This is a genomic window from Ornithinibacillus bavariensis (genome assembly GCF_018333235.1).
In the GTDB taxonomy this organism is placed as follows: Bacteria; Bacillota; Bacilli; order Bacillales; family Amphibacillaceae; genus Ornithinibacillus; species Ornithinibacillus bavariensis.
In genome coordinates, this window is record NZ_BORP01000004.1 from 1 (window position 1) to 57,671 (window position 57,671).

The window sequence follows — 57,671 nt, forward strand, 5'->3', positions numbered from 1 at the left end:
AATGAATATAAGGTTAATTTATGCTCTTGAAACGTATTTTCCATCAGAGGTGTTAATGATCAGTTTATCACCCTTGTTGATGAAGAAAGGAACTTGAACAACAAGACCTGTCTCTACTGTAGCTGGCTTAGAGCCACCACTAGCAGTGTCCCCTTTGATTCCTGGCTCTGTATCTACTACTTCAAGTTCAACATTATTTGGTAAATCAATTCCAATCATTTCACCATTATACTGAATGATGGATACTTCCATATTTTCTTTAATAAATTTCAATTCATGCTCAATTTGTGCGGAGCTAAGCTCAATTTGCTCATAAGAATCTGTATCCATAAACGCATGGGAATCACCAGATGCATATAAATATTGCATTTTACGGTGCTCAACATGTGCTTTTTCTACTTTTTCACCTGCACGGAAGGTTTTTTCCTGAATATTTCCGTTACGAAGGTTGCGAAGCTTAGATCGAACGAATGCTGCACCTTTTCCTGGTTTAACGTGTTGGAAATCAACTACTTGCCATACATCGTTATCTATTTCTATTGTTAAACCTGTTTTAAAATCGTTTACTGAAATCATTGTTTTCCTCCTTAATTACAACAACCAATTATAGCTGAATAAGTTCTTTGTTACTAGTGGTTAATCGTTCATTACCAGTTTCTGTAATGACAATATCGTCTTCGATGCGGCAACCACCAACATTTGGGATATAAATACCAGGTTCCACAGTGACAACCATGCCCGGTTCTAATTTCAATTCACTACGGAATGATAGCCCTGGCCCCTCATGAACTTCAAGACCAATACCGTGACCTGTCGAATGGCCAAAATATTCACCATATCCCTGTTCCGTAATATAATCTCTGGTCAAAGCATCCGCTTCTATTCCCGACATTCCAGGTTTGATCCCATTTACACCCCGTAATTGTGCTTCTAAAACGGTATCATAGATTTTACGTAATTCATCACTAATTTCCCCAACCGCTACTGTACGAGTAATATCTGAAACATATCCATTATATAACGCACCATAATCTAGTGTCACTAATTCTCCTGCTTGGATTTCTTTCGTTGATGCAACCCCATGTGGCATCGCAGAACGGAATCCAGATGCGACAATTATATCAAAACTAGAAGATGTTGCTCCTTGTTTACGCATGAAAAATTCAAGTTCATTGGATACTTCAATTTCCTTTACACCAGGTTTAATGAATCCTTGGATATGCTCAAAAGCAGCATCAGCAATCTCAGCGGCTTTCTTTAATATGGTTAACTCATCTGGTGTTTTAATCAGACGAATTTTTTCTATTATTTCACTTGTAGGAACTAATTCTGCATCCAATAAATTATTATAACGATCATATGTAGCATAGGTTACTTGGTTTTTTTCGAAACCCAAGCGTTTCACCTTTAGACGAGTTAACTGTTCCTTCACTTCTTCTTCAATTAACTGCTTATGTTCAACGATAGTAAACCCTTTTGCTTGTTCCTGTGCTTGCTCAGTATAACGAAAATCGGTAATGAAGATAGCCTCTTCCAAGCTAACAAGTACAATCCCTGCAGTACCTGTAAAGCCGCTTACATATCTCCGGTTAATTGGACTGGTGATCATGAGAGCATCAAGATTTAATTCTTGAAGTGCTTTTCTTATCTTTACAAGTTTTTCCATTCCATTCATCCCTTTCTTTTTAAGATAAATTAAAAAATCGGATATAAAATCACTACATAACGACTTTTTAAGTTTACCATAAATAGACAAAATTGAATATTGTTTAGAGAGACGAATAATACGATTTAATTAGAAGCTTTTTTTTCATCCTTTTTAATTGCGGCGCTTATAACACTATCATGATAATCAAATGAAATGGAATAACCAATAAATGTGCCATACACGATATACAGACACACACTAGATACAATCGTTTTCCACTCCAATTCTGTTACATAAGGCACATTAGGAAATATTGGATGAAGAACACAAAACACAATCCCCCATAGAATAAGACCATATACAATCCCCATCCAGATAGAATTTATTTTTTTTAAGAGGCCATAATATACCAGGGCTACCCCGATCGAAAGTACTCCAATAATCAGGATAGTAACTAACTCGCCTAACCAGGTGTCGGTCCATCTGGCTGTAGTCCACGAACGAAGTACATAGGACTTAGCGGAGACTTCAATAAAATTAAATTTGTACATAAAAATTCCGATTAAACTTGCTAGAATTCCGCCAATAAAGCCGGTTAAGAGCGACCTACCTAGAAGAGTGGATGAATCCTCCTGCTGCGTATCGTGTTTTTTTTCTGCCATTGAAAACACCTCCAAGAATAGTATCACCCACCAAAGAAAATACTATCATAGAAAAAAGCACTAAATTTGATGAATTATCGTTGAATATTTTGGATGAATAGGGATAGAATTATACTAGATTAAAAAGTTCGTTTTCTATTTAAAATAATGAGATAAAATAGAATTACAACGTATAGCTTAAGAAAGGAAGTTTACAATGAGAAAGGGCAAAGCATCATTTATTATATATGGGCTTATCATACTAGCAGCAATCGGAATAGTTTGGAATCTAGTTACGAATCCAGCTGGTTTTCTCACCAATATTTTAATGATGGTAATTATGGGATTAGTCCTATTTGGCATTCTATATTTTGTTGTATTTGGTAGAAGAGGATCCTCTTCTGAAGAAAAAAAATACAAACAGGCAGTTCGTCAATCGAAGTCGAAATATACACAAAATCGAAATACAGTGCAAACTTATCAAAATCAACAGCCTAGTACAATAAAGAAGAAAAACAAAAAACGCCCGAATCATTTGCGAGTAATTGATGGGAATAAGGCAAAACGTAAGAAGCGAGCTTCCAATTAATGGAAGCTCGCTTCTTTACATGCTCCAGGTTTTTAAAAAACGTTCCGCTTCCAAACGACCACTGTTTATCAGCTTTATTTTTGTTTCTTCATTAATCATAAAGTTGGTTGTCTGGACGTTCTTTACCGGTATGAAAATAATGTTATTTTTCTCAGATTTTGCAACATATCTTGCATCATGGGCTTGTTTCATGGTTGCAAATAAGGCATGAAGCATGTCTAGTGCATTTTTAATCCTTTTTGGAGTACTTCGCTCTGGGCTATCACTTAGCTTTAGACCAATAATCGGTCTAGTTCGTTTATTCGTTTCACTATCAAAGACCCAAATTGGAAAATTACTTAGTAGACCACCATCGACCATAAGGCTTTTCTCTTTACCAATACCCTTTAGCTTCTTAGGCATAAAGAAATACGGAAAACCCGCACTCATTCTCACTGCCTTGGAAACAGGGAAATTATCTGGATTAATTCCGTATACTCGTTCTAAATCATCTGGAATAACGACTAGTTTTCCTAGGGTCAAATCACTTACAACAATTTTTAAATAGCCCTTTTTGATATCACCAAATGTATATATTTTCTTCTTAGCTAGTTGATAGTAAATCCATTGCTCAAACTTATCCCCTTTATTAATTCCCATCTGAAAATAGAGAAAGAACCATTTACTCGCTGGTATTATACGAGTAATTCGTGGAGAATCTAATAATGTTGTTAAGTCGAGTTCTTCTAGTAGTTTTTCTAGTTCATCTATTCTGTATCCTGCTGCAATGAATGCTGCAACAATTGCACCAGCAGAAGTACCAGCAACACGTTCGAATTCGAATTTATTCTCTGTAATCATCTCTAGTGCACCTAGAAAAGCAAAAGCTTTAACGCCACCACCCGAGAAGACACCATCTATTTTCATCCAATATCCCCTTACAATTGTTTTTTATTATGTGTAAGCGAATTTGGATAAATTTAGAACGCTCAATGGTTGGTTTATTTTTCATTTTCCTTTTGCACTTTACGTAAATCTTCTATTCGCTGTTCATCTTCTTTGAAATATTTCACCAAATCGACTAAGCGGTCGATGGAGTTCCAGCTTAAATGGTGTTCAATCCCTTCTACATCATTATAGATATTCTCCTTGTCCACACCTATAATTGCTAGAAAGTCTTCTAATAATTCATGACGGAATACTAACTTCTCGCCAACTTTTTTGCCCTTCTCTGTAAGAATAAATCCCCGATATTTTTCATATAAAAGATACTCACCTTTATCTAACTTCTGAACCATCTTCGTTACCGATGATGGATGGACCTCTAATGTCTCAGCAATATCGGAAACCCTGGCATACCCCTTGGTTTCAATTAAGTTATAGATAATTTCAATATAATCTTCCATACTAGGTGTAGGCATTATGATCTCCTCGATTCAAGAATAATTTTTATCATAGGCAAAATTGTTTCTAATTCGAGGATACAGGAAAAAACTATAGGAAACAAGTTATTAGCTAATATCAATATATCGCCACAAACCTCTTATCCCACAAAACAATAATCGAAATGGGAGGAGAATAATTTCTGGAGCCCAGAAAAGAATATCTGCTATCATTTCTCCAATGGTATACCGATCCCCCACGGATTTTCGGCGTCCTCTAGCTTTTTCTCTTTTTCTTTTCCACCAATCTTTCATTCCTCATCCCTTCGTTTAGTTTATATACATTCAGGGAATTGAATTTGTTCCATTATGTTGTTGACGATTTCTGTTATTTGTAGTTTGTCGGTTTTAATCTTATTTTCAAAGATTTCATCCTGGTATCCTTCCAGGCATTTATCAATTTGCTGGAAACACCAGTTTCCTTCCTCTTCCCCACGATTTAATAGCCTGTGATGAATCGTTTCCTTTTTCGCTGTAAGCAGAAAATGAATCGTATTTATATCTACTTCGCGAAATCCAGTTAAAATATAGTGTAAATAATCTTTTTTATAAATTGTCATTGGTACAATTAATGGCTTTTTATATTCATTTTTGATTGCTTTTGCAACGTCTACTACCAGTTCCTTCCAAAGGATTAAATCTTGAAAATCATCGGTTTTCTCATGCGGCTTCTTTATATCATCTGTGATGATATGTCGGAGCATATAACCCACTACTTCTGGATCATATATCATGCTGTTTTCGATATGTTTATGTAATTCATTGGCGACACTAGTTTTTCCAACTCCAAAAGCACCATTAATGAGAATGATCATGATTTATACCACCTGTTCGTTATTTAGTATTAACTTTAGCATAATACGGATATTCAAATAATTGTTTATGACGGTTTTAAAGATCATATTAATTCGAACTTACATTTGAATTGATTTCTATTGGCTTGCTTTAATTCATTTCTGTTCTAATTTCTTTTTAAAATGAATTCAATAGTAGCTCTTAACATCACTTTATACTCTATTCAAAATGATATTTATAGAATACTACACTTACTTCAGCTCTTAATTCAATCCGTAATGAGGTTTATCGCAATTCTAAACACCTTTATAACTTAAGACTGGACCGTGTTTATCGTCAATACGTGTACTTTGAAGGTTGCATTAAAAATGGCTATTGAACTTATTAAAATTCAATAGCCTTCTTGTTAATATCTTATAGTCCACATTTCAATTGTGCTCCACAGCTTGTGCAAGTGTTACAGCCACCAATGTCTTCTACTTTACCTTCACGACAAACAGGGCAAGTGTCACCTACTTCAGAGCCAATCGTTACATCTGTTGATTTTAGTTCTTGGATTGTATCCATTAATACTACCTTTTTAGGCGTATCAGGTTCTTCAAATAGCTCTGTTTGCTCGAAGTTGTTTTCTTCTGCCTTTAGAGTTAGAACCTGAGTGTCACGGCTACCGTCTACATAGACAGTACCACCTTTAGCACCGCCGCGATACAATCTTCTGTATACACTCTCAACCTGATCCACAGTGTATCCCTTTGGAGCATTTACAGTTTTGGAAATAGAACTGTCTACCCAGCGTTGGATAACACATTGTGTATCTGCATGTGCTTCTGGTGATAATTCCATTGCAGTTACAAACCAATTTGGTAGGTTTTGTGAATCTGCTTCTGGATGTTGATCCAGATATTCTTGTACAATATCTGCTTTTACTTCAATAAATTTACCTAATCTTCCGCTTCTGAAGTAAGAGAAGGAGAAGTAAGGTTCAAGTCCAGTTGAAACTCCAACCATTGTACCAGTGGATCCAGTTGGTGCAACGGTTAGAAGATGGGAATTTCGAATTCCATATTTTAGAATATCTTCTCTAATGTCTTCTGGCATTTTTTTCATATATCCAGTATTAATAAATGCTTCGCGAAGCTTCATTGTTTCTTCCTCAGTATCTCCCACCAAGAACGGGAAGCTTCCTTTTTCCTTCGCTAGCTCGATTGATTCCCGATAAGCTGTCGTAGCAATGGTTTCGAATATCTTATCTACTAGTTCATTTCCTTCTTTTGAGCCATACTCTGTTTCACAATATATTAGTAAGTCATGTAATCCCATAACCCCAAGTCCTACACGACGTTCGCCAAGTGCTTGTTTTTTATTCTCTTCTAGGAAATACGGTGTCGCATCAATGACATTATCCTGCATTCTTACGCCCGTTTTTACTGTTTGTCTTAGCTTCTCGAAATTTACTGTCTTCGAATCTTTATTTGCCATAGCACCTAAGTTAACTGCTGCTAAATTACAGACAGAAAATGGTGCAAGTGGCTGCTCACCACAAGGATTTGTCGCTACTACTTGCTGGCCATAGGCCTTTGCGTTCGTCATGTCGTTCGCGTTGTCAATAAAGAAAATTCCTGGTTCTGCAGAGTATGTTGCACAAATATTTATAAGATTCCATAACTCTTTTGCTTTTATTCGGCGGTATACACGTACACCGTAACCCATCGCTTCCCACTGACGTACGTCACCAACTTGATGCCAGTTCTCGTTATAAGCTTTCATTTCCTCTTCAGTATAATTTTCTACATCTGGGAATTTAAGCTCATACCACGTATCATTTTCTACGGCTTCCATAAACTCCTTTGTGATACATACTGAAATATTAGCACCTGTTAAGAACTCCGGGTTATGAACAGCATACGTTCCGCCGGTTCTTAATTTCTCTTCTGCTTCTCGGATTACAGAGCTAGTAAATCCACCTTGTCCAGGAATGCTCTTATAATTCAACACTCCTTGATAAAGATCTGATTCTGTTTCAGTTAATGGAGTAAATTTCAGTTTTTCTTGCGCTAGTTTCTTAATTTGTTCATCTTCGGTATTTTCAATTAGATAACGCAGAATTCTCGGATTTTGCATTTTAGAAATAATAAACTCTATGATATCGGGGTGAGAATCCACTAACATTATCATTTGAGCTCCACGTCTTGAACCACCTTGCTCTACAAGATGTGTCAGCTTCGCAATATCATCCAACCAAGAAACTGATCCAGATGATTTTCCATTTACTCCTCTTGCTAAAGCATTTCGTGGGCGTAGTGTTGAACCATTTGTTCCAACTCCTCCACCTCTACTCATAATTTCCATAACCTGTTTACGGTGTTCAGAAATCCCTTCACGAGAGTCTTTTACATATGGCATTACGTAGCAATTAAAATAGGTTACTTCTGTATCTGATCCTGCTCCATATAAAACTCTTCCTGCAGGGATAAAATTCAAATTAGATAATTCTTGATAATACTTTTCAGTCCATTCCTTACGTAAATCCTCTGTCTGTTCTACACCCGCTAAGCCAGTTGCATTTCTTTTAGCGATTTGCTCGTAGAAAACCTCTAGTGGCTTGTCAATGACATCTAACCCACGTTTTACAACGCCAGTCTCCGCTTCCTCGCCCTCTAGGACAGATACGTAGTCAGGTTCAACTTGTACAAAGGCCTCGTTATTCACCCGATCAATTGATTTAATAAAGCCAAGACCTCTTGCTGGGAATTTCGGATCCGCTTTGACAGTTAGAACAACAAAATCCCCTTCTTTTAATGTCTTTTTCTCCGTATCTTTAAATGAATAACGGTCTAACATAACTAGGCGTGATACACCCTTATGTAGTAGTTTCATGTCTTCTGTAATTGGATGTACTTGTGGAAAAAGTTTGATGTCTTCATTAAGCATATCCACATTAATGTTTGTTTTCGATTCGACAACCGTAGACATTTTATCGCTCCCTTTTACAAATTTCTTAATCTATTAAATTAGATTTTAATAAAAATACCATACCATATTTAAGGATTGGATTACAACATATTGTGTACCCGTTTTTTAAAAACCACAACATATGGAAAAATATGCACATTAGATTATTTTTGTCAACTTGCAATAATGAATAAAAAACAAAGAAAATAAAAGATTTATAGTGATAAGCTCATAAAAATCCACAAAAACGGATACTTTTTATTATTGCACTAGATTATTCATTATGATAGCAAACGAAATAATTCAAAATTCGACATTGGTTGGCTATTTCTGTCCAGAGAAAAACTTTGAAAAATAGATAGTTTCAGCCTATAATGAAATAGTATAAATGGAAAGTCGGAGGAATAGTTTAATGAAATATATTTTATTGGCACTCATTGTTGTAATCATCATCTCAGTATTTCGTTATTTTAGACAACGCAACTATCTTAAAACCTTAACAGAAGACCAATTCCGTGAAGGCTACCGAAAAGCACAATTAATTGATGTAAGAGAACCGCAAGAATTTAAGAACGGCCATATTCTTGGTGCTAGAAATATTCCTGTTACACAATTAAAGCAACGCTTAGTAGAAATCCGTCCTGATAAGCCAGTATATTTATATTGTGCTAGTGGTGCACGTTCCCAACGTGCTGCACAAATTCTACACAAAAAAGGATACAAGGATTTAAACCAGTTAAAAGGTGGATTTAAAAAGTGGACTGGTAAGGTCAAACAAGGATAATAAACTAGCTATTTCACTTCTTAAATTAAAAAACAGAGGAACACTCCAGAAAGGATGTGTTTCTCTGTTTTATTCGTTTTCATTATTTATTCTACATCTAATTCTAACCACTCATCGGATTCCTTAAAACCAAACTTTTTATAGACTGGTCTCCCTAATTTCGATGCTCCAAGCCACAACTTGGAAACACCAAATTCTTTCGCGTCGTCAACTAACTTATTTAGTATACTTGTTGCTATCCCCTGTCCACGATAGTCCTCTTTTGTGAACATATTGGTAATATATCCTTTTTTCCCGGTCTTGTTTGTATATGTAGGTGGAAAATCATAAAAGACGATTGCACCACAAGCAATAATCTCTCGTCCATCCTCAACCAGAATCTGAATTAAAGTATCCTCATTTAGCTTCTCTTCAAAGAAATTATATAGTTCTGTATCTATGTCAATATTAGGATCAATTCCCTCATCTAGTAATTGTTTCTTTCTTAGTTCTATCAATTGACTAATATCATCTACGTTTGCTTTTCGATAGTTCAACATGTGAGTAGCTCCTCTTGTTGTTTAACTTATAATCTCTTACTCCGAAACATTTTATATGTATCTGGAAGTTAAGCATATCATTTTTGGTATGGATTGTATCCATAATTATTTTCATTAATACGGAATAACTATAATTAGTCTACTTCTTATTATTTTTTATTAGCTCCTCCCTTATTTTCTTAATTTCTTCCGTCTGGTCAATAAGATTATTATTAACCCTCCTTATCGCGTCGTAAGTTGCAAATAAACCAGCGAAAATCAGTACTAAAAATAATAATTCCATTCTTCTCCCGCTTTCTCTACTAACTGATTTCACACAATTAACTTCTTTAACTGGCCTCTCTTTTACCCTGCCAATAATGATTAGATTCAAAAAGTCTCGTTACTAACATTATAGTTAAAAACCCTGCTGAACCTCCTAAAGTATTTAAAAGAAGATCGTCAATATTAAATGTTCTTCCTCCAACCAATCCTAAATATGCCAATACTACTTGATAAATTTCTATTATAAGACTTGAAAGAAATACTGTTAGTATAGCGATTGAACTTCTTTTCACTCTGAATAATACGGATAAGTATACCCCTAAAGGAAACAGCATGATCAAATTATAAAATGATAACTTTACAGAATGCCAAAAGAACCAGTCAAACCCCTTATTTTGGTAAATGCTTATCCAATCCCCAATAAAATAAAAAGGTACTAATTGAAATTGCGGTATAAATTCTTTCTGAGGAGGTATGTAAATTCCGCCAGTTGTCAGTTGAATGACATTAAGTATATAAAATACAAAACTATAAATAATTACCCTCTTTAGGAGGTTGCTAGTTCTATTACGTATGAAATCAATGATGATATACAAGATTAAAAATACTAATCCTATTTCTACTACGTCAAATATTAACAACAATTTAGAACTTCCTTCCCTAATCTCTTCCATGTTATAAACGATCTATAGGGGTACACCCTTATGCCTATAAACCTCAATCACCTTTCACGTTTCCTAATTTCCCCGATAGTATTTAACATCAAATATACAAAAATTAATGATAACAGATAAGCAATTATAGGTTCTATTGTCTTCCCATATAGAATTGAATTAAAAAAAAGCAATGTTGAGAAACCAAAAAGAATGATTAAGTAAAAGTAAAATACTGATAAAGGAACTAAATTTTATCCCCCCTCACTCCCAGATTAAAAATTTCTAGCATGAATGGTTCTACTTTTGAACCTATACTGTTATCGAAACTCCTAGTCACCTCAATACTAACATAATATTCAAAAAATACGCATAAGAATTTCAATAGAAAAACGATTAAAATAAACTGGACCCAAATGTTACTTATAAGTTCAGTTATGATAATCGTTTTGTTGATCTTTTTATATATGTTATTAAAGTATGCTTAAACACATTTAGCTGGTGTGATATACATCACATCTATGGCGAGATATAGATGGATATTAGGTTTCTTCCTATACATAGAGATATTTCAACCTAATTGAATCGCTCGATCAATCTAATATTCGCATCATATATTTTGTAAAGTCAAGATAACTACTCTTATAATTGTTCAAATATATTCATCTTGCTTACAATATCGACATCTACCTCTTCTACGATAATAATAGGAAATTGCCGCTAGCCCTAAAGCTAGCCCCCATGGAAGCCATGTCAACATTGGTCCAATCGTACCTCCGATTTCACTGATGACAATTCCCTCAGCATGGACCATCTGTAATGATACCGCTAAAAATCCCACGGTAAAAATAAAGCCTGCAGAAGTTAATACGATTGCTACTATTGACGCAGGGATCACTGCGAAAAGAATTGGCACTTTTTTTCCCCCTAAGAGAGGTACCCACTTTGGAATAAATTCTCCCCATTTTTGAATTAACCCAAGTGTTAAAAGCCCTCCAACTATACATAATCCACCAAAAACCCATTCTGTTAAAGTAGCGCTCGGATTTATCCGTACACTTTCTTCTAAAAACTTATCGTCCACACCAAGTGGTATACCAAGTGCCCAAGCAAATCTTGTAATTGCATATGGCAATGGCGCAACTACCGCGGTAATTGTTATCCATTTTCCCCATCTTACTAATACAAAAACGTTACCATTTTCTTTTCTACCACATCCTAGGCAAGCATTACGTACTTTTCGTTGATACGAAATAACAGTAAATATCCAGAGCAATGCACCAATAATACAGATAACTTGATTCACCATCTGCCAAGTAAATGCAAACTTAAACAAAAAGGCGTAAGCAATCGCTGCAATTAATCTGAAATCAGGGATAAAAAGAAGTAAAAAAATAGCAAGGCTCCATGAAAACAGAATGATAAGCCAAGACGGTAGGACTCTCCCCCACTGAAAATGCATAGCTAAACTAAAAAACACCCCTAGAATACAAATCAGACAAATAACGCTTGATCCTACTTGAGAAGGTAGGTATGTGATTAATGCCGAAAAGATACCTGTACCGGTTTCCTGTATAAAAGGATAGCCCGCCCCTCCTTGTAACCAATAAAAATTCATAATCCCATAGATGACAGACCAAATTAATGCTGCATATCCAAGCAAGGAATGCCACCTTACCTGATTAACCTCTTTTTTATTTACACCCATCTCCATTTAACTCAATCCTTTCTATATGTTCTTTATAGAAAGGATATATCAGTAAGATGTTCATTAAGGTGACCTGAAGTTAAAGTTTTGTTTAAATTTTCTTACCGAAGCTTATGCAAGTTCCCGTAGAAGAAGTCGATATGTCCCATTCTAAACACATCTCCTTCATCATCAGTGTAACAATTGAAAGCCCTATTCCAACTCCTTTATTTTCTGATTCATGTTCAAACCCTTTTCCCCTATCCTCTATCACGATGAATGTTGATCCATAACGTTCAACCGTTTTAATCCCAATATATCGACCCAATCTGGCATGTCGAACGATATTTTGTATTAAATTATCCAAAATACTTTTTAACCAAATAGGATCTACATTCCAGCGTAACGATTTGTCAGGTAAATCAATAGCTATTTCAAACTGATATTTTTCCAATATCGGATACCATTCAGCAATAACTTTACGGATTTCGTCTAATATATCTATCTCTATTATATTCATTGGATGTTTGCCAGCCGAAAGCAGTGTGTAAGATAGTAGATTATTGATCATGTTATCCATATCCTCTAATTTATTTTCAACAATTTGAAGTGAAGCTATTTCCTTAGAGGTATCAGAAGCATTTTTTACAGAATATACATGCTGCCTGATAACGGTCAGAGGTGTCCTTAAATCATGCGATATATTAGCAATTAGCTGCTTTCGCATATTTTCTTCCTTTTGCTCATTCGCTCTACTTTTATTTAACTGGTTGACCATATCGTTAAATGCACTTTCCAACCTACCAATCTCATCCATCCTTTTAATATCTACTTGATCTGGGACTCCATTATTCCCTGGTACGGACATTGTCATCTGAAGCTGGACAAGTCGCTTTCGTATTTTGTAGAAAAATAACCAAGAGATTACAATAAAAAATCCGATAACACATAGGAAAAGTGCTATAAATATATAATCTTTAGACAAACTGCCAATATCTGTTTTCGAAAGTGGCAATTGAAAAACGATTACTCCCTGGTTTGAATCATTTCCAATTAAAGCCGTAGTCGTATACATCTCTTGAGGTTCTCTATTATTTAAATAGGTGTCCACAAAAAATTTTCTTTCCTCCATAAATTTAAGTGAATCAGCAAATGTCCATTTATCTGGAATATTTTCTGGTCGATCATCTATAAATCTTGTCTCGCCGTTAACAGTTATCCAAAAAATTCCCGCTTCAGGGTAATTATTTTTTATTGATTGAAGTCGGTGTTCAATAGCTTCTACACCTTGACCATCTAACTCGACAGCAGTATTTTGCCAAAGTGTTTCCAATTCCTGTGTAGCATATAGCTTATGATTAAATAGAATAGTGTAGGAATAGTAAACCGCAGGAATTAGTGGAAAAAGTGCTAGAGCGAATAAAATAAGTAACAAATATCGAGACATTAATGATTGTAAAATCTTCATGATTTCATCCTATATCCAATGCCACGAATTGTTTCAATTATTTCCGGTCGACTTGTATCAATCTCAATTTTTTCACGTAGGTGGCGAATGTGAACCATTAACGTTTTATCTCCATCTATGTATGCGTCTTTCCAAACAGCTTCGTATATTTGTTTTTTCGTTAAAATTTGATTCAAATGATCTAACAAATACATAAATATATGAAATTGTTTACCTGTTAACACGATATCTTCTTTGGTTATTGTATTCACGATGCGATTTATCTTCTGGTCAATTCGTAAATGCTTTATCTCCAAGACAGCCGATTCAACAACTCCAAATCGTCTTACTAGAACTTGAATCCGAGCAATTAACTCATCTGGATGATACGGTTTCGTCATATAATCATCCGCGAAAGAGAGACCCTGCAACTTATCTTCCATTGATGTTCTAGCTGACAGCATCATAATCGGTATATTCGGGTACCGCTGCTTCAAACGCTGACCAACTGTATATCCATCTAAACCCGGTAACATAATATCTAGAATAACAAGGTCAACCTTTTCCATATACTCGATAGCTTTCTCCCCTGAGGTAATCCAAATGACTTCATATCCAGATTCTATTAAAAAACTACTCACCCATGCTCCGATTTCTTGATCGTCCTCTATATGTAATATTGTTGTCTTCATAACCTAGTCATGTACCTCCCACAAATACTTCTCTCTATAGACTGCTTAAGATACCATACACAATCCCAACAACCTTCATCGCTTTCCACTTTAATATTAACATAATATTCCAAATACACTATAGATTTATATAAAAATAATCGACCATCCAATAATCGCAACGCTCAACTCTTGTATGTAATGAAATATTCTACTATACTAAATTAGATTATCCGTCCTTTTCTTCCTCTTAATCCAACATAGGTTATTACTTTATATTTCCAGTTACAGCTTTTTTTATTGGAATGTTGGATACCGTATAACTCTCAAACTTTCCAATACTTCGCTCTATACTTCAACTCATTAAACCTTATGCTTGATTATTTATACAGCTATGATATTTACAAGACTATCTAACCACTACGAAAATCACTATTACCGTAATGAAAAAGGCTTTGCCACTCTGTGACAAAGCCCTTATAAATTAAACCACCAAAACTTTCCTACCTATACATTTTGAAATACTATGCTTTGTAATAACGTAAAATCGGTTTTCTTGCTGCAGTTGTCTCATCCATACGTTTCATAATCGTATTATGTGGAGCTTCTTGTACAATTTCTGGATTATTTTCCGCTTCATCAGCAATAATCAATAAGGTGTTAATAAACCCATCCAAGGTTTCCTTAGACTCCGTTTCGGTCGGCTCTATCATCATCGCCTCTTCCACATTTAATGGAAAGTAAACAGTAGGTGGATGATAACCGAAGTCAAGAAGACGCTTTGCAATGTCAAGTGTACGTACCCCTAGTTTCTTCTGTCTCTTACCAGATAAAACAAATTCATGCTTACAATGCTGGTTATATGGTAGATCATATACCTTTTCAAGCTTACGCATCATATAGTTTGCATTTAGAACAGCATACTCACTAACCTTCTTCAGCCCTTCCGCTCCCATTGTGCGAATATATGTGTAGGCACGAAGGTTAATACCGAAGTTCCCGTAAAATGGTTTTACACGACCAATCGATTGTGGGCGATCATATTCTAATGTATAGAAGTCATCTTTTTTCACTACTAATGGTTTTGGTAGGAATGGCTCTAGCTCTGCAGAAACTCCAACAGGACCAGATCCAGGACCACCACCTCCGTGTGGACCAGTGAATGTCTTATGAAGGTTAAGATGTACCACATCAAATCCCATGTCCCCAGGACGAGCATAGCCCATAATCGCATTCAAATTAGCACCATCATAATATAACTTACCACCAACACCGTGAACAATCTCAGCCATTTCAAGAATTTCTGTTTCAAATAGTCCAAGCGTATTTGGGTTGGTTAGCATGAGTGCTGCAGTATCATCACCAACTACACGTTTTAAGTCTTCTAAATCTACTAAGCCTTTTTCATTTGTTTTAACAGTTACCGATTCAAATCCAGCTACAGATGCGGAGGCTGGGTTTGTACCGTGCGCAGAGTCTGGAACGATTACCTTCGTACGATGAAAATCACCATTTGCCTCATGAAAGGCACGTATCATCATTAATCCAGTCCACTCACCATGAGCACCTGCTGCAGATTGAAGCGATACTCCAGCCATACCAGTGATTTCTTGTAATGCTTGCTGGAGATCATACATCATTTCAAGCGCACCTTGAACGGTTTTCGGATCTTGATATGGATGGATATGTGTAAACCCTTCTAGACGTGCAACATCTTCATTAATTTTTGGATTGTATTTCATCGTACATGATCCTAATGGATAAAACCCTGAGTCTACACCATAGTTTCTATTCGAAAGCCCTGTATAATGACGCATGATTTCTAATTCACTAACCTCTGGAAGTTCAGGTGCTTCTTGTCTCATATAGGTAGCTGTTAATTCTGCTTCCAAATCCACTTCAGGAACATCTAAATCTGGCAAGCTATAGCTTACACGACCCTCTTTACTACGTTCAAAAATTAATGGAAAATCTTGATTAGTCATGGATATCCCCCAATTCTTTTACAAAAGCATCGATTTCCTCTTTTGTACGAATTTCTGTTACCGCTACTAGCATATGACCTTCTAACTCTGGATAATATGCTGCTAGATCATAGCCACCAATTATACCTTTTTCCAATAATTTATCATTCGCCACTTTCACAGGTACTGGAAGCTTCACGACAAATTCATTAAAAAACGAACCATCATGAACTACTTCAAATCCAGCAACTTCTAACTGTTTCTTTGCGTAACGTGCTTTATGCATGTTTAGCTCTGCCATTTTCTTTAACCCATGCTTACCGATAGAACTCATTGCAACAGCACTTGCTAGTGCATTTAATGCTTGGTTTGAGCAGATATTAGAGGTTGCTTTATCGCGACGAATATGCTGTTCTCTAGCCTGTAGTGTTAATACATAACCACGAACACCATTTTCATCAACGGTTTGACCTACTAACCGGCCAGGTATCTTGCGCATTAATTTTTCCGTTGTTGCAAAATATCCACAGTGTGGACCACCAAATTGAGCGGGGATACCGAATACTTGTGTATCTCCGACAACTATGTCAGCTCCAAACGCACCAGGAGGTGTTAATACTCCTAATGACAATGGATTACTAGAAACGATAAACATTGCCTTTGGCTGATTAACTAATAGCTCACGAATCTTTGCTAATGGCTCAAGTTGACCAAAGAAGTTCGGATATTGGATGACGACACTAGCAGTGGTATCATCTAATTCATGAGCTAATTGCTCTAAGTCTGTAAGTCCATTGACATGATCAATATAAACGATATCCAAATTTGGACCTTTACCATATGTTTCAATTACTGCACGATATTCTGGATGTACTGCCTTTGAAACAATTACCTTTTTCCTTCTTGTCTGACCCGCGCTAAGATTTACCGCCTCAGCTAAAGACGTTCCTCCATCGTACATCGAAGAGTTTGCAACCGGCATTCCAGTTAATTCTGAAATCATTGTTTGAAATTCAAAAATTGCCTGTAATTCACCTTGTGAGATTTCTGGCTGATATGGTGTGTAGGCAGTATAGAATTCTGATCTCGAAATAACATGGTCTACTACTGACGGAATAAAGTGATCATAAACCCCTGCTCCTAGGAACGACGTGTATTCTTTCAAATTGTAGTTTTTCTTCGCCATTTGAGCTAATTCTTTTTTTAATTCAAATTCATTTTTTGGTTCTTTCAAATTTAGTGATCGTTTAAGACGAACTTTTTCAGGAATGTCTGAGAAAAGCTCGTCTGTTTCTTGAATTCCAATGGAATCTAGCATTTCTTTTTTATCTGTTTCAGTCATTGGTAAATAACGAAAATCCATACTATTTCCCTCCCCTGGTTAATTTTGCTTTAAAAATGTTCTCGGAATAATCATTGCCCGCAGGCGCCGTTTTCTTACTTGGATTTCAAGCTCTGTTCCCTCTACTGCATATTCCGACTTAATAAGAGCTAAGCCGATATTTTTTTGTAAGGTTGGCGATTGTGTACCAGTTGTCACAACACCGATTTCTTCCTCTCCCTGGAAAACCTCATAACCGTAACGTGGAATTCCCTTATCTATCATTTCAATCCCAACTATTTTACGACTTGTTCCATTCTCAACTTGCGCTTTTAATACTTCTTTTCCAATAAAATCAGCTTCTTTATTCACTTTTACGGCAAATTTCAGACCTGCCTCAATTGGTGTGATAGATTCAGATAGCTCTTGACCATAAAGCGGTAAATTAGCCTCAAATCGTAGTGTGTCACGTGCTCCAAGGCCGACTGGTAAAAGACCTTTGTCCTTCCCTGCATCTAGAATAAGGTTCCATAGCTTAGGACCCTCTTCTTTTGCGATATAAATTTCAAAGCCATCTTCACCTGTGTAACCAGTTCTAGACACTAGTGCAGGTTTATCCATACCCGTGAAATAGACCTCTTGATCAAACCGGAAAAACTTAATCTCTGTTAAATTTGTATCTGTAATCGTTTGCAAGATTTCTTCTGATCTTGGCCCTTGTAATGCTAATTGTGCGTAATCGGATGAAACATTTGTAATCATTACTTCTTCCTCAGTAAAATGATTATTTTTTTGCATCCATTCGAAGTCTTTTGTCGTATTGGCAGCATTTACAACTACTAAATAATCATTTTCAGCCATCATATAGATTAGAAAATCATCCACTGTTCCACCATCTTCATAGCACATAAATGAATATTGCGCTTTATTCGGAACAAGTGTTGAAACATCATTGGTAGAAACATATTGAAGAAAGTCGAGGCTCTTTGGACCTGTTACCCTTATCTCTCCCATATGGGAAACATCAAATAACCCCGCCCGATTTCTTGTTGCCTCATGTTCTTCCTTAATACTTGAAAATTGCACTGGTAAATCCCATCCACCAAAATCAATGGTCTTTGCCCCAAGCTTTTCATATTCGGGATAGATTGGGGTTCTTTTTAGCTCACTCACAATTTCCACTCCCTTTGTAATTTTCTAATAATATCACATAAAAATAGAGGCAGTAATGTAGGGGTAAGCCTGAAAATAAGGCATTGCCCCTACATTACTGCCTCTGTCCTGTAACCAGAAAGTTTAGCATCTCCTTAAAAAATGCGTGCTTCGTGGGTGGTTTATCCATTGACAAACACTCTCCAGAGGTGCGTCCTACAAGGGTTCTTTTGCCTGAGAGATTCGCTAATAAGCTTGCTCCTTCGGCGTTACTTATCGAATGCACGAAAAGTAATCTCTCCCCCTGTATTCATTCGCTTTTTATGAAATTAAATCAATATGGTTATACTATGTATCAAAACTCTTTTATTTCTTCTATTTCAGATTCATTATACCACACAGCTATTAAAATGTATCTTTATTATTTACCATTTTAGAAACTATTGATAAAGGAAGTTTGCGATGCAACAAATAGATATGGAACATGATGTAAGTTTTATTGGAGCATTAGAAGAAAAACTAGAGCAAGATGGTCCATTCTCGCCCTGGAGTTTATTTAAGATGGCCTATGATGCGGAACTAACGACAGTTACGAAGGAATTTAATGGCTTACGAGCATTAGAGTTTCTTCCACATATGGATTTTTTACCACATCAAATTGATACTGCTAAACAAGTGATCGAAGAGATGCATGGCCGTGCCATTCTAGCCGATGAGGTTGGACTTGGGAAAACCATTGAAGCAGGACTAATATTGAAGGAATATATGATTCGTGGCCTTGTTAATAAAGTACTAATTATTGTTCCTGCATCCTTAGTAAATCAATGGGTAAAAGAATTAAATGAAAAGTTCTATATACCTGCAGCTGCTTATCGGAAGAATTATTCTTGGGATCAGTATGATATTCTCGTGACCTCCATCGATACGGCAAAACGCTCCCCACATCGGGAGGCTATTTTAGATATTCACTATGATTTTATTTTAATAGATGAAGCACATAAAATTAAAAATCACAATACAAAAAACTATGCGTTTGTTCGTGCACTAAAAAAGAAATATTGCTTATTACTAACTGCAACACCTGTTCAAAATCAATTAATAGAAATCTTTAATCTCGTATCCATTTTAAAGCCGGGACACTTAGGCAATTACGAATCATTTCTTGAGCAATATGGTCGTGATCGTAAGCGCATCAACCAGGATGTCTACTTAAAACAACTAGTTCAAAAGGTCATGGTTCGAAATACAAGAAAGGAAACCTCATTGGATCAGGCGAAACGTCATATTGAAACCGTTTGGCTTGATTTCACACCGGAAGAGTACGAGGTTTATAACGAGCTAGACAGGAGCTTTCAACCATTTGCTAGCTTCTCGAAAATTACTTTTCTACGTGAGCTGTGTTCATCCAGGGAAGCTTGTTATCTTTCCCTACAAAAATTTATCAATGATGAAGAAAATCAAGGTCGCGAAATTCTACAGCCAATCGTTGAGAAGATTGGACAACTACCACATCATGCAAAAGCACAGAAGGTTGTAGAATTAATGAAAGAAATTGGTGATGAGAAGGTCATTATTTTTACCGAGTATCGCGCTTCTCAGCTCTATCTTCAATGGTATTTACAGCAGCATGGAATCACTTCTGTTCCTTTTCGTGGGGGATTTAAGCGTGGAAAAAAGGATTGGATGAAGCAATTATTTAAGGATAAGGCACAGGTGTTGATAGCGACAGAAGCTGGTGGTGAAGGTATTAATCTTCAGTTCTGTAATTATATGATAAATTATGATTTACCCTGGAATCCGATGCGACTTGAACAACGAATTGGTAGAATACATCGTTATGGTCAAGAAAAAGATGTCCATATTTATAATTTTGCCATACGGAATACACTTGAAGAGCATATTATGAAGCTGTTATATGAAAAAATAGTTCTCTTCGAAAAGGTTATTGGGCATTTGGACGATATTCTTGCTGAATTAAATATTGATAGCTTTGAAAACGAGGTAAAATCCATCATGAATGGATCATCTTCTACCGGGGAAATCAAAATAAAATTAGACAATTTAGCTGCGGTTATTCAGAGCATACAAGAGAAATCGATGCAAGAGGAGAGAAACTATGGCAATATCTAACCTTAACACCTTTTTACAGGAATATTTTTCAGCTCACCATTGTGAAATCTTATCCAATCACGATGGTATCTTGCAAATTCAATTAAATGAAAAAATGGACCGCGCCCTAATGAATCGCCCTTTCTATTGGCATTATATTAAAAAAATGGGGAGAGATGGTGATCCAATGCAACTTACGTTAATCACCAATCAGGAGCAAACCGAGGTAAAAGGAGAACGGATTCATTTTGGTAGTCCAAGGCTTCAGCAAATCCTAAGACATCTCCGTGATAACGAACGATTTACAAGACTATTCCAGGTAGTAAATACTAACAATAACACTGCGCTACACCCATGGTTAGTAGTTAATATGAAATTAAGCTATATCGGAAAACATAATAAAGATGAAGTTTTTTCTATTGGACTAAATTTAATTAATGGCATGATGAAAATAGACATGATGGAATTTTTACAGCAACAAGATTTTCAAATGCAGATCTCTGACTATTGCTATACCATCACACCACTAATTAAACCAATTAGTGGATATAAACGAATTCTAACAGTAATCAACCAGTATATTAACGACCAAGATCATAAATGGGCAAAGGATTCCTTAGAAGCGCTCCAAAACGAAATAGAGCTGCTGAAGCACTTTTACGAGGACAGTCCAGAGGAAGAACGCGAACAAATGGATAAAGAACTAGCGGATTTAAAGGAACGATATCACCCTAAGATTAGGGTTTCGGTTATAAATGGTGGGATTTTTTATATGGAGCAGATGTAGTTGGGTAAACCATTAACATACATTTTCATTTAAGAATGACTAACATGATAAATGGTCTGACTCTATAAGCATCTATTTCGAAGAGTCAGACCATTTTTTCAGCAAAATCGTTTCAATTTGCTTTTTTAAAGAAGAAGCGAATGGCAACAGGTAATACGCCAAACCATCTATTACCAATCAGTGGATGATTTTTTTGAGTTTTTAAATCCGTTTTTCTCTTCTTTCTTTCTTCCTTTGGCAAATCGATATATGATACAACTTGTTCTGTCATAAATTTCACATAATCATTTCCTTTTATGGGTATCACCTCTTTTAGGTAGGATTATTCTTATTTTTTACATTGTAAAAATTGTTTATACCTTTACTTGAGAGAGAATAAAATCTACCTGTTCTTCTAATGTCAGCTTATTACAATCAACTGTAACATCTGCACATGCTGCATACATCGTAATCCGTCTTTGATACAATGCACGTTTTTCCTGGTTTCCCTGCCAAAGCGGTCTAGAGGAATCACCAGAGAGTCTTTTTACTATGAGTTCATAAGAAGCTTTTAAATAAACAATTACCCCTGTTTCTTTCATATATGTAATATTCTCTTGGCGTTCTACAATTCCTCCACCTGTTGAAATAATTGGTATATGCTGCAAGGAGCGTAATGTTGCTGTCTCATGTATGCGAAATCCACATTCTCCTTCATCTTGAAAGATATCAACAATTTTTTTTCCGAGTCTACTCTCAATCTCTACATCAATATCTACTGCCTGTTCCTGCATTGCTTCACTTAATGCTCGTCCTACTGTAGTTTTTCCACTACCCATAAATCCAATTAAATATATGATTTGCAATTTGCAACATCCTTTTTAACTATTTTTATAAAAAAAGAAGGATTTCGTAAATGAATGTCGAATAGATAGCTGTACAATATATTGGAGGTGTTTTGACTTGAATCCTGCTGAACGACTTTCGCAGCGAATCCTCTCAACTGCCATAGCGAGAGATGCCACCGATATCCACTTTTACCCCTTCGAGTCTGAAACAACTATTTACATCCGAGTACAAGGTGAAAGACTTCTACTCCAGACGATTACTTCCTCCCAGTTCGATTTCTTACTCACGTATTATAAGTTTACATCAGGAATGGATATTGGTGAAATTAGAAAACCCCAAAATGGAATCATTGCCCATCAAGTTCATGGTAGACACTATTTCTTACGCCTTTCCACCCTCCCCGTTAACCAAAAGGAAAGCCTAGCAATACGCATACTTCCTCAGGATAAACAACTCTCCCTTGATCAATTATTCTTATTTCAATTTCAATTAAACAAGGTGAAGTCCTGGATGCTTCATAAAGCTGGCTTAATCCTATTTTCAGGACCCACAGGCAGTGGCAAAACAACTACCCTATATGCACTTCTTGAATCTGTCATCAAAGAAAAATCCTATCAAACCATTACCCTTGAGGATCCGATTGAAAAGAATATTGACGACATTTTACAAGTACAGGTTAATGAAAAAGCAGGAATCACCTATCAATCCGGGTTAAAGGCTGCACTAAGACATGATCCTGATATCATTATGGTTGGTGAGATTCGCGATAAACAAACAGCCCAATTTGCATTTGAAGCTTCACTTACTGGACACTTAGTTCTTAGTACCATCCATGCAAAAAATACCCCAGGTACGATACAACGTCTTCAAGAAATGGGACTCTCTGCTTCAGACCTTAAGCAATCATTAATTGGGGTCGCCTCCATTCAACTGCTTCCAATATTACCGAAGTCTACTGAAAAGAAACGTGCTGCCATACTTGAGATATTGGAAGGAAATCTGTTGGGTCAAGCCATAAATGGGGAGCTATCGAGTATTACAAATAATAAGCAATCCTTTCATCACATGAGAAAGAAGGCATTTATATATGGGTTTATTTCCTATGACACATATGAGAGCTTCTAATACCACATTAAAGCCCATTATGCAGCTAAGATTTCTTAAGCGATTATCTAGAGCTTTATCAATTGGGTATTCATTAAATGAAGCACTTGAGGTATTACAATGGGATAAAACAATATCCTCTATTGCAAATCAGATAATCGTACTTCTACGCGATGGCAATTCTTTTCCTCTCGCTTTAGAAAAAATGAAATTTCATCCTATTGTCATTTCGTTCTTAGCATTATCCAAGGAATATGGAGATTTAGAAAGCAATATTCAAAAGACGGTAGAAATATTTGAAAGGCGTATTGAATACAGTAAAAAATTCACACAAGTAATACGCTATCCTCTAATATTAATCGTTGTTTTCTCCTTTCTATTTTTCTTCATCCAACATTCCGTTCTACCCAATCTATTAACCTTAACGGAACAAGGCAGTGAACATTCGATGCTTATAACGACAATGATTACCATCTCAGCTTTTTTGTATTACGGATTTCTTTTCGTTATCCTATTCGTCCTTACTATTCGTTTGAGCTGGAACCACTTCCAATATAAAATCCCCATAGAAATACAACTGAAGGTCATCAAAATGATCCCAATTTACCGCAGCTATATCACACTAAATACATCATTTCTGCTAGCAACACATATTAGCTCGTTACTCCAAACGGGTATTTCCATTAAGGACGTCTTATTAATTTTAAAAGAACAGCCCAAACAGAATATTGTTTCTCATTATGCCCATATATTAATCGATGGATTAAACCAAGGAATTCACCTATCCCTGTTGTTACACAATTTTAGCTTCATTAAGCAAGAGCTGGCCTCTATTTTCCAAAAAAACAGTAATGCCGATACACTTGAAAAGGATCTAGCTGTCTATGCCACCTTTTTAACTGATGATCTCCACCAAAAGATAATGCGAACCATTACCTATATACAGCCTGTCTTTTTTATTTTATTGGGCTTAGTCGTGATTCTCATTTACTTATCATTAATGTGGCCCATGTATCAAATAATTGAAACAATATAAGGAGAAGAAAATTTATGTTCAGAAATCAAAAAGGTTTTACATTAATAGAAATGCTAATCGTTCTTATGATTGTGTCTGTTCTAATGATATTAATCATTCCTAATTTAGGGAATAAGAGCAAAGATGTTCAAAGTAAAGGGTGTGAAGCATTAGTATCAGTCGTCCAAACGCAGATTGACGCATTTTATTTAGAAAAATATACGTATCCAAAGAATCTTGAGGAATTAGTCACAGAAAATTATATTCGAAAAAATCAAACGTACTGCTCTAACACCGAATCCAAACTAATTTACTCTGCAGCTACAGGAAAGGTTTCGGCACCCGATTAATGAAGATGGCAAACGAGGTAGGATTCTCCCTTTTAGAGGTATTGGTCACACTTTCTGTATTAGCAATTTTACTAAGCTTAAGTGTACCTACGATGCACTCCTTACTTGCTAAAAAGAACGAGGAGAAGATTTTGGAAAGAATGGAAAACGATATACTTTATATTCAAAATCAAGCCATTGGTTCTACTAAGAATTTCCGTATCATTCTTCAGGAAAATAAATACATCATCGTTGGACCAGATCAGCAATCTATCATTAGGGATCTCCCAAGCAATTGGACATTGGACCGTAGAAAGCTCGATTCCATTTCCTATAATGAAAATGGGACTATTCGAAAAGCAGGAACGATTTCTTTGAAAACTCCTAATAATACCTACAGATATGTATTTCCACTTGGGAAAGGACGTGGTTATCTTGAAAAACAGTAATGGATTTTCCGTAATAGAAGCATTCGTTTCTCTGGGTATATTAGTGCTCGTCGCCACTTCCTTTCTGCCACTTGCTTCATTTGTATCCTATGAGAAAGAAGCACTTAGCCACAAACGACAAATCGTTCTTCTCTTACATGATGAGTTACAGTCTGTGCTAACGAAAAACGATTTTCCAACGACTCGTAAAGTATTCCTAGATTCATTAGTAACAACATTTGAATTCACCAATACCGAATCTAGGTTAATAAAGGGTTGTGCAACCTGGACAAACATTAGAAATCGTCATGAGGAGATTTGTATTTATGGAAAACAAAAATAAGGAGAAAGGATTCACTTTTTATACGATACTGTTTATCTTAACGATACTTATTATGTGTATCCCTATTGAAGCAGCTATTTTAAAGACTATGAAAAACCATTCTTACTACCAAGAAATTTCGATACAGCAGTTTTTCTTTTTCCTTCAACAAGAGGTCATACAAGCATCTGAATTATTTGTACATAGCGATGGGCGGATAACGTTAAGAGCTAAGGAGGATTTAATTACCATTGAACTTTATGGAGATAATATTCGCAGACAGGTTAACGGACAAGGACACGAAATTTATCTACGAAAAATTAAAGAAATCCAATTTGCAGAAGAAGCTAGTGGATTTATTGTTACGATAACTGATAAAAAAGGATATATCTATGAAAAGAAAATTAACTTCTATCCATAAAAATGGTTTTATTCTCCCGTCTGTGTTAATTATTTCGGCATTAGTCCTGTTATATCTTTCAAGCACGATTGTAGCTTACTGGCAAGATATGCATATGACGAAGAATATCATTGAGCAGGTTCACGCAGAAACTCTATTTCAAATGGGATACACAGAGTTTATTTCCAAAGGACATCATTTAGCTAATGATGAAAAGCGGATATACCATTTTCCAAATGGAACCGTTGAAATAACTCCTATTATTATCGATAAATCTACGCTACATATTCATGTACTTATTGAAACGAATAATGGCTTTCACACTTCTGTCACAAAATCGTTAAAATTAGATTCTGAATCACATAATTTATTCGATCTGGATGATACTAAAGAATAAGCTATTTTGATGGGCTATGCATCATAGTCCTAGGCTAATTACATGATTCGTTTACTTTATTCCATTACTCGTATATAATAACAATGATAGCGACATCATAAAGGAGGGGAAATAATGGATCGAATGTTTCGTGTCCTGGGCTTTTGGACTGGAATTTTCACTGTCATGTTCTATGTTGGTGGAATGCTTAACGTATCAATACTTTTCCTAGTTCAAACAGTATTTTTCCTAACAGTAAGTTACTTGAAGTTATCTGAGCGTATGTATATGTACTTGTTCGGAGCTTATTGTACTGTTTTCATGATTGGTTTTACATGGTATTCAGAATTTATTTTAGTGCCTGGCTTTGGGCATTAAAAGACAAAAAACCCTGCGTATACATATTGGTTTAACCTGCAGGGTTTTTTTGTTTGCCTTATACTGGACGTATAAAAGGATTCAGACTCTTTTCATCACCAATGGTCGTACTTGGTCCATGTCCTGGATAAACTGTTATATCATCTGGAAGCTGATATAATTTATAAAGGATCGATTCCTTTAACACATCAAAGTCACCACCTGGTAAGTCGGTTCTTCCAATCCCCTGGTTAAAGAGAACATCACCACTTATGAGCTTTTTCTCCTCTTTCCAATAGAAGCTTACACTACCAGGAGAATGTCCAGGTGTATATAGGATTTCAAATTCAAAAGGTCCTATTTGCAGTAATCCAGGATTGATTAGAACTTCAGCTTCCCGAGTTTTAACTTCTTTACGAAGAAACAATACTGAACCATTTAAGCTTGGCTTACTCAGCCAGCTTGCTTCATTAGGGTGTACATACACCGGAATAGCGAAGTGATTTCTTAAATCTTCTACTGCACCTATATGATCAAAATGTGCATGTGTTAGAAGAATTGCTAAGGGAACCAATTTGTTTTCTGTTAACCATTCCATTATCCGATTAGCCTCTTCTCCTGGATCTATGATGATGGCTTGGTTACCGTGATATACTATGTAACAATTTGTTCCTAAAGGACCAAGCGAAAAACCGTTGATTTGCATTTGTGCCCCCCTCTGTGAAGAAATCAGACAGTTTTTTGAAAAAGCACTTGATTTCCTCGACAAATGAATTTTTTTATACTAGAATAAATGTGTTAGTAAGATACATATTAATATAAATGTTTTTTAAAAACAAACAAACAATAATTATCGCTAGAAATGTTAGGAGGTAATAGTATGAGACATATTGTTTTAGGTATTATTTTTCTAGTTGTCGCAATCGTTGCGCTTGTTTCCGTAGTTCGTCAAATGAAATATAGAAACTATTTTGCATTAGGGTTTTCCGGATTGACTGTTCTTGTTTTTGGATTTTTCTCTATTGCAACTATTGTAAAAGTCTTGAAGGATTCTCTATAAGTTCAAGATATTGATATTGAACTAATGCAAGCACCGCAAAAAACGGTGCTTTTTTCAATTTTTTATTCTTTTTTTCTTTAATAAATAATCCGTCCCCATCTAACTGGTTATCTAATATTTGTAAAAGCTCTAATAAGCTGTGAAAAAAACAAACACATAATACTTTTCCACTTCTGTGATTCTATTTTTTTACTGGAATCACAAAAAACAAAATGACCATCAATATCCCCCGATATTGATGGTCATTTTGCATTAAATATTATCACTCTTGTTTGAAATCTACAAACCTGAACAAGTCACCATATATAATATCATCGGAGTAACTTAGTTCTTTCTCGATTACCTGACTTAAGTCTGTGCAAGCACTTGCTTCTGTTTCTTCTACTATTTCACCAGTTTCAAAGTTGTAGCAAGTTTCATTTGTATAAATATAATCTTTTGTAATAAAATCGCCATTTCTTAAAGCAATATAGCCTTTATGGTCTTCATTAAACAAATCATTTCCGAAGTATATATCATTTTCTTTTATACCCAGAAGACTCAGTAGTGTCGGCTTCACATCAATCTGACCAGCAATCGTTGATTGTACTTCGCCCTTTCCATGACCTGGAATATGAATAAACAGTGGAACACGTTGTAGTTGAACATGATCATAAGGTGTTATTTGTTCCTTATCAAGATACATGCTCATCGCTTTATTATGATTTGAACTAATTCCATAATGATCACCCATAATAACAATAATTGAATTTTCATAAAGGCCTGCTTCTTTTAATTGCTGAAAGAACTGTTCTATTGATTCATCCATGTAACGAACCGTAGGGAAATAGTTATTTAGTGTATTAGAGTTCGAATCATAGCGATCAATCGATTTATCTTGATCATCTAATTCAAATGGAAAATGATTTGTTAACGTAATGAATTTCGCATAAAATGGCTGATCTAAGGATTGTAGATATTTCATAGATTGTTCAAAGAATGGCTTATCTTTAAGTCCCCAGCCTATCTTATTATCATCTGTTACCTCATATGCTTCTTGGTCATAAAAATAATCAAAGCCTAAGCTCGGATACATCTGATCACGATTGTAAAAACTATCATTATTCGCATGAAATACCGCAGAGTAATATCCATTTTCCTTTATGATTTCCGGAAATGCATGATAATTATTTTGACCGTGTGTGTAAAAAACTGCTCCCCTTGGTAAAGGATACAGTGAATTTTCCACTAAAAACTCAGAGTCAGATGTTTTACCTTGTTCCGTTTGATGGTAAAAGTTTTCAAAGTAATACGTATCTTTATCTGCTACTAAACTATTTAAAAACGGTGTGATCTCCTGACCATTTACGGTGTTATTAATGACAAAGGTCTGTAGCGACTCTGCAGAAATGAAAATGACGTTTTTTCCTTTGGCAACACCAAATAAATCAGATTCACCTTTTTGGTCAATAGTAGTATTCACGTATTCTTTAATAGCTGGCAGTTCACTACCATCCGCAAAAACATGCTGTGTCTTCACCTTCGAATGAAGGAAAGCATCGTAGATATGATAGTTAAATAACCCAATATATTTAACTAAATACTCCCTATCAAAGGCACGTGTAAATAATTGTGGTCTTTCCATTTCTGCCAAGAAAAAGTTGCCAACTAATAGTGCTAACGATAATGCAAAAGCACATACTTTTCCACTTCTTGGATATTTCGTTGACACTCGATCTTGATGTTTCTTGCCTAGATACCAAATGAAGATTACATCAGCAAATAGGAATATGTCATACACTTTAATTAAAGATAAGATACTAGATCCCAGATCTCCCGCATTTCCACCTTGTGATAATTGAGGTATTGTTATGAAATCGGAAAAAGATCGATAGAAAACTAGATTAGCATAAATTACTAATGTTCCTATTAATGCTGTATATCTTAAGTACTTCACTTGTCTCGATGTCTTTTTAATCCATACACTGATAGCAAATACTAAAAATGCTGATACAAATGGATTAATGAAAAGGATAAACTCCTGCATGGAATTCTCTATCTCGAGACTAAATAAGAAACGGTAAACAATATAGGTTTTTATTCCAAATAATAACGTAGCAATTACATATAAAGGAAGCCTAAATCCTTTACCAAACATAATAAATCCTCCTAAGAAACTTCTGCTTTTATATATATGCAGTACAACAAAGCCTGTAACGGCATAAATGGTACAAACATAAAATCGCCTTAATAATTAAGACGGTTTAATATACAAAAAGGTTTCAAAAATATTACAAACTTTTAATAGAAAAGAAAATATTTCTACAAATGACTTTTCACTAAGTAAGCAGCACCAATCATTCCTGCGTCATTACCAAGTTCAGCAATCCTTATTTCACATGCCTCACTTACACGAGGCAAAGCATATTTTGTAAAGGCATTTTTAATTGGTTGTAATAATTGTTCACCCGCTTTAGAAACACCTCCACCAATTAATATCTTCGATGGATTTAACGTCATTGCTAAGTTGGCAATGGTGAGTCCAATAATATCCGCTGTATGCTCTATTATTTGCTTACTATCGGCATCACCTGACTTGGCTAGCTCAAATATATCTTTTGAAGTAATTTTTTGAGTTACGTTATAAATTTCTGCTAATTTACTGGCTGGTTTTTTTTCAATAATTTTCATTGCTTGTCGGGCGATTCCAGTTGCAGATGCAATCGTTTCCAGACAGCCCTTACGTCCGCAATTACATTGGTATCCATCTGGCTCTACCGTTATATGCCCGATTTCACCAGCTGTTCCATTTACTCCATTTACTATCTTTCCATTTGTAATGATACCACCACCAACTCCAGTACCAAGAGTGATTGCGATAACATTATCAGCGTTTTCCCCAGCTCCTAGCCAGTTTTCACCTAAAACAGCGATATTAGCATCATTTTCAAGATAGACAGGGAGCCCGGACAGTTTGGATAGTTCAGCTGCCAGTGGATACTCCTTCCAACCAATATTTACTGCATCAAAAACATACCCCTTCTCACCATCAATGAAACCAGGTGCACCTATGCCAATCCCGGCTATTTCACTAATTTCAATCGAAAAAGAAGCTGCTTTTTCAACAATGGAATCCCATATATTCTTTAGAATATTTGCTCCACCATTTGACGTATCTGTGTCAACTTCCCATTTTTGGTTAAAGTCTCCATTCAGACTTATAAAACCAATTTTTACGGTAGTTCCTCCAATATCTACTCCGACAATCACATTTTTATTCATGATATTTTCACCTATTTTCAGAATTTAGCTTGTTTTCTTCTTGTCTCAAAATTAATATCGAAAATTTATATTCCTCTGGGTCCAACATACCAGATTTGAACAACTCATTTATTTCGCTACGCATTAATTCAATATCTGCGAGCCGATTTCCTGTATAAATGAAAGTACCAAATCGTTTTAATATTTGTTGAACATCATAAAATGTTTTCATGTTATCACCAATCTGTATTATACCAAAATTATACAAAAGTCCTATAGTATTTTCACTAAGTAAATTGTGGATTAGAAAGATTCATAAAGTTATAGTGTATTTCATATAAATTTACTAGATAAAACCAGTAAGGATGAATATTATGCCAAAGAAAACTGTGGTGGTATTTCTCATACTACTAACGGCAATTGGAATTTATTTTGTTAAAGATTTGAATAGCCTACCAACGATTACCTATTTCCCAATTGATTATGGGACAAGCTTTACAAATGCGACTACACATTTACAAGTTAATCCAAATGATTCTACTAAAAATTATATTCTTGAATGGGATGTTTCCTCCACTACAGAGGTACCGATGTATTTACGACAGGATGTTTCACTTCTTTATGCAAATGGTGAGCTAAAAGGTATGAGAAGTAAATGGAGAGAGAATAAGGATACGATCGAATATACAGAAAGGTTAAAAGATAATCAGGATGCCAGATGGGATGCCATTACCTTTCACTATGGAGAAATTCATTTAGATAACACCATAAATAGTGTACAAAAGATTACAGCAGATCATCTCTTCGTATACCGTCAAAACTCCATATTTAAACTTACAGACTCTGACATCAAGTCCAAGCAGCAAAAGCTAGTAGAACTCGAAACAAAGAAAAAACTTTTATCCCATTGGCAAAGTCTATTAACTTACTTCAAAATTGATATTCAAAACTATGAAAGCATACCTTTAACCGATCTCTATACCATACAAGATAAACCATTTCTTAATATGGATAAAGAAAATTCGGATAGAGTAATTGGACAACTATGGGAAGGCTTATATAAAAATTATATTATCCCAAATATCGAGTCCAAAGATTCATTAAAAAGCTTTGTACCATTAATTCTATTTGATAAAAAAGGCGATCACTTATTAGTTGTATATGAGATAAATGGGAGAAAGGAAAAACTGATTCAAAAATTACAGTTGGATTAGTTAACTGTTTCAGCTTAAAAACCCATAATTAACGCTGTAATCCATTAATCTTTAGTTAATTTTTTCCAATTTTAGAACCTTTAACCTAGCGGGATGCATTTCTTGTATCTCTTTCGGGCTATACCATATACGGACTTTATCGCCATTTTTTGTTCTTCCACTTTTATCGATTACATAAGTGCCACTATACGCTACTATAAGCTGCTTATTTGACAGCATTTCAGCTTTTTCTAAATCAAAATTTTCATCTGCTATTAAATAAGTACTATTTCCTTTGTTAATTAAATAACCGTCAATTGTATAATCATCTTCTGCAGAAAGATTGTTGATAACCTGTACCAATAAGACAATAGAAGCCAAGAGTACAACAAGAACCAAAAAACGTTTCAACGATCAATACCTCCTGTTCTTACTGGGATATAGAGATTTTTTGGGAATCGTATGGTGGATACATCGTAGGGAGTCTAGAAGCTCTACTCTTAGCAATCAAGTTATCATGTAAAAGAATATTGAGGATTACTACATTTTTTACCTTTGTTATCACTATGTTATGGACGAACTTAACCTTTATCTTGTACATTTTCTATAAACCAATATTACCATATTAGCATGTAAATTGTAGTGACCATTCTAAAAGAAAAAAAGATGATCAATTATCTGATCACCTTTTCTAACTACCTTCTTAGGTTATGATAAAAACTATTATATTAATTTGTTTCAAATTTATTCAGTTATAAACTTATTCGACCGTATCCCCAGTAATTAGTTTATATAATTCCTCTATATCATCATTCGATGGATTTGCTTCATATGCCTTACTAATAAGCTCTTTGGCACGTTCATCACCAGCATTGTTATATAGGATAGCTAGGTTATAATAAGCCTCTGGAAGATCCTCTGGATTATCCAAGATTTCCACACATTTTTCCAAATCCTTTGTCGCTTGTTCCACCTCACCTAGCTTAATTAATGCATATGAACGTTGAAATAATAAGATTGCTTCTAAATCGTCTGGTTTTTCGAGTCCTTTTGTTGCACTAGCAACAACTTCCTCATAACGATCTTGCTCCAAAAGTCTTTCAATATCCATTAAATGGTAGGTGGCATTCCCTTGGTTATGATCGGCACCAAATAGGAACATGGCTACAATTAATACTACATAGCCAACGAATGAAATAACCTGAATCAATGGTTTTTTCTTTTTTGGAAGATGTACAATTGCTGCAGCAATAAATCCGGCAACTAGTCCACCTAAGTGTGCTGTATAATCTAATTGAGGTAGGATAAATCCAAGACCTATATTAAGAGCAAGTAGAACAAGAATGTCTTTACCAATTGTTTGGAAAAATAACCGTTTATAAATGATTCCAAAATACAAGAAAGCTCCAAACAATCCATATAATGCTCCTGACGCCCCAGCAGATAGATTTGTCATTAAAGCAAAACTAGTGACTCCCCCACCAATGCCAGCTAGGATATAAATAATAAAGAAGCGGGTCGATCCATAAATTCTCTCTGCAAGTGATCCGAAATAATATAAAAACAACATGTTAGATGCAAAGTGCAATAAACCAATATGAAGGAACATCGATGAAAAAATTCTCCACCATTCACCATCCAAAATAGCAGGGTTATACTTCGCCCCAAACTCCAAAAGTGTCTTCGTATTTTCACTGCCGCCGTTTAATTCTAATAATAAAAACATAATTGCATTAATGACAATCAACAGATACGTAATGATTGGTTTACCATGGGAAAATACATGCTGTTCTTTTCTTCTTTTTTCCTCAATGGTACGACGCAGTTCCATTTTATAGCGAAGCATGCTTTCTTCTCGCTGTTCCCCTGTTTGTTCTTCATTTTCGTTTGGTAGTGAAACAGCTAACGTCTCTTCCAAACGGTTAACCTCAGAAAGAACGTCCTCTCCAGATATATAAAAGGTCTTCATTTTAATTAGATGCTTATCCTGAATGACCATTGGCTTTTTCAATTCTTCCCAGCTGTCTACTGGTGTATGAGGGGTTATATAAATATTATTTACTTCAACATTTTTACTACGGAGTAGCTTCTGCATTGCCTTCGTCTTTTGAAAAACAATTCCAATATCACGTTTCAAGTGATTTTTCCAATCAAAGCCAAGTGTTGAAATCCGAACAAGCTTGGATACCTTATTCTCCAGCTTTTCCAACCAGATTTCTTCCGCTTTATCATTCAAATATAAAACTTCAAATCCATTATTTGTGGATAATTCATAAGCCATCTTATAAGCATCATACAACTCTTTACGTTCCAAGCAATTCCCCTCCCCCTAACATCATACCAAAATCTAAAAACAAATGCCTTTATAAAGATAGTGTCTGAAATGATGCTTATACGTATAGTGGTGCTTGTCATTTCCTAAATTATGGCGAAATTTGTTGAATAATAAAATTGATACGATTTTCAAGAAAAGGTATGTCGAAAGAATATGGAGTAAAAATGTTAATCCTTGTTATAAATCGAATATTCGCCCCAGGCAGTGGGGCGAATACTTTCATGAAAAAGATAAGGCAAGCACACGTTATGCGGTTTAAAATTTCCGATCATTCTGTTGTTACAGCCACTCGATTTTAATCACCCATATTACTTGATTATAAAACTTATATTGTACCCTATTTTTAAACTATTTGTATTGAGTATTATTTAACCTATCATTTTTACTTTCTCTTACAGATAAGATCTGTGGTTTAACCCCATATTCTTTACGAAAACTCTTCCTAGCTTCAGCTGGAGTTCTTGCTATAACGGACTTCACTTGCTTCTTCCCATCCGCTTCCATCTGAATGAGAAAGCATTTAGCACCACATCTCATGATATACCTCCAAAGAAAAGTTTATTGATATCCCATTACTTTTCCGATTATATTTTCCATCGGGATTGGACCATACTCCTTACTGTCTAATCCTCTCCACCAGAGATCACCACAGACAAAAATATGTCCTTTTGGAACTCTAATTGTTTCCATATTGTATTCTTCTTCGTAATCATTGCTTCGAATATTATTCGTTCCGTTCCCGTAAAATGTATCTAGCTTCCTATTATTAATGTAAATTTGACCATTGACTATTTTAATTTCTTCACCAGGAAGAGCTATGATTCTAGCAATTTTAGTATCGTTAATATCTTCACTATATACACCTTTTTCCTGCACATAATTAAAATAGGCTTCAGGCTCGTTATAGAATACAACATCGCCTCTTTGAATTTTTTCCACTTCATAATAACCTGGGTCAACTACAATATCTCGCGATAAATAATTGTAAGGATTATCTCCCCATTCCATATTATCACTACCATAGGTTATAACAAGCATACCATCTTCCATGTTCACTTTTTCTAGCTTTCTTTCCGTATAAGGATCTGTTATCGTGCTTTCTTGGGCTGTTCGAAAAATAGCTCCATTATTAATGGATATAGAGATAATCACGAAAAGAACGGCACTGATCATTAAGGCGATAGGAGGTTTTAGTAAATATTTATTAGTAGGGATCTTATTATCAATTGTTAACCGAATCTTACTTAATGTTCTCTCTTTATCTTCTAAGTTTCTAGCTACGGAACGATTTAAATCAGAAAGAGTTTGGTCTAATTGTTCTTTATTCATCACGCTTCCTCCCCATTATCAGGATAGTGTAATTCTTTTCTTAATTTCTCCATTGCTCGATAAGTTGTTGATTTAACCTTACTCGAAGACCAACCCAATGCCTCAGCAGTTTCCTCAACGGAAAGCTCTTGTATCTTCCTTAAGATGATGACATTCCGATAATTTAGTTTTAGATTATGAATCACTCTCATCACTTCTAAGGTGGATTCCTCTTGAATGATACGTTCCTCTACTTTCTCACTTGTTAAATCATGGAGATTATTTTCAAATGGAATAAAACGGATCTTTTTTCTTCTCCTCAGAAAATCATTGGTTACATTTCTCGCTATGGATATAATCCATGTGTAGTAGCTGGACTCACCACGATAATTCGGTAATGCCTTTTCCACGCGGACATAGGTATCATGTGTTAAATCTTCTGCAATCCCTTTGTTCCCCACCATGAAGTATATAAATTTAAAGACATGATCACTGTATTGATGATATAATTCCTCCCAATCCATTACTGCACCCCCTATATATACAGTCGATTAAAAATGGGATTGGTTGCACTTATTTGAAAATTCTACCCACTAATCATAGCGAAGCACGAATACCTCCTCTCCCATCAATTAAAAGAAAAAGCATATTCCGTTTAGAAATATGCTTGACACTTACTTTTAATCTTTTCTCAATTTCTGTCATTGTGAAGTTTATCTAGAGTTGAAATAGATAGACTCCCGAACTTTTGAATATCCTTTACACATTATTAAATCCATTATAAGAACCACCCACCAAAACAATATGTCCTATTTCAAATAATTACCTATTTTAAACAAGCTCCTTTAATTTCTTATAAGCAGAATGTACGGTCAATCGATGATATGAAATTAACTTTTCCTTATAAACCACTCCATAAATTCCATATGGAGTTGGTGAAATCCGAAGTAACTCTTCTCTATCCTGTATATCAATGATTGTCGCTTTTATCCCTACCTTATTTGCAGCGGACATCACATTATCTGTTGCCACGTCGACAAATGGGCATTGTGGTGTGCGAAGAATGGTTAAATCATTAAAAATATGAAGGCGTTCCTCCCAATCATTTGGAAAATACGGATCTGACGCTTCTCCAAGCTTATAAACGAGCAATTCAAAACCATAGGGTGCACGAGCAATTTCCTTAAATTTGTTCTTAATAAAAATATCCTTACTCGGAGTCCATGATGTATCTGGATTTGTAATAACAATAACTCCTGCTTTATTTTGTTTCTTTGCATCTTGAATGCATTTCTTTATCAATTGAGAGGCATAACCTTTTCCTGTAATATTCACCCAAAGACAATGAATGACTAGATAATTCTCTCCATGAACAACCCTCGAAGAATTTTCAATAGGGGTATATTCAATGAACCCAGCAGGCTTATTATTCTCCATGACTTTTACATACTTTAACCCTTCTTGGAACTGATTTTTAAGCCACTTGCTTTTATTCCTATAACCGTGTGAATTGGGCTTGCTGCGGAGACAATAGCATCCTTCACCTTCTAGATTTTCTTCTTTAAGTTCGACAAAGTTAATCGATTCCATTATGTATTTCACCCTTCTTTATTATTTTTATGTAGAATTTTTAGGTTTTGAAAATAGACCTCTGGTGAACTCCAATTGCTATATCTAGAAGGAAGCTCAATTTCTTCGATGCTATCATATTCTTTAATTACACTTTTCATTTCATTAAAATAGTTTATTAGTTTAGTAAGATCTTTTTTCCTTCCCACGGTACCATGACCTGGAATCGCTACTTCAAAGTCCAGTTGTTCAATCTCTTTCAAAATACCAATCCATTGATTGACATTTGACTCCTCAAAAATAGTTGGATGACAATTGACAAATAATAAATCCCCCATAAAAATAATCTTATCCTCTGGGATATAAAGAACAGAATCACAAATAGAATGTCCACCGCCTAAGGTAAAAAGTTTCGCACTACATGTAGAACCTGAAAAAAGTAGTTCTCTTTGAAAAGTCTGATTTGGTAAAACTAATTCCAGTGTTGGTAAAGACTGTTTTAACTCGATCAGGAAGCTTATCTGCTTCTGTATGTTGTCATCATGATTCTCTTTTAATGATTTTTCCAAGGATGTAATATAGTTTGATAAACCTTCTATATCCTCCTTCTGCTTTTTAATCCTTAAAGGATGATTCTCTTTCATTATCTGAAAAGTAGTTTCACTTGAAATGATATTACTGCCTTTAAACGTCTGGTTTCCTCGTATATGATCCCCATGCCAATGGCTATTAACTACCAAAGTTACTGATTTCCCAGTAACTTTTTCTGTGGCATTTTTCAGATCTGCTGATGCCTGTTGCGTATTAAACGTATCGAATACAATTACTTTGTCTCCTAAGTCTACAAAACCCGCATTTGCTACAGAACCGCTACCTTCTTTAGCAATTGCCGCATATACATTTTGAGTGATCTTTTCTAAAGTAAAATGTTTGTTGGAAATATACTCCATGCTAATCTACAGGCTTCCCCCTTCTGTTATCATATTAGACTTATCTCGCTATGATTTCGAAAAAGTCTGAATAATTTTCTAAATAATAGTCTGCTTTATCATATTTATTTCTAAATAAACAAGTGGCAATTTCTAGCTCCTTAGCTGGTAATATATCTATTTCCCTATCACCAATTACTAGATCAATACGATGTTTTCTATGTAAATAGTTATATGCTGCCGGATTTGGTTTTCGTGGGAATCCATCATAAATTGTGACCAAATCGGTGAAATATTTCTCCCAATTATGATGCTGCAAAATGGCTAAAACACCGTCTCTATCCTTATGTGACATAATCACATTCTTATTTGCAAACTTAAGTACCTCCTCGATTCCATCAAAAGGAATTATTTCATTAAGTGATAAATCCTTTTCAAGGTCATGCATGCCCAAAACTTGTTGTTTAGAAAGCTTATAATGGTTAATCGCATGGGAAAATGATACTTTTAAATGTTTAATTATTTCTATTTCATCTGTGTTGTCACCTAATACTTGAGAAAATATCGATGCATACATTGGATATGTATCAAATAACGTTCCATCGAAATCCCATAGAATATTCATACTATTTACCACCTTATTATGTAGTAAGTCTGCATAACTCATAGCTCCTTTTGTAAAATATACAGCTCACCCTTTGGTCCCATCTTTCTTACTCCCTTATCTATAAACCCGCTTCGTTTATAAACATGTTGGGCAATCGTATTTTGATGATTTACCGCTAAAATTATCTCCGTCTTTTTAGGAAAATGCTGTTTCACGAACGAACCCAATGCATGTAAAGACTGTTTTGCAATTCCTTTTCCCTGAAACCTCGAATTAACAGAATAACTTCTTAATAAGATAGCATCTCGATTATCACTATAAGTCTGAACCCCTTCCCATCCATGGAGAACAAAAAAGCCCGCTGGCTCACCGTTATATAGAATGATAACGGGGTATTTTGAGTCATCCTCTTTACACGTTTCCAATACTTCTGATGGAACGGACGCATAACGGCTTTGCTCCTTTGTTAAATGATAGTCGCATAATCTTGACCTATATTTATCCGAGTAAAAATCTAAAGTTACAGAATCTGTGGTTTGGATAGACATGTTTCTATACTTCCTCCTGTTGGTCAATTCTTCGTTAAATAAATTTTAACATAGAAAATTATCTAAAGTATCTGGTTAAAGCAGAATGAGGATTTATTTTTAATAGAAACAAAAATGACTACCAATAAATTTCAAATGGTAGCCATAATACTTCTTTATGATTGTGTGGTCGTCTCTTCCTTAAACATACTTGGAAGAATATCTTTTCTAATCGATGGCATTCTCATGGTAAGACTAACTGCTATTCTTCGTAAAAAGCTAACTGCAAGCATCGCATTCATTAGCTTGTAACGCCATTTATAAATCATCGTGATAGTAGCTGCAATGGCAGTCAAAACGATAAACACTCGCATCTAATAACATCCCTTCCTTGTGTGTAATCTGTTATTAGTCTTTTCATTCTAGATGAAAATATGCGAAGTCACTTTTTCAAAAAGCCCGATTCCGTTATTAGGTGCTGAACCGGAATATCGTGCTTTTCGATGGGTAATTCTTCTACAAGTTGCTGCTCACTGATTAATGAAACTGTATTTCCTTTATAGTTTGATAAAAATCGGTCATAATAGCCCCCACCAAACCCAATTCGATAACCATTTTGATTAAAAACAACTCCAGGGACAATAATAAGATCAATCTGATTTTCATCTAATCTATTTTGTTCTTCTGGTTTTGGCTCTAACAGGTTGTAGTATACAGTCTCCAGTTCATTAAAGCTATGTAATCGGTAAAAAACAAGTTTTTTCTCATCTGGATAACATTTTGGTACAGCAATCGTTTTTCCTTGTTTCCAGCCTTCTTCAATAACCGGTCTCGTATCCCATTCAAATCCTCGTGATATCGTGATTCCAATCGTGCTTGCATTTTTCCAAATGGCAGATTGAAATAGATGTTCATATAGCTTCTGTTCTATTCTTTTTTTTTCGGTATCAGAAAGCTTTTGTAAAGTCCCAATAATCCCTTTACGAATAGCTTGTTTGGTCACTGCTTGTCCTCCTAACACGCGGAAATGTAGAAAAAAGCTTGCTCTATACAAAGTTCAAGAGCAAGCTTTTTAGTACAATACCATAATTATTTTGTTTCACGGTGTAAAGTGTGTTTTTTAAGACGTGGACAATATTTCATAAGCTCAATACGCTCAGGATTTGTACGCTTATTTTTAGTCGTAATGTAGTTACGATCTCCTGTTTCAGTACAAGCTAAAGTGATGTTTACGCGCATGTTTTTCCCTCCAAACTATCAAAACTTGCATTACTTGCATGTATTAGTTCATTTCAGACTAGTTAATGATAACAGAAAATAATGTTGGAATCAAGATGATTGTGTGAAAAATAGGATGATATTTACTAAATAGCAGTAGCCAAAAATGCTTAAAAAAGGTGTATCATTAAAAATTCGGTTACCCTTACGTGTCAATCTTAATAAGTTCGACCCAATCACTCTTTTTCTAAATCTTCCCGTCCAAATGCTTTAGTCTTAATATTTTTCTTATCAAGAAATTCCTCGATTTTTTTCTGTTCTCTCCCATTCACCACTTCCATTTTATTCATTATAGATCCTATATTAATTTTTGGAATTTCCCCTTTTGTTGCGCTATCTGTAACATCAGTGAGGATATCACCTAGCTCATAAAGAATATCATTGTAAGCTGTAATATAATTGCTAATTCTTTCAGATTCTTCTTTGTAATCATCAGGTAAAGTATTATTTATAATATAGTTAGCAAAGTTCTCATCATTTTCTATTGTAAGCTTAGTAATTTTGGCTAACTTCTCTAATTCATTTTTATTTAATTCCTTTCCTTCATATATAATCTCTTGAAATGGAATACTAGCTTGATCTAATTCTTCATGGCTGTCAAGGTAGGTCTTAATGCTTAATCTAATTTCTTCTTCGTCAATAACACTATTTTGTTTTTCGGAGGTAAAAATCCCACTCGGAACCTTTACGTCCTCCGTAGAGAGATTATTATTTTCTGCATCATCTGAATCATGAATATTTTCTTCATGAGAGCATGCGCTCAAAATAAAAACTATCAAAAAGCTAATAAAAAGCCTTCTTATCATAAATTCTTCCCCTTTGAAATTGATGTCTTCTATCTTATGTATTTTAGTAAGAATCTAATAAAATTTCATCCTGCTTAGTACCCTAGGGTTGCTAATAAGGTATCTAATAAGATTCCTCTCATAAATTCGAAAAATCCCCCTAATATAAAAAATGATTTATGCTTTTTCACTTGTTAAGACAATATCTGATTATAATATTTGAACGTACTGCTTTGCTAAATGTTCAAATAGGATGTTCAGATTTCCATTCAATGTTGTACCTAAACCACTAACCACCCTTACCATTCAGTTGTGATTTTATAAATCTTGATAACTGAGGCAAATAAATTCTGATTTGCTTCATTATTTCCTTTGTTCTTGAGACACATTTTTATCTATGTATTAAGAATAAAAATTCCCGACAAATACGGATAATAAAAGGATAGCATAAATGAAATTAGCTGTAATGCAATTTAATCATCTAAAGCTATAAAACAGGATTGTGAAGATAAGATTAGATTTTATTGGTTTGGAAAAATGTAACAATATACGTCAAACACAACACAATACAATAAATAATTACAACAATTACTATAGATATAATAAACATAACTGGTTTAATATCAAACAATATAACTAGAATACCTAGACTCGCGGAAGCTCCTAGTAGAATACCCAAAAACGTCCATATAGCTGATTCCTTCATACATAACAATTGAATGTCCTTTCGTGCCCAGCCTATATCTTTTAATATACGCAATTCTGTATTTCGTAAGGTCAGAAATGATGAATTGCTTTCAAACACCGTAATCATAGTAAGCCCTATTGAGACTAGTACAACTAAGAGTAATATAAAATAAATAGAGCTATTAATAAATTCACCTAAATTTGTTTTTCCAGTCAACTCCATCGTTGCAAAAATGGATGTAATAATAAATATTACTAAAAAAGTAACCATTGCTAGTTGTAGGAAGGTTATTCCAATAAACTTACGATAATAATATATATTTCTAAGTAACATCGTTTTTCCTGGTGCACCTTGCTGAATTTTTAATTTGTTTTTAATCGGTATAGTAATCCTTGCTATAAGAATAATTAAAAACAGTAAAGTGCTACTGATGAAAAAAAATAGTGATTCGATATCTAAAAAATGTGCTGAAATCAATCCCCCTATTATACATAAGGAAATTGTTACTGCAGCAAAAGTTAATAACCCTATTTCTATTAAATAGAATTGAGTGATGTGTCTTTTACTCCAACCGATATCAAATAAAAGTTCGCTTTCCTCTTGTCTCGTTTCTCTCCAGAATAAGATACGATTTAACATGTAGAGTCCTCCTACGATAATGAACAAAGCGGTAATAATAAAATTGGATAAAGTCCATCCTTCAGAGATAGTTGTTGCTGCACCTAAACTTGTCCACTGTTGTTTTACCATACCGATGGATTCTACATCCATGTTCATCGTTTCAGGGGATGCCCCGGCAACAATATCAATTTGAAAATCGCCTAATTGATACAACTGTTCAACGACATCCAAAATCTTTCGCTCTGTGGAATCATCATATGATGAAATACCGGAAACTTTAATTCTAATAGCGTCTATTGGAGCATTACCTTTAATTAGCTCTGCATCTTCAATTTGGATTACACCATGAGCGGGAGAAGCAATAAAACTCCCAGCAACACCTGTTTCGTGTACCACTTGTCCATTCTCTGTTGTAGTTGGTGCTTGATGATATATCCCTAATGGACTGGCAGATAAGGATTTTTGATTTTCTTTTGCGGTGTAGGAGCCTACCGGAAACAACACAAACGGATAGTCTCTCATCTCGTATGCTGGTTTTCCTTTTTCTATTAATTTACGATGAATAGGTACTTCCGATTCTGTACCAACTTGTTTTACAGACAAATAGCCATCATGTATACCATAATCAATAGTCTCTGTAAAATAAAATTTAGTCGTTTCTCCAATAGACTTTGCGTACCCTGTTACTTCTATTGGTTTACCTGTATAATCTAATGCAATAGGTTAAGAATCAAATGTAGATAAATAAGGTGACAAATCAAACTCGTAGGTTGTTTGAGATAGACGTTCTGTTTCGGTTAGAGTTTCCAGAAAGTCACGACTGTCTTTTTCTCCGTCAATAATAAAGTCTAACATATCCTCGGGACTTAGATGGAAGCGTTTTTTTATTGCCAAAGTATCCATAGTATCCCAAAGTAATTCCGTCTTCGTTACGTGTAGTTTTATTGGTATGTTTGGATCCTTTAGATACAAGACCTTTATAATTGGTGCATCCCTAGCAAAACTCATTTCAGATTTTTCAGTTAGCTCTAAATCACGTTTAACTTCGGAAAAATCAATTCCAGTCAACTTTTTTTCCTGTTCACTATCAATCCCAACCATTAAGTGATAGGTTTGGGGAATAAGATATTTTGGAGTTTCCCCGCTTACTCCACCCATCGCAGTTTTATACATTCTAATAGAATCAAAACCATCGTAATATCCTTCTTGTTCTAGAAAATATGATTCCATAGTATCCGATAATGAGTATTCATGAATCCCATCTGATGTACTAAACCTAGCACTGAATAAGCTACTTGACTCTGGAAAAGGAAATTCTACCGTATAAGAGAATCCAGTGAAATAACCCAAAGATGCAACAGGTGCGGCAATTTCAATATCGTCCATAGCAAGAATCTCTTTCCATGTATCCAATGTAATACCGCCACTACCAACTCCCAAATAATTTTCTTCCACGAGTCCAAGTTTCTTTTCAACTTTAGTCTGACTCCCTTTGGGACGTACTAAAATATCGTAACTTCCTCTCGCATGTTTTTTAATATCATCACTTACCTGTGCTTGAACATCTTGAAGAGAATGGATGCTAATTGTGCTCACGGTTAAAATAGAGACTACTGCTACAATAAATAAAAGCGAGCTAACCCATTTGTTTCTTAAAGAATTGAAAGCATACTTAACCATGAATTCTCTCTCTTTCTACGAAAGATTTTTTTTCAATTTCTAAAATTTGTTGGCCTCTGTTTGCAACTATCTCATCATGTGTGGCGAGTATGATAGTATGCCCCTCTTCATGGATATGTTCTAATAATTGTAATATATTGTCGCGGTTTGCAGCGTCTAAATTACCTGTAGGTTCATCACATATTAATATAGGTGGGTTAGTTAATAAGGCACGTGCAAAGGCAACTCGTTGTTGTTCTCCACCCGATAGTTCAGAAGGAAGATGGTTTAATCGGTTTGATAGACCTATTTTATCAATGATAGCTTCTGCGTTATCGCGAATCTTTTTTTTCTTTTCATAAGGGATCAGTGGTAACATGACGTTTTCCAAAACTGAGAACTGCGGTAGTAAACGGAATTGTTGATAAACAAATCCGACTTTATCTCGTATAAACGTATGTCGTTCATTAGCGGTCATTTGATAGAGATTATAATTGTCTATGAGTACAGTCCCAGACTCAGGCAACAATAACCCACCTATCAATTTTAAAAGGGATGTTTTTCCAGAACCGGATGGACCAACAATCGAAATCCATGAACCTTTTTCAATTTTTATAGAAGCATTCTCTAAAATCACAGTATTCGGTTTGTACGAAATATTCACCTTATCAATCAAGATCATAGCTATTTCTCCTTAAATACGGATGTTGGCGCTTTAGGAAGAAACTATTTTACTAATTATTCTAAATTATTGCTTTTGTTTAGGTCCGTATTCTTTACAAGTACACTTCCTACCTTACAGCCAGTAAATTGTATTATTTCAAACACATTTTCTCTCATGTAATCTTCTTTATATTTATGTTAAAGTCACTTAACATAAATACTTGTTTTAGAATTTTCGTTATTAATATTTAATGAAGCTTACAATTCCATTTAGTGTGTGCTATCTCTTGTTATCCATCGACAAGTTAACTACCATTTACTATATTTTGGTTGGAAACGATAATTTTTTCTTTACTTTCTTAGTGTTTTCAACATGGAAAGAACTTTGAAACCTTTGGCTTGGCCTACGTTTTTTTATAGCATTAATGGCAAGGCATTTAGTATACAATAAAGAAGTATTATATCCGTTTTTTTGCCCTACTTTTTAACTACAAACGGTTCAAACTGTTTAGCAATCTCGATTAATTCCTTTTTATATTTCATTATGTCATCTACTGTTTCAATATGATAAGTAGTTTTTGATTCATCGTTTAGTTGAATATACTTCTTTGGTCCGTTGAAGCCTAATCTACAAATCCATTTTCGAATATTATCATCTAATAAAACATTAAAGTAACTTCTATTATCTCTATAAAACACTCTAGATGAATCTAACTCTTCTTTGAGAATTAACTTAACAATTACATACCCTTCTAATTCTTCTTCTGTAGTATGAATCTCTACTTTGCTATCTTTTGAATCTACTGTACTCTCCTCAATCTTACTTTCAGCAGAATCTGTAATGGATACATTATCATTATTACTTGATGAAGAATTAAGTGCTTTTTGTAACTTTTCATTAACTTTCTCACTTATAAACTGATTAAATGAGTTTTTGATTAGCTCTCTAAAATTATCAATCACCTTTTTGGTTTTAACTCCCTGAAATATATCAGTTAAAACAACTCTAATAAAATCTTCTGAGGGACTCTCCATCTGTGAAAACAAAAATTTTTTAATTTCACTAGAATATTTCAACTCTGAAGCAGTATTTAAAACATTGTCGACATCAAAAACACTTTTTCTAAATTTTGCAAGTTCAACAATGTCACCATCCTTTAAATCAACCATATTAATTATAAAGAAGGGTTTTTGATCCATCCTATTTTGTTCTTCTAGGTCAGTAAAAAATTTGTATTCTATTCCATTCGTTAAAATTGCAAATTTGGCTTTAGTAGTACCAAAATATCTGAAGAGTTGGGAATCATGTTTTAATAACTCTTCCTTAACACTTTTAGCTTCAATTAATATTACAGGTTCATTTCCTTTTAAGATTGCGTAATCTATTTTTTCGCCTTTTTTAATTCCAACATCCGCAACATACTCTGGAACTAATTCCTCAGGATTAAAAACATCATATCCCAGTATTTGGATCAGTGGCATAATTAAAGCCGTTTTAGTTGCTTCTTCAGTCTGTATATTTTCTTTTATTCTTCCTATTCTATTTCCAAGTCCTATTATTTGCTGCTTGAATTCCTCCACATCTATCACTCCTTACATATTTATCTAATATTATAGCAAATATATTAATTAAATGTTATAAAATATCAGAATATTTATTATTCTATCTATAGTCGCTGTGTAACTTTTTTCTACACCTATTTATTTTATCTGATTTCTCCTCAGGTAATTGCAAGCTAAATTTCCTTTCTGAAATGTAGTTGAAGTTTGCAACTTAATAATTGCTAAGTTACTTATATCCCCTTCTCAAAACAATTATATTCCTGATGGCCCTCAGGTTTAGACCGAAAGAAAACACTTCCCCTCTTTTCATAATCCCACTCATCAGATATCCCATTCATTTTGTACAACATGACCAATGACTTTTCTATCATTATTGCTTCTCTATGATGTCCTATCATTCCTTTCTACCTTTAATACTTAAGTACCAAGCCGCTTCAACCAACACACAACCTTCCTCTCATTTTGCACCCATCTAGCAGGATTCTAGCTTTTTAACGAGAATATATGGAATCAAATACATGAAAGGATGTGGTTTGTATGAAGAATATAAAGTCTACTAGCTTGTTTTTCATTCTTCTCATGATTGTCGCATCACCGATATTAGCTGCTTCAAGTGGTGGATCGGGTCACGCATTTGACAACAAAATTATCAAGCGAATAAGCGCGGAGAATATTTATCAGCATGTAGCGTATTTATCTGAGGAAATTGGGCCTCGTGGTGCTGGTACGGAGGGTGAACTGGCAACTGTAGAGTATCTCGTTGATCAGTTCGAAAGCTTCGGATATGAGGATGTTAATGTGTATGAATTTACATTTACCTATCGCGGCTCTGATGTGACTGCCTATAATGTGGAAGCTGTCAAAAAACCAATGAAAAACCATAATACAGGACAGCAAATTATTATTGGCTCTCATCATGATTCGGTTCCTCATGGTCCAGGCGCGAATGATGATGCTTCAGGTACTGGAGCATTACTGGAATTAGCACGCGTTTATGCAAACACACCAACAGATACGACGATTAAATTTGTTGCTTTTGGTGCGGAGGAATACGGACTTTGGGGTTCTAGGAAATATGCCGAGGCGATGACTGCTGATGAAATTGAACGTACTGTTGCCATGTTCCAATTAGATATGGTTGGAAGTGCAGATGCTGGGGATCTAGTTATGTTCACTGCTGATGGGAAGAAGAATGCGGTAACAGATCTTGGTGCTGCGGCTGGATCACGTGTAAGTGAACTCATTCCTTACAGTGAGCTTGGACGAAGTGACCATGTTCCTTTCCACAACCTAGGAATCCCTGCAGCCTTATTCATTCATACACCACTTGAGCCTTGGTATCATACGGAAGATGATGTTTTGGCCCATATTAGTAAGGAAAAATTGAAAGATGTTGCAAATATTATTGGTGCCGCTACGTTTCAAATCGCTAGAAAAGATACACCAGCACTTGAAAGATCAAGAGTAGCACCAGTTCCGGTCGATTATTATTATGAGGAACCAGAATTGTAATCTCCCTTTTGAAGCACAGAATTTATTCTGTGCTTCTTTTTAAGCCTTTTGAATCTTCCTTCATTTAACGACTCTCCATAGTCTTTTAAAATTATAGGAAATACATTCATTTTAAACCTCCATCACTATATTTCTATTGATGAAAGATAAATCACCTACATCAAATTTATAATAGTATAATCCTATGCACTCCAAAAATTAAAATCCTACCTATTCTAGTAGATTTTGTAATAGAACATAATCCTCTAGGAACTAAGAACCTTGCCTGTCAAAATTTGCAATGTATAATAGAATAGATTACTATTTTTAAGTGGGCCATTTATGAATCTAGGGCATTGGGTCCTTGATTTTCCAATAGTCAACAAAAAAAATGTATGATATAACTATTATTGTACATAGAAATGGAGGTTAAATTATGATTGTTGCGGGATTAACGATTGTAGTGATTGCAATTGCATTATTCATTCTATCATTCTTCGTAAATGATCGCTTTGAAAAAATAGAGAGTGATTTAGAGCAGTTGTCTATCTCAACAATGCAAGAAACATATCAGCTTAAGAAAAAAGTTAACGTTTTAGAGGAAGAATTACTACAAGAAGACTATAAATTCAGTGATACATTCCATGATACATTAGAGAATTAAAATAACTAAAGATAGGTGAAATTATGAAACAATCAATTCGTGCATTTGCGGTTGGCCTATTTACAGCTGGTATCATTATGCTTATCGTGAATTATTTCGATAGTAACAAGGTTAAAGATATATCCGAAATGCCTATGGATGATGTTGTCAGTCAATTAAAGGATAAAGGCTATCGCATTGTCTCAGAATCAGAGTATATCTCCCTTTCCATGAATAAGGATGCTTCGAAGGAGACCGCAGGACAAAATGTAGCTACTAAGGATGAAAAGGCAGAGAATAAAGAAAAGCAGGATGAAAATACTAAAGCAGATTCTAAAAAGCAAACCACTCCTCCTTCTACATCAAAAACAGAAGATACTAAGAAAGATGCTAACCAAGAACAGAAGCAAGAACAGGAAAAAGCAAAAACTTTCACATTAAAAATTGAATCGGGAATGCCTTCTTCTACAATTGCCAAGGAGTTAGCAGCTAATGGTATTGTTGATAATGCCGATAAGTTCATCGACTTCTTAGAAAAAGAAGGGTATGCGGTTCGTATCCAGCTTGGAGAATTTAAGCTCACAAGTGATATGAGCTATGAGCAAGTTGCAAAAGCACTAACAAGATAAAAAGAGGTTATCTCAGAGGTACCAACTTCCTTTACCGAAGGAGTTGGACCTGAGATTACCTCTTTTTTTAATCATTCAAATCGACAATTTCGCCTTTCACCAAAAACAATATACTCTCACCTATATTTGTTATATGATCAGCAAATCGTTCCAAATACCTCGCAATATATGCTATTTGCATGACATACTGAACCTGCTCAGGGAATGTTGCTGTTTCGGCTAATAGCTCTGTCACGACCTGTTTATATAATGAATCTACCTTATCATCCATCTCTGCAAGCTTTTGCGCAAACGTAATATCCTCATTTTGAAAAGCGCTAATAGCTGTTTCTAGCATAACTAGGGTTATATCTCGCATCGACTTTAACTCATGCGGAATCTCTGCCTGATATTCTTCACCCAAACGAATGGTTGCTTTAGCGATATTTTTAGCATTATCACCCATTCTTTCAATATCTGTAACCACCCGTAAGGCAATGATTAACCGCCGCAAATCTGTCGCTACTGGCTGCTGTTTTGCAATAAGGAGAATCGCTTTATCATTAATCATGCCTTCCTCCTTATCAATCGACTTATCATCACGAATAACCGTACGTGCTAATTCTGTGTCATGGTTAAATAATGCATCAATCGATTTACGTAAGGCCCTTTCCGTTAGTTTTGCCATACGAACAACGCTTGTATTTAATGCTTCCATTTCCGTATGGAACTGCTCTCGACTTACCACTATCCCATCTCCCCTCTATATGCCGGTACCCCTATCATATCGGGCTAATGTGAAAGGAATATGAAATTCTTGTAAATAAACTGTAAATACACAGGTATTAGCCTTTAAATTTGTACTGAATTTTTCTAGTAGTATAATAAGAATCATGTGGACTTAGCTTATTTAGTTTTTAGGACGTAGATACAAGTACATCTTTTTCACAGTCCCCTCTTAATTCTTCAACCTCTAATGAAAGCGAGATACACAACTATGGATATGTGGAATGACTTAATCAGCCAGTATGGATACATAGCTATTTTTTTCTTATTAACATTAGGAGTCATTGGACTTCCAATTCCAGACGAAGTACTCATGACCTATCTCGGTTATATAACATCCACTGGGAAAATGAGTTACTTATTAACTGTTTTGTTTGGAGTTGCTGGTTCCATTGTAGGTATTACAATAAGTTACATACTAGGAATTAAACTTGGGGAACCCTTTATCAGAAAATATGGCCCAAAATTTTTCATAAAAGAAAAAGCAGTTAAACGAACGAAACTGCTTTTCCATAAGCATGGGGCGTACATGCTTTTTGCTTGTTACTTTATTCCTGGTGTCCGGCATGTTGCAGCATATTTAGCAGGGATTACGGGATATAAGTACAGGCCCTTTGCATTATTTGCTTATAGTGGTGCGGTTGTTTGGGTACTGGTTTTCGTAACTCTAGGAAACCGCTTAGGGAGTCATTGGGAAATCATATTTTCCTTTATTAGTAGATACACTAAAATAATGCTGATTATTCTAGGTATTGGAGCAATCATAGCAATATTGTATTACTTCTTTTTTAAACGGATGAAGAGCAGTACATGATTATTAAATCATCCATTTACCAATAGCCTGACCGACAAGTACTTGGCTATCTATATTAGATAATGGCTGAAAATCATCATTTCTCTCTAAAAAGACTATCACTGTTGATCCGAAAGTGAAGTAACCTAGTTCTTCCCCTTTTTTAAAATGATTCTGGGAATTAGCTAACACAATGCTATTTATATTTAATGCTCCCACCTTAACCATGGCTAATCTACCATAGTCAGTAGAAAGCTCTGATACAATCCGATAATTCGTAGCAAAAGGCCTGTCTCCATATCGTAAACCAAGGTTATTTACTGGGTAGGATTTTTCACCAAGTGCATAACGAGAAAGTAGTGAGCCATCGATTGGATAATGAAAATGGTGATAATGAGCTGGAGACAGGTAGAATATGTAGAAAAAACCGCCATTATACACTTCTGCTTTACTTTCACTTCCAAATATCTCATCCAACTTATAGGTATGACCTTTAATTTGGAATGTTCGATCCTTAGCCACATTTCCCGCATCACTTAATATGCCATCGACTGGGGAAACAAGTGTATGTGGCGAAGTGTCTGTCATTCGAGAAGTGTTTTTTAATCGACGTGTAAAAAAATCATTTAATGATTGATAATGGTAAAGAGGGTATTCCATTTCTTCTTGATTGATGTCGTATATGCGTGCAAATGGTCTCACTAGAGGCTTGCTTAGCTTCGATTTTGCTATAGTCTTCAAAAGGTTGGAACTAATAGGATTTCCAGTCAATTCAACAAAATATTTTAAAAGTATTTTCTTCATCTTCTCATTTCCTTTGTCAATAATTTCAAATGTACGGTTGGCTTTCATCATGTTTAGTTGTATAATTTTTTGAGGAGGTGTATCATTTTTGTTTCTAGTAAAGAATTTTTATTATACGAAAATAAAGTCACAATTAGCAAATATTATTACATTAATGAATTTAGAGTTCGGAATTATATCTATTATACTTATGGCAAAGGGCTCATTTCATTTGAGTCTATTATTCATTTTTCTAGCAGTTTTTTTTGATAGATTTGATGGTATGGTAGCACGTAAATTAAATATTGAATCTGATTTTGGTAAAGAGCTTGATTCCTTAAGTGACCTTGTTTCATTTGGAGTAGCACCTGGTCTACTAGTCTATATGACAATTTTGAATAAATTACCTGGGGTAGGCTTATCGCTCATCGTGATTTATATTTTATGCGGAGCAATCCGATTAGCCAGGTACAATGTAAAAGAATTCGATGGTGCCTTTTACGGTATACCTATTACTGTTGCTGGCTTTTTGATGGCATTTTCAGTCCTCTTTTCGAATCATTTACCTATAATGTTTTATGTTATTCTTACATCTATATTAGCTGTTTTAATGGTGAGTAACATACGTATTCAGAAAATGTAATATCAATGTAGTAAAATTCAATATGAAGAGGTCGTTTTTTACGAAGAACTTCCTCATTTATAGCTTTAATTCAGTGACTGATGACTGAACAATAGGTTTTATGAAAATACCCTAAAATCGAATGATTCGAATTTAGGGTATTTTTCTTATTCATTTTCTTGGTCATTTTGAGAATCTTGTTCTTCCTGGTCCACTTGATTCGCTTGTTTATCCTCATCTTGCTTCATATCATCCTTTGCTCTATCTTCCTTCAAAGAGAAGTAAGCATCTAAGATTCCACGTGTGATGTTATGGTTAATAGGCGAACTTGAACTCTCATCTAGATTTGGCACGATAACTGCTATTGCGATTTCCGGATTATCATATGGTGCATATGCAACCATTGTTAGATTAACAGTTTTCGCTACAAGCTCTCCTTTATCATTGAAAACCTCATTCTGCGCTGTTCCTGTTTTACCTGCTACTTTGAAGTTGGTACCTCTAAAATAGTTATAGGCTGTTCCGCCTGGCTCTTGGAATACTTGGCGGAAGCCTTCCTGTACCCGTTTAATATACTTATCATCCATTACTATTCTATTTAAAATCTGTGTATTCGCAGTTTTATAGACAGTACCAAAGTCTTCAAGCCCAGTGGATGGATTGCGAACCTCTTTTAAGAAATGTGGCTGAACACGATATCCACCATTAGCGATTGTGGAAACATATTGGGCAAGCTGCATCGCAGTAAACGTATCATACTGGCCAATGGCATAGTCCATTAATAAACCAGCACCTGGTTTCGGACCAACATAACCAGTTGATTCATATGGAAAATCTATTCCCGTTTCTACGCCAAGACCAAATTGCTTGAAGTAATTTCGCATCTGTGTAAATGCTGCTGGATTAAAGCGAACTTTCTTCTCAAATTGATAATTGTATTCCCCACCCATTTTCAATGCAATATAGAACATGTAAACGTTAGATGACATTCGAAGCGCGTCTAAATCATTAACATAACCTAAGTCCTTCCATGACCCCTTCGTAGGTGTTCCTGCAATTTTCATTGGGGTATCAAATTCTGTATGTCCAGGAGTGATTATACCAGACTCATATCCAGATAAGATGGTTGCCCCTTTAACAGCAGAACCTGGACGATGTGCTTCATGTAGCACCTTATAAGAAGTATCCATAATCTCGTTCTGTTTCGCATCTGTAAAGCTCTGTCCGGATACAGCGAGTACTTCTCCCGTATTTGGATTCATAACAACAGCAAGTGCGTCACGTAAATGTCTTTCAGCGCCATTCTTTACGGCATTTTTAAGCTCCTGGCGTAAAACTTCATCCACCTTATCTTGAAATTCCATATCTACCGTTAGGATTACATCTTTTCCACTTTCACCAGGAACAACAACATCAGAATCCAAAATAACTCCACTATTACTCATCGTGTATTGGACCTGCTCTTTTCGTCCTCTTAGGAAGTCTTCATATTCTTTCTCTAATCCCGTATCACCAACTCGGTCATTTCTGCTATACCCTTTTGCAAGATAGTAGTCGATATTTTCAGCAGGCAGACCTGCTTTTTCAGTCGTAATCTTACCAATGATATTACGGAATGTGACATCATACGGATATTCACGAACCCAGTCAGTCGTTGCATTAATTCCAGGTAGTTCTGCTAGATGCTCTGCGACTCTAGCATATTCCTCAGGAGTTACCTCTTCACTTTTTACGATTTGTGGTGTTAGAGAATATGCTCGATCAAGTTCTTTTTTAATGAGGATAATTTCTTTATCTTGCTCAGTAATCTGATCATATTCTTCTTTAGTAATCCGTTCTAGAATCTCATTATATTGCTCTGAGTTATCCATCTCTTTTGCCTCTTCAAGTGGCAATTTTTTTAGAGCTTCCTTTTCATTCAACAAATACCAATATTCTTTTTTATCCCGTTCCGTAATTTTTTTGAGTTGCTTTTTCTTTTCCTCAGGATCTTTTTTAAACATGTCAATATATTCCGCAAGTTTTTGAGCCACTTCTAACCTGTCTTTTGCTTGAACACCCTTTGGGGGCGTGTATGTAATAGCATACATTGGTTTATTCTTCGCAATGACATTGTAATTGCGGTCATATATTTCTCCACGTGGTACTGGAATTTTTGTTATATCCTTTGTCGTTTTTTCAATTTCTGTTTGAAAAGCTTCCCCATTCAATATTTGAACAATACCAAGCTGTATGATTAGTACAGCAAATAATAAAAACACGATAAAAAATAATATATTTAAACGGAAGGGAAGTTGTGCTTTTTTCTTCTTATTTTGGACCTTCTTCATTACTCTCCCCCATAACTTGTTATTAGGTAATCTATTTATTTATTATAGCATCTTTTCTTACTTATTATCGATTTTTTTCGTCGGTAACTCGGTCTTTTATCAATATTTCTTTTTTATTCGTTCCAGTAAGGAATATATTACGTACGAATAAATAAATACCTAAATGCATGGCCCCAAAAAACACAAGCAGGAGTGGGATGATTTTTCCCTCATTAAACAATGTTATTCCAAGAATAAAGGCGAGAATAGAAACAACTCTACCAATGTTTGAATACAATTCCCGAACAACAATATATTCTATTCTAAGATCAGCAGCTTTCCAGGCTTTTCCGATAACATCATAGGTCATGGAGAAATATGGTACATTCATAATCGGGTATGCAATTCCAATGATGATACCGTACACAATTAAAGTTGCATAGCTCGCATGAAATAAAATAATAAATAAGGAGAGATAAAGCATAAGACTTCCAATTAATATTGCTTTCTTACGTTTCGATGGTTTAATAAATTTAGTGGCCAAAAAATAAAAAATGAAGGAAAAGCCAGAAAAAGCTAAGTTAAATGTACCAAGGGATAACTCACTTTGGGTGACAATATATACCCAGATCGTTATGACAAACATGAAAATACCTTCACGCAATCCTTGAAATAAATGTGCATTTAAAATTCGATTCCAATTACGGTTGTTCTTTCTTTCCTGAACGACTCGTCTAAATAAGTATACTCCCTCTGCTGGCCTTCTCTTTAAGAAAAAGCTACATATTACTGCACAAATAAATAAGACAAAAGATGAAGTGAAAATTGTACTATAACCAATATTCGCATCCATTTTTGAAATAATATAGCCAGCTGTAAACGGGCCGATCATCCCTCCAAATGACTGTAATACCCCTAAAAACCCATTAAAAAAATCTCTTGTTTCCGGCTCTGTAATTTCAAAGGTTAACACATTAAATGCCAGCCAATAAAAGCCATAACCGATACCAAGTAAGCTACCTAACATAAAATTAAAATGGGCAGATTTTTCTCCAATCATTAAAACACATAAAAAAAAGATTGATAAAAATATTACCCCCAACCTTAATACGATGACTCGGTCTACCTTTTTAGCAATTTTTCCCGCAACGATAAACGTAATTGGTTGGAAGACAGAGGTAGCTAAATTATATACCGCAATCGTATAATAGTTGCCGGCTGCTTGTTTCCATAAATAAATATTTACAAATGTATTAGATAAATATATGCCTAATGAATACAACCCACCTATAATCAACAAAAGAACTAAATCTCGATTGATTTCTGTCTTTCCCAAAACATATTGCAACGTTTTATTCATATTGTAATGCTCCTTTTCTCTTTCATTAGTGTAATCAATTCATTTTCAGATATTCAAAAAGAAAGAGAAAAAGGGCCTGACTATAAATAGCCAAGCCCTAGAGCATTATATGAATCAAAACGACATTATTTTGCTGCTTCGTAATTCTTTGTAACTTCATCCCAGTTAACTACATTCCAGAATGCAGAAACATAATCAGGACGCTTGTTTTGATAATTTAAGTAGTAAGCATGCTCCCAAACATCAAGACCTAATAAAGGAGTTTTACCTTCCATTAAAGGAGAATCTTGGTTTGGTGTGCTAGTTACTTCTACTTCACCATTATTTAGTACTAGCCAAGCCCAGCCAGAACCGAAACGGGATTTTGCAGCATTTTCAAATTCTTCCTTGAACTTGTCAAAGCTGCCAAATTTAGCATTGATTTTATCAGCTAATTCACCAGTAGGTTCTCCCCCACCATTTGGAGATAAGACTTTCCAGAATAGGCTATGGTTAGCGTGGCCACCACCATTATTACGTACTGCTGTACGAATACTTTCAGGTACTGCATCAAGATTACTAATTAGGTCTTCAAGAGTTTTACCTTGTAGATCTGATTGTCCTTCAAGAGCAGCATTTAAGTTAGTTACATAAGTATTATGATGCTTTGTATGGTGGATATTCATTGTTTCTTTATCAATTGTTGGCTCTAATGCATCATATGCATAAGGTAATTCAGGTAATTCAAATTTTGCCATAACAAGTTCCTCCTTATTAATAATTTGAGTATAAGGATATAATATCCTCTACAAGCAAGATTATCAGAGCTTTCCAGTTCTTGCAAATTATATGCCCAATAGGCATTGGCAACGATTACAGTGAACTTTGGAAGGAGAAATGATGCAATGGTATTGGATTATAGAAGCATGGGCTTTATTGCTATAAAGATTTATTTTATAAAATTTTATTAAGACAATTTGAGGCTAAATAGTGGGGGTTTGTCTGTTAGGATGGGGCTGTTGGCAGCGTTATTGCTTGGTTGGTTGATTGGTTTATTAGCATATAGCAATTAGACACTGTTAGTGGCTTTACTGCTTTTTCAGTCTATTAGAACCCGTCTATTAGACATTATTAGTGATTTTGGGCTTTTTCAGTCTATTAGAACCTGCCTATTAGACATTATTAGTGATTTTTGGCTTTTTGAGTCTATTAGAACCTGTCTATTAGACACTATTAGTGATTTTTGGCTTTTTGAGTCTATTAGAACCTGTCTATTAGACATTATTAGTGATTTTTGGCTTTTTGAGTCTATTAGAAGCTGCCTATTAGACATTATTAGTGATTTTTGGCTTTTTGAGTCTATTAGAACCTGTCTATTAGACATTATTAGTGATTTTTGACTTTTTGTGTCTATTAGAAGCTGTCTATTAGACACTATTAGTGATTTTTGGCTTTTTCAGTCTATTAGAACCTGTCTATTAGACACTATTAGTGATTTTTGGCTTTTTCAGTCTATTAGAACCTATCTAATAGACACTGTTAGTGATTTTTGGCTTTTAAAGTCTATTAGAAAGAGTTTATTAGACATATTTAGGGACCTCACTGCTTCTTAAGTCCTCTATTAAACAATATTAGTGACTTTATTTACTTCTTCAATATAATAGAACCGAATGATTAAACAAGAATAAA

The 57,671-nt window shown here is 35.0% G+C and carries 64 protein-coding genes and 2 riboswitches; of the genes, 19 read left to right on the plus strand and 45 right to left on the minus strand.

Features of this window, described 5'->3' with window-relative positions; all coding sequences use genetic code 11:
* Nucleotides 1–18: 18 nt before the first annotated feature.
* The 3 genes from efp to KI338_RS10560 form a co-directional block, all read right to left on the minus strand.
* Nucleotides 19–576, minus strand: a complete 558-nt coding sequence (gene efp / locus KI338_RS10550; protein ID WP_212920977.1) for an elongation factor P — start codon at nt 574–576, stop codon at nt 19–21.
* A 28-nt stretch (nt 577–604) separates the two neighbouring features.
* On the minus strand, nt 605–1,666 hold the full coding sequence (locus KI338_RS10555) for a M24 family metallopeptidase (protein WP_212920978.1): 1,062 nt from the start codon (nt 1,664–1,666) through the stop codon (nt 605–607).
* A gap of 125 nt (nt 1,667–1,791) precedes the next feature.
* Nucleotides 1,792–2,310 carry a YqhR family membrane protein gene (locus tag KI338_RS10560; protein WP_212920979.1) on the minus strand — a complete coding sequence of 173 codons (519 nt, stop codon included), beginning with the start codon at nt 2,308–2,310 and terminating at the stop codon, nt 1,792–1,794.
* Between the two features lie 196 nt (nt 2,311–2,506).
* Here KI338_RS10560 and KI338_RS10565 point away from each other — a divergent pair, with 196 nt between their 5' ends.
* Nucleotides 2,507–2,878: an SA1362 family protein gene (locus KI338_RS10565; protein ID WP_212920980.1), complete on the plus strand. Its 372-nt coding sequence runs from the start codon at nt 2,507–2,509 to the stop codon at nt 2,876–2,878.
* Nucleotides 2,879–2,893: 15 nt separating this feature from the next.
* Here KI338_RS10565 and KI338_RS10570 read toward each other — a convergent pair whose 3' ends face one another.
* From KI338_RS10570 to KI338_RS10590, 5 genes are all read right to left on the minus strand, one after another.
* Nucleotides 2,894–3,784, minus strand: a complete 891-nt coding sequence (locus tag KI338_RS10570) for a patatin-like phospholipase family protein (protein WP_212920981.1) — start codon at nt 3,782–3,784, stop codon at nt 2,894–2,896.
* 74 nt (nt 3,785–3,858) lie between these two features.
* Nucleotides 3,859–4,278: a transcriptional regulator MntR gene (gene mntR, locus KI338_RS10575; protein WP_212920982.1), complete on the minus strand. Its 420-nt coding sequence runs from the start codon at nt 4,276–4,278 to the stop codon at nt 3,859–3,861.
* A gap of 90 nt (nt 4,279–4,368) precedes the next feature.
* On the minus strand, nt 4,369–4,554 hold the full coding sequence (locus KI338_RS10580) for a hypothetical protein (RefSeq protein ID WP_212920983.1): 186 nt from the start codon (nt 4,552–4,554) through the stop codon (nt 4,369–4,371).
* A gap of 20 nt (nt 4,555–4,574) precedes the next feature.
* On the minus strand, nt 4,575–5,114 hold the full coding sequence (locus KI338_RS10585) for an AAA family ATPase (protein ID WP_212920984.1): 540 nt from the start codon (nt 5,112–5,114) through the stop codon (nt 4,575–4,577).
* Between the two features lie 394 nt (nt 5,115–5,508).
* Nucleotides 5,509–8,067, minus strand: coding sequence for a vitamin B12-dependent ribonucleotide reductase (locus KI338_RS10590; protein WP_212920985.1), 2,559 nt, complete (start codon nt 8,065–8,067; stop codon nt 5,509–5,511).
* A gap of 391 nt (nt 8,068–8,458) precedes the next feature.
* On the opposite strand from KI338_RS10590, the gene KI338_RS10595 reads away from it, so the two are divergent.
* Entirely contained in the window at nt 8,459–8,830 is a 372-nt protein-coding gene (locus KI338_RS10595; RefSeq protein WP_212920986.1) for a rhodanese-like domain-containing protein, read from the plus strand.
* An 86-nt stretch (nt 8,831–8,916) separates the two neighbouring features.
* Here KI338_RS10595 and KI338_RS10600 read toward each other — a convergent pair whose 3' ends face one another.
* The 9 genes from KI338_RS10600 to gcvT all read right to left on the minus strand — a co-directional run bounded on the left by KI338_RS10600 (nt 8,917) and on the right by gcvT (nt 18,549).
* On the minus strand, nt 8,917–9,366 hold the full coding sequence (locus KI338_RS10600) for a GNAT family N-acetyltransferase (protein ID WP_212921291.1): 450 nt from the start codon (nt 9,364–9,366) through the stop codon (nt 8,917–8,919).
* Between the two features lie 142 nt (nt 9,367–9,508).
* The gene (locus tag KI338_RS10605; RefSeq protein WP_212921312.1) at nt 9,509–9,685 is read right to left on the minus strand and encodes a hypothetical protein; all 177 of its coding nucleotides are present in this window, start codon (nt 9,683–9,685) and stop codon (nt 9,509–9,511) included.
* Nucleotides 9,686–9,698: 13 nt separating this feature from the next.
* Nucleotides 9,699–10,277 (minus strand): VanZ family protein, encoded by a 579-nt coding sequence (locus tag KI338_RS10610; protein ID WP_244853550.1) that lies wholly within the window; start codon nt 10,275–10,277, stop codon nt 9,699–9,701.
* 661 nt (nt 10,278–10,938) lie between these two features.
* Nucleotides 10,939–12,000 carry a hypothetical protein gene (locus KI338_RS10615; protein WP_212920988.1) on the minus strand — a complete coding sequence of 354 codons (1,062 nt, stop codon included), beginning with the start codon at nt 11,998–12,000 and terminating at the stop codon, nt 10,939–10,941.
* An 85-nt stretch (nt 12,001–12,085) separates the two neighbouring features.
* Entirely contained in the window at nt 12,086–13,441 is a 1,356-nt protein-coding gene (locus KI338_RS10620; protein WP_212920989.1) for a sensor histidine kinase, read from the minus strand.
* Nucleotides 13,438–14,112, minus strand: coding sequence for a response regulator transcription factor (locus KI338_RS10625; protein WP_212920990.1), 675 nt, complete (start codon nt 14,110–14,112; stop codon nt 13,438–13,440). Before KI338_RS10625 ends, KI338_RS10620 begins: the two co-directional genes overlap by 4 nt.
* 503 nt (nt 14,113–14,615) lie before the next feature.
* On the minus strand, nt 14,616–16,076 hold the full coding sequence (gene gcvPB / locus KI338_RS10630; protein WP_212920991.1) for an aminomethyl-transferring glycine dehydrogenase subunit GcvPB: 1,461 nt from the start codon (nt 16,074–16,076) through the stop codon (nt 14,616–14,618).
* Nucleotides 16,069–17,418, minus strand: coding sequence for an aminomethyl-transferring glycine dehydrogenase subunit GcvPA (gene gcvPA / locus KI338_RS10635; protein ID WP_212920992.1), 1,350 nt, complete (start codon nt 17,416–17,418; stop codon nt 16,069–16,071). The genes gcvPB and gcvPA overlap by 8 nt, the downstream gene beginning before the upstream one ends.
* Nucleotides 17,419–17,436: 18 nt before the next feature.
* The gene (gene gcvT / locus KI338_RS10640) at nt 17,437–18,549 is read right to left on the minus strand and encodes a glycine cleavage system aminomethyltransferase GcvT (RefSeq protein WP_212920993.1); all 1,113 of its coding nucleotides are present in this window, start codon (nt 18,547–18,549) and stop codon (nt 17,437–17,439) included.
* Nucleotides 18,550–18,649: 100 nt separating this feature from the next.
* Nucleotides 18,650–18,738, minus strand: a riboswitch (glycine riboswitch).
* Nucleotides 18,739–18,740: 2 nt separating this feature from the next.
* A riboswitch (glycine riboswitch) is annotated at nt 18,741–18,842 on the minus strand.
* Between the two features lie 148 nt (nt 18,843–18,990).
* Here gcvT and KI338_RS10645 point away from each other — a divergent pair.
* Both KI338_RS10645 and KI338_RS10650 read left to right on the plus strand, forming a co-directional pair.
* Entirely contained in the window at nt 18,991–20,658 is a 1,668-nt protein-coding gene (locus KI338_RS10645) for a DEAD/DEAH box helicase (RefSeq protein WP_212920994.1), read from the plus strand.
* A complete protein-coding gene (locus tag KI338_RS10650) occupies nt 20,645–21,424 on the plus strand; it encodes a YqhG family protein (RefSeq protein WP_212920995.1) in 780 nt (259 codons plus the stop codon). Before KI338_RS10645 ends, KI338_RS10650 begins: the two co-directional genes overlap by 14 nt.
* Nucleotides 21,425–21,536: 112 nt before the next feature.
* On the opposite strand, the gene KI338_RS10655 is transcribed toward KI338_RS10650, so the two are convergent.
* Complete coding sequence (locus tag KI338_RS10655) at nt 21,537–21,695, minus strand: YqzE family protein (protein WP_373306343.1); 159 nt, start codon at nt 21,693–21,695, stop codon at nt 21,537–21,539.
* 82 nt (nt 21,696–21,777) lie between these two features.
* Nucleotides 21,778–22,269 carry a shikimate kinase gene (locus tag KI338_RS10660; RefSeq protein WP_212920996.1) on the minus strand — a complete coding sequence of 164 codons (492 nt, stop codon included), beginning with the start codon at nt 22,267–22,269 and terminating at the stop codon, nt 21,778–21,780.
* Between the two features lie 97 nt (nt 22,270–22,366).
* Between KI338_RS10660 and comGA the strand changes: the two genes are divergently transcribed.
* The 8 genes from comGA to KI338_RS10700 all read left to right on the plus strand — a co-directional run bounded on the left by comGA (nt 22,367) and on the right by KI338_RS10700 (nt 26,604).
* On the plus strand, nt 22,367–23,377 hold the full coding sequence (gene comGA, locus KI338_RS10665) for a competence type IV pilus ATPase ComGA (protein WP_212920997.1): 1,011 nt from the start codon (nt 22,367–22,369) through the stop codon (nt 23,375–23,377).
* Nucleotides 23,355–24,392, plus strand: coding sequence for a type II secretion system F family protein (locus KI338_RS10670; protein WP_212920998.1), 1,038 nt, complete (start codon nt 23,355–23,357; stop codon nt 24,390–24,392). Before comGA ends, KI338_RS10670 begins: the two co-directional genes overlap by 23 nt.
* 14 nt (nt 24,393–24,406) lie before the next feature.
* On the plus strand, nt 24,407–24,721 hold the full coding sequence (gene comGC / locus KI338_RS10675; RefSeq protein ID WP_212920999.1) for a competence type IV pilus major pilin ComGC: 315 nt from the start codon (nt 24,407–24,409) through the stop codon (nt 24,719–24,721).
* Complete coding sequence (gene comGD, locus KI338_RS10680) at nt 24,721–25,149, plus strand: competence type IV pilus minor pilin ComGD (protein ID WP_212921000.1); 429 nt, start codon at nt 24,721–24,723, stop codon at nt 25,147–25,149. Before comGC ends, comGD begins: the two co-directional genes overlap by 1 nt.
* Nucleotides 25,136–25,471, plus strand: a complete 336-nt coding sequence (locus KI338_RS10685) for a hypothetical protein (RefSeq protein ID WP_212921001.1) — start codon at nt 25,136–25,138, stop codon at nt 25,469–25,471. The genes comGD and KI338_RS10685 overlap by 14 nt, the downstream gene beginning before the upstream one ends.
* Entirely contained in the window at nt 25,455–25,871 is a 417-nt protein-coding gene (locus KI338_RS10690; RefSeq protein ID WP_212921002.1) for a competence type IV pilus minor pilin ComGF, read from the plus strand. Before KI338_RS10685 ends, KI338_RS10690 begins: the two co-directional genes overlap by 17 nt.
* Nucleotides 25,843–26,247: a competence type IV pilus minor pilin ComGG gene (locus KI338_RS10695; RefSeq protein WP_212921003.1), complete on the plus strand. Its 405-nt coding sequence runs from the start codon at nt 25,843–25,845 to the stop codon at nt 26,245–26,247. The genes KI338_RS10690 and KI338_RS10695 overlap by 29 nt, the downstream gene beginning before the upstream one ends.
* A 114-nt stretch (nt 26,248–26,361) precedes the next feature.
* On the plus strand, nt 26,362–26,604 hold the full coding sequence (locus KI338_RS10700; protein ID WP_212921004.1) for a DUF2626 domain-containing protein: 243 nt from the start codon (nt 26,362–26,364) through the stop codon (nt 26,602–26,604).
* A 58-nt stretch (nt 26,605–26,662) separates the two neighbouring features.
* On the opposite strand, the gene KI338_RS10705 is transcribed toward KI338_RS10700, so the two are convergent.
* Entirely contained in the window at nt 26,663–27,289 is a 627-nt protein-coding gene (locus KI338_RS10705; protein WP_212921005.1) for an MBL fold metallo-hydrolase, read from the minus strand.
* 174 nt (nt 27,290–27,463) lie between these two features.
* Here KI338_RS10705 and KI338_RS10710 point away from each other — a divergent pair, with 174 nt between their 5' ends.
* Nucleotides 27,464–27,643, plus strand: a complete 180-nt coding sequence (locus KI338_RS10710) for a DUF2759 family protein (protein ID WP_212921006.1) — start codon at nt 27,464–27,466, stop codon at nt 27,641–27,643.
* A gap of 262 nt (nt 27,644–27,905) precedes the next feature.
* Here KI338_RS10710 and KI338_RS10715 read toward each other — a convergent pair whose 3' ends face one another.
* From KI338_RS10715 to KI338_RS10725, 3 genes are all read right to left on the minus strand, one after another.
* Nucleotides 27,906–29,780 carry an LTA synthase family protein gene (locus tag KI338_RS10715; RefSeq protein ID WP_212921007.1) on the minus strand — a complete coding sequence of 625 codons (1,875 nt, stop codon included), beginning with the start codon at nt 29,778–29,780 and terminating at the stop codon, nt 27,906–27,908.
* 164 nt (nt 29,781–29,944) lie between these two features.
* Nucleotides 29,945–30,904 carry an ROK family glucokinase gene (locus tag KI338_RS10720; protein WP_212921008.1) on the minus strand — a complete coding sequence of 320 codons (960 nt, stop codon included), beginning with the start codon at nt 30,902–30,904 and terminating at the stop codon, nt 29,945–29,947.
* A gap of 7 nt (nt 30,905–30,911) precedes the next feature.
* Nucleotides 30,912–31,115 (minus strand): YqgQ family protein, encoded by a 204-nt coding sequence (locus KI338_RS10725; protein ID WP_212921009.1) that lies wholly within the window; start codon nt 31,113–31,115, stop codon nt 30,912–30,914.
* Between the two features lie 142 nt (nt 31,116–31,257).
* Here KI338_RS10725 and KI338_RS10730 point away from each other — a divergent pair, with 142 nt between their 5' ends.
* Nucleotides 31,258–32,097 carry a hypothetical protein gene (locus KI338_RS10730; protein ID WP_212921010.1) on the plus strand — a complete coding sequence of 280 codons (840 nt, stop codon included), beginning with the start codon at nt 31,258–31,260 and terminating at the stop codon, nt 32,095–32,097.
* Nucleotides 32,098–32,148: 51 nt separating this feature from the next.
* Here the strand turns inward: KI338_RS10730 and KI338_RS10735 are convergent, their stop codons facing one another.
* The 17 genes from KI338_RS10735 to KI338_RS10815 all read right to left on the minus strand — a co-directional run bounded on the left by KI338_RS10735 (nt 32,149) and on the right by KI338_RS10815 (nt 46,626).
* On the minus strand, nt 32,149–32,487 hold the full coding sequence (locus KI338_RS10735; RefSeq protein ID WP_212921011.1) for a hypothetical protein: 339 nt from the start codon (nt 32,485–32,487) through the stop codon (nt 32,149–32,151).
* A gap of 349 nt (nt 32,488–32,836) precedes the next feature.
* On the minus strand, nt 32,837–34,390 hold the full coding sequence (locus tag KI338_RS10740; RefSeq protein WP_244853552.1) for a rhomboid family intramembrane serine protease: 1,554 nt from the start codon (nt 34,388–34,390) through the stop codon (nt 32,837–32,839).
* Between the two features lie 369 nt (nt 34,391–34,759).
* Nucleotides 34,760–34,948: a hypothetical protein gene (locus tag KI338_RS10745; RefSeq protein ID WP_212921012.1), complete on the minus strand. Its 189-nt coding sequence runs from the start codon at nt 34,946–34,948 to the stop codon at nt 34,760–34,762.
* Nucleotides 34,949–34,969: 21 nt separating this feature from the next.
* Nucleotides 34,970–35,740, minus strand: a complete 771-nt coding sequence (gene lepB / locus KI338_RS10750; protein WP_212921013.1) for a signal peptidase I — start codon at nt 35,738–35,740, stop codon at nt 34,970–34,972.
* The gene (locus KI338_RS10755) at nt 35,740–36,243 is read right to left on the minus strand and encodes an RNA polymerase sigma factor (protein ID WP_212921014.1); all 504 of its coding nucleotides are present in this window, start codon (nt 36,241–36,243) and stop codon (nt 35,740–35,742) included. Before KI338_RS10755 ends, lepB begins: the two co-directional genes overlap by 1 nt.
* 307 nt (nt 36,244–36,550) lie before the next feature.
* Nucleotides 36,551–37,309: a GNAT family N-acetyltransferase gene (locus tag KI338_RS10760; protein ID WP_212921015.1), complete on the minus strand. Its 759-nt coding sequence runs from the start codon at nt 37,307–37,309 to the stop codon at nt 36,551–36,553.
* A gap of 8 nt (nt 37,310–37,317) precedes the next feature.
* On the minus strand, nt 37,318–38,238 hold the full coding sequence (locus tag KI338_RS10765) for an MBL fold metallo-hydrolase (RefSeq protein WP_244853554.1): 921 nt from the start codon (nt 38,236–38,238) through the stop codon (nt 37,318–37,320).
* Nucleotides 38,239–38,278: 40 nt separating this feature from the next.
* Nucleotides 38,279–38,842, minus strand: coding sequence for an HAD-IA family hydrolase (locus KI338_RS10770; RefSeq protein ID WP_212921016.1), 564 nt, complete (start codon nt 38,840–38,842; stop codon nt 38,279–38,281).
* A 38-nt stretch (nt 38,843–38,880) separates the two neighbouring features.
* The gene (locus KI338_RS10775; protein ID WP_212921017.1) at nt 38,881–39,372 is read right to left on the minus strand and encodes a GNAT family N-acetyltransferase; all 492 of its coding nucleotides are present in this window, start codon (nt 39,370–39,372) and stop codon (nt 38,881–38,883) included.
* A 155-nt stretch (nt 39,373–39,527) separates the two neighbouring features.
* Nucleotides 39,528–39,725, minus strand: coding sequence for a protein YqgO (gene yqgO / locus KI338_RS10780; RefSeq protein ID WP_212921018.1), 198 nt, complete (start codon nt 39,723–39,725; stop codon nt 39,528–39,530).
* A 68-nt stretch (nt 39,726–39,793) separates the two neighbouring features.
* Nucleotides 39,794–40,354 carry a 5-formyltetrahydrofolate cyclo-ligase gene (locus KI338_RS10785; RefSeq protein WP_212921019.1) on the minus strand — a complete coding sequence of 187 codons (561 nt, stop codon included), beginning with the start codon at nt 40,352–40,354 and terminating at the stop codon, nt 39,794–39,796.
* An 86-nt stretch (nt 40,355–40,440) separates the two neighbouring features.
* On the minus strand, nt 40,441–40,590 hold the full coding sequence (rpmG, locus tag KI338_RS10790) for a 50S ribosomal protein L33 (protein ID WP_026681152.1): 150 nt from the start codon (nt 40,588–40,590) through the stop codon (nt 40,441–40,443).
* A gap of 215 nt (nt 40,591–40,805) precedes the next feature.
* The gene (locus KI338_RS10795) at nt 40,806–41,435 is read right to left on the minus strand and encodes an NDxxF motif lipoprotein (RefSeq protein WP_212921020.1); all 630 of its coding nucleotides are present in this window, start codon (nt 41,433–41,435) and stop codon (nt 40,806–40,808) included.
* 493 nt (nt 41,436–41,928) lie between these two features.
* Nucleotides 41,929–43,326, minus strand: coding sequence for an FtsX-like permease family protein (locus tag KI338_RS10800; protein ID WP_212921021.1), 1,398 nt, complete (start codon nt 43,324–43,326; stop codon nt 41,929–41,931).
* 120 nt (nt 43,327–43,446) lie between these two features.
* Nucleotides 43,447–44,403, minus strand: a complete 957-nt coding sequence (locus KI338_RS10805; protein WP_212921022.1) for a hypothetical protein — start codon at nt 44,401–44,403, stop codon at nt 43,447–43,449.
* Nucleotides 44,396–45,064 carry an ABC transporter ATP-binding protein gene (locus tag KI338_RS10810; RefSeq protein ID WP_212921023.1) on the minus strand — a complete coding sequence of 223 codons (669 nt, stop codon included), beginning with the start codon at nt 45,062–45,064 and terminating at the stop codon, nt 44,396–44,398. The genes KI338_RS10805 and KI338_RS10810 overlap by 8 nt, the downstream gene beginning before the upstream one ends.
* 458 nt (nt 45,065–45,522) lie before the next feature.
* The gene (locus KI338_RS10815; RefSeq protein WP_212921024.1) at nt 45,523–46,626 is read right to left on the minus strand and encodes a type I restriction endonuclease; all 1,104 of its coding nucleotides are present in this window, start codon (nt 46,624–46,626) and stop codon (nt 45,523–45,525) included.
* 519 nt (nt 46,627–47,145) lie between these two features.
* Between KI338_RS10815 and KI338_RS10820 the strand changes: the two genes are divergently transcribed.
* The 3 genes from KI338_RS10820 to KI338_RS10830 all read left to right on the plus strand — a co-directional run bounded on the left by KI338_RS10820 (nt 47,146) and on the right by KI338_RS10830 (nt 49,371).
* A complete protein-coding gene (locus KI338_RS10820) occupies nt 47,146–48,120 on the plus strand; it encodes a M20/M25/M40 family metallo-hydrolase (protein WP_212921025.1) in 975 nt (324 codons plus the stop codon).
* 415 nt (nt 48,121–48,535) lie between these two features.
* Nucleotides 48,536–48,763 carry a hypothetical protein gene (locus KI338_RS10825; RefSeq protein ID WP_212921026.1) on the plus strand — a complete coding sequence of 76 codons (228 nt, stop codon included), beginning with the start codon at nt 48,536–48,538 and terminating at the stop codon, nt 48,761–48,763.
* A 23-nt stretch (nt 48,764–48,786) separates the two neighbouring features.
* Complete coding sequence (locus KI338_RS10830; protein ID WP_212921027.1) at nt 48,787–49,371, plus strand: hypothetical protein; 585 nt, start codon at nt 48,787–48,789, stop codon at nt 49,369–49,371.
* A gap of 67 nt (nt 49,372–49,438) precedes the next feature.
* On the opposite strand, the gene phoU is transcribed toward KI338_RS10830, so the two are convergent.
* The gene (phoU, locus tag KI338_RS10835) at nt 49,439–50,098 is read right to left on the minus strand and encodes a phosphate signaling complex protein PhoU (protein WP_212921028.1); all 660 of its coding nucleotides are present in this window, start codon (nt 50,096–50,098) and stop codon (nt 49,439–49,441) included.
* 249 nt (nt 50,099–50,347) lie between these two features.
* Between phoU and KI338_RS10840 the strand changes: the two genes are divergently transcribed.
* Complete coding sequence (locus KI338_RS10840; RefSeq protein WP_212921029.1) at nt 50,348–50,950, plus strand: DedA family protein; 603 nt, start codon at nt 50,348–50,350, stop codon at nt 50,948–50,950.
* 3 nt (nt 50,951–50,953) lie between these two features.
* Here KI338_RS10840 and KI338_RS10845 read toward each other — a convergent pair whose 3' ends face one another.
* A complete protein-coding gene (locus KI338_RS10845; protein ID WP_212921030.1) occupies nt 50,954–51,733 on the minus strand; it encodes a phosphatidylserine decarboxylase in 780 nt (259 codons plus the stop codon).
* 88 nt (nt 51,734–51,821) lie between these two features.
* On the opposite strand from KI338_RS10845, the gene pssA reads away from it, so the two are divergent.
* Nucleotides 51,822–52,355, plus strand: coding sequence for a CDP-diacylglycerol--serine O-phosphatidyltransferase (gene pssA, locus KI338_RS10850; RefSeq protein WP_212921031.1), 534 nt, complete (start codon nt 51,822–51,824; stop codon nt 52,353–52,355).
* 146 nt (nt 52,356–52,501) lie between these two features.
* On the opposite strand, the gene KI338_RS10855 is transcribed toward pssA, so the two are convergent.
* The 3 genes from KI338_RS10855 to KI338_RS10865 all read right to left on the minus strand — a co-directional run bounded on the left by KI338_RS10855 (nt 52,502) and on the right by KI338_RS10865 (nt 56,740).
* The gene (locus KI338_RS10855) at nt 52,502–54,664 is read right to left on the minus strand and encodes a peptidoglycan D,D-transpeptidase FtsI family protein (protein WP_212921032.1); all 2,163 of its coding nucleotides are present in this window, start codon (nt 54,662–54,664) and stop codon (nt 52,502–52,504) included.
* 64 nt (nt 54,665–54,728) lie between these two features.
* Nucleotides 54,729–56,003 carry an MFS transporter gene (locus KI338_RS10860; RefSeq protein ID WP_212921033.1) on the minus strand — a complete coding sequence of 425 codons (1,275 nt, stop codon included), beginning with the start codon at nt 56,001–56,003 and terminating at the stop codon, nt 54,729–54,731.
* Nucleotides 56,004–56,128: 125 nt separating this feature from the next.
* Entirely contained in the window at nt 56,129–56,740 is a 612-nt protein-coding gene (locus KI338_RS10865; RefSeq protein WP_212921034.1) for a superoxide dismutase, read from the minus strand.
* Nucleotides 56,741–57,671: the final 931 nt, after the last annotated feature.

Excerpts from the sequence above, each read along its gene's own strand:
- KI338_RS10865 (WP_212921034.1), bottom strand. The coding sequence starts at position 56,740 with ATGGCAAAATTTGAATTACCTGAATTACCTTATGCATATGATGCATTA.
- yqgO (WP_212921018.1), bottom strand. The coding sequence starts at position 39,725 with ATGCGAGTGTTTATCGTTTTGACTGCCATTGCAGCTACTATCACGATG.
- KI338_RS10670 (WP_212920998.1), top strand. The coding sequence starts at position 23,355 with ATGACACATATGAGAGCTTCTAATACCACATTAAAGCCCATTATGCAG.
- comGC (WP_212920999.1), top strand. The coding sequence starts at position 24,407 with ATGTTCAGAAATCAAAAAGGTTTTACATTAATAGAAATGCTAATCGTT.
- KI338_RS10820 (WP_212921025.1), top strand. The coding sequence starts at position 47,146 with ATGAAGAATATAAAGTCTACTAGCTTGTTTTTCATTCTTCTCATGATT.
- KI338_RS10805 (WP_212921022.1), bottom strand. The coding sequence starts at position 44,403 with ATGGTTAAGTATGCTTTCAATTCTTTAAGAAACAAATGGGTTAGCTCG.
- KI338_RS10580 (WP_212920983.1), bottom strand. The coding sequence starts at position 4,554 with ATGAAAGATTGGTGGAAAAGAAAAAGAGAAAAAGCTAGAGGACGCCGA.
- KI338_RS10730 (WP_212921010.1), top strand. The coding sequence starts at position 31,258 with ATGCCAAAGAAAACTGTGGTGGTATTTCTCATACTACTAACGGCAATT.
- KI338_RS10570 (WP_212920981.1), bottom strand. The coding sequence starts at position 3,784 with ATGAAAATAGATGGTGTCTTCTCGGGTGGTGGCGTTAAAGCTTTTGCT.
- KI338_RS10840 (WP_212921029.1), top strand. The coding sequence starts at position 50,348 with ATGGATATGTGGAATGACTTAATCAGCCAGTATGGATACATAGCTATT.
- comGD (WP_212921000.1), top strand. The coding sequence starts at position 24,721 with ATGAAGATGGCAAACGAGGTAGGATTCTCCCTTTTAGAGGTATTGGTC.
- KI338_RS10595 (WP_212920986.1), top strand. The coding sequence starts at position 8,459 with ATGAAATATATTTTATTGGCACTCATTGTTGTAATCATCATCTCAGTA.
- KI338_RS10825 (WP_212921026.1), top strand. The coding sequence starts at position 48,536 with ATGATTGTTGCGGGATTAACGATTGTAGTGATTGCAATTGCATTATTC.
- KI338_RS10555 (WP_212920978.1), bottom strand. The coding sequence starts at position 1,666 with ATGGAAAAACTTGTAAAGATAAGAAAAGCACTTCAAGAATTAAATCTT.
- KI338_RS10710 (WP_212921006.1), top strand. The coding sequence starts at position 27,464 with ATGAGACATATTGTTTTAGGTATTATTTTTCTAGTTGTCGCAATCGTT.
- KI338_RS10755 (WP_212921014.1), bottom strand. The coding sequence starts at position 36,243 with ATGGATTGGGAGGAATTATATCATCAATACAGTGATCATGTCTTTAAA.
- KI338_RS10560 (WP_212920979.1), bottom strand. The coding sequence starts at position 2,310 with ATGGCAGAAAAAAAACACGATACGCAGCAGGAGGATTCATCCACTCTT.
- mntR (WP_212920982.1), bottom strand. The coding sequence starts at position 4,278 with ATGCCTACACCTAGTATGGAAGATTATATTGAAATTATCTATAACTTA.
- KI338_RS10645 (WP_212920994.1), top strand. The coding sequence starts at position 18,991 with ATGCAACAAATAGATATGGAACATGATGTAAGTTTTATTGGAGCATTA.
- KI338_RS10705 (WP_212921005.1), bottom strand. The coding sequence starts at position 27,289 with ATGCAAATCAACGGTTTTTCGCTTGGTCCTTTAGGAACAAATTGTTAC.
- KI338_RS10855 (WP_212921032.1), bottom strand. The coding sequence starts at position 54,664 with ATGAAGAAGGTCCAAAATAAGAAGAAAAAAGCACAACTTCCCTTCCGT.
- efp (WP_212920977.1), bottom strand. The coding sequence starts at position 576 with ATGATTTCAGTAAACGATTTTAAAACAGGTTTAACAATAGAAATAGAT.
- KI338_RS10810 (WP_212921023.1), bottom strand. The coding sequence starts at position 45,064 with ATGATCTTGATTGATAAGGTGAATATTTCGTACAAACCGAATACTGTG.
- KI338_RS10695 (WP_212921003.1), top strand. The coding sequence starts at position 25,843 with ATGAAAAGAAAATTAACTTCTATCCATAAAAATGGTTTTATTCTCCCG.
- KI338_RS10565 (WP_212920980.1), top strand. The coding sequence starts at position 2,507 with ATGAGAAAGGGCAAAGCATCATTTATTATATATGGGCTTATCATACTA.
- KI338_RS10700 (WP_212921004.1), top strand. The coding sequence starts at position 26,362 with ATGGATCGAATGTTTCGTGTCCTGGGCTTTTGGACTGGAATTTTCACT.
- KI338_RS10830 (WP_212921027.1), top strand. The coding sequence starts at position 48,787 with ATGAAACAATCAATTCGTGCATTTGCGGTTGGCCTATTTACAGCTGGT.
- lepB (WP_212921013.1), bottom strand. The coding sequence starts at position 35,740 with ATGAATAAAGAACAATTAGACCAAACTCTTTCTGATTTAAATCGTTCC.
- KI338_RS10745 (WP_212921012.1), bottom strand. The coding sequence starts at position 34,948 with ATGAGATGTGGTGCTAAATGCTTTCTCATTCAGATGGAAGCGGATGGG.
- KI338_RS10620 (WP_212920989.1), bottom strand. The coding sequence starts at position 13,441 with ATGAAGATTTTACAATCATTAATGTCTCGATATTTGTTACTTATTTTA.
- KI338_RS10585 (WP_212920984.1), bottom strand. The coding sequence starts at position 5,114 with ATGATCATTCTCATTAATGGTGCTTTTGGAGTTGGAAAAACTAGTGTC.
- KI338_RS10770 (WP_212921016.1), bottom strand. The coding sequence starts at position 38,842 with ATGAATATTCTATGGGATTTCGATGGAACGTTATTTGATACATATCCA.
- KI338_RS10715 (WP_212921007.1), bottom strand. The coding sequence starts at position 29,780 with ATGTTTGGTAAAGGATTTAGGCTTCCTTTATATGTAATTGCTACGTTA.
- KI338_RS10625 (WP_212920990.1), bottom strand. The coding sequence starts at position 14,112 with ATGAAGACAACAATATTACATATAGAGGACGATCAAGAAATCGGAGCA.
- KI338_RS10725 (WP_212921009.1), bottom strand. The coding sequence starts at position 31,115 with ATGAAAACATTTTATGATGTTCAACAAATATTAAAACGATTTGGTACT.
- KI338_RS10590 (WP_212920985.1), bottom strand. The coding sequence starts at position 8,067 with ATGTCTACGGTTGTCGAATCGAAAACAAACATTAATGTGGATATGCTT.
- KI338_RS10765 (WP_244853554.1), bottom strand. The coding sequence starts at position 38,238 with ATGGAGTATATTTCCAACAAACATTTTACTTTAGAAAAGATCACTCAA.
- KI338_RS10775 (WP_212921017.1), bottom strand. The coding sequence starts at position 39,372 with ATGTCTATCCAAACCACAGATTCTGTAACTTTAGATTTTTACTCGGAT.
- KI338_RS10690 (WP_212921002.1), top strand. The coding sequence starts at position 25,455 with ATGGAAAACAAAAATAAGGAGAAAGGATTCACTTTTTATACGATACTG.
- rpmG (WP_026681152.1), bottom strand. The coding sequence starts at position 40,590 with ATGCGCGTAAACATCACTTTAGCTTGTACTGAAACAGGAGATCGTAAC.
- gcvPA (WP_212920992.1), bottom strand. The coding sequence starts at position 17,418 with ATGGATTTTCGTTATTTACCAATGACTGAAACAGATAAAAAAGAAATG.
- KI338_RS10845 (WP_212921030.1), bottom strand. The coding sequence starts at position 51,733 with ATGAAGAAAATACTTTTAAAATATTTTGTTGAATTGACTGGAAATCCT.
- KI338_RS10615 (WP_212920988.1), bottom strand. The coding sequence starts at position 12,000 with ATGGAGATGGGTGTAAATAAAAAAGAGGTTAATCAGGTAAGGTGGCAT.
- KI338_RS10760 (WP_212921015.1), bottom strand. The coding sequence starts at position 37,309 with ATGGAATCGATTAACTTTGTCGAACTTAAAGAAGAAAATCTAGAAGGT.
- KI338_RS10655 (WP_373306343.1), bottom strand. The coding sequence starts at position 21,695 with ATGACAGAACAAGTTGTATCATATATCGATTTGCCAAAGGAAGAAAGA.
- KI338_RS10650 (WP_212920995.1), top strand. The coding sequence starts at position 20,645 with ATGGCAATATCTAACCTTAACACCTTTTTACAGGAATATTTTTCAGCT.
- KI338_RS10795 (WP_212921020.1), bottom strand. The coding sequence starts at position 41,435 with ATGATAAGAAGGCTTTTTATTAGCTTTTTGATAGTTTTTATTTTGAGC.
- gcvPB (WP_212920991.1), bottom strand. The coding sequence starts at position 16,076 with ATGACTAATCAAGATTTTCCATTAATTTTTGAACGTAGTAAAGAGGGT.
- KI338_RS10720 (WP_212921008.1), bottom strand. The coding sequence starts at position 30,904 with ATGAATAAAAATGTGATTGTCGGAGTAGATATTGGAGGAACTACCGTA.
- KI338_RS10860 (WP_212921033.1), bottom strand. The coding sequence starts at position 56,003 with ATGAATAAAACGTTGCAATATGTTTTGGGAAAGACAGAAATCAATCGA.